Genomic DNA, 57,092 nt, shown 5'->3' on the forward strand with positions numbered 1-57,092 from the left:
ACCGGCGCTGCCAGCCGACCCACCACGGCCTGACCACAGGCCCGGAACCCGGCACCACCACACCCCGACAAGCCGTCAGACACCCAAACACCCAACAACGTGACAGTGCCCTCGGTTGGGACTCCGTGGATCCGAGCGCTCGGTTCCGACTCCGAGTGGCGGAGGGAGCCTCGGTGGCGTGGGCATCGGCCAAGACGACGACCGTGCCGCAAGCACCGCCCGTGCGCGGTACCCGGACGGCGAGCGCCGCGATCCGGTCCGGCCTGGGCGCCGCTGAGGATGACGGTCCAAGGACCTGACGAGCCGCCGCCGACCTCCGTCACGTGGTGATCACGGTGCAGTACGTGGCCCCTGACGGCGAAGCCGGTGCTGATTTCCTTGCCGATGGTCGGCTGCCCTCACCGCGTCGAGAGGTGAGCTGCGGTGGGCAATGCCGGGCCGGACCACCGGGTCGACCTGCCGGCTCCCCGGGATCCCTCACTGCGGCCATGCCGGGAGGAGATGACTGTTGTCTCGGATCATCGCCATAGCTGTGGAAGCCACGGGCACCCTTTCCAGTTTTTTCCCATGTGAGAGTGCGAAAAAGGCCGCTCGATCAACACGACGCGCCTCCACCTGGCGTGAACACCCCGGATCTTTTCCCGAGAAGGTGTCCCTCCGTGTCCCACGATCTCCACGTTCCCGCCCGACCCATATCACCGGCATCGCCCGGCACGCACGTGTGCAAGGGATACTGCACTCTGTACACCTGGACGAGCGGCACACAAGGCTCGGTGTCCTCGGCCCGTCGGGCCTTCCGGTATGCCCTGGACCGAGCGGGACTCTCGGGAGAGACTGTCAGCAACGCCGTGCTGGCCGCATCGGAGCTCGCAGCGAACGCCACGGAGCACGCCGCCGGACCGTACATGATGACTCTGCGGCACACGGGTACAGAGCTCATCTGCGAGATCCACGACCGCGACCCTCAGATCCCCGCGTTCCCGGCAGCGGCACCGCTCGTGTCCGGCCAGGACGCACCTGGGGGCGCTTGGGGTGAGCTGTATGAAGATCTTTCGGAACGCGGTCGTGGGCTTCACATCGTCGATCAGCTCACCGCAGGGAAATGGGGCTTCCGTCGGTCAGGTGACGGCGGGAAGATCGCTTGGATGGCCATCCTGCTCGCCGTTCCCTCACCGGCGCAGCCTCACCGATCCGCTCGGGACAACAGCGAGTAGGACGTATTCCGGAAACCCTGCTGCGCGGACTGCGCCAGCTCGCCCCCCGTCCGGCTTCTTCGCTCCCGGTCAGGCCGACTGTCCGCCCTCGGCGACATCCAGGAGCAGGAGGGCCGCACTGACCTCCACGACGGTTGTCGGAGCGGAGAGGTCGATGTCGGCCACCACTTCGATCCGGCGCAGGCGCTGGCTCACCGTATTGGGATGGACGTTGAGTCTCTGCGCGGCCTCGGTCCGGCTGAGATCACTGTCCAGATAGACGCGCAGCGTCCGCAGCAAGTGAGTGCCGCGCCGCAGATCGTGCTCCCGAACCGCCGCCAAGGTACGGTCGGCGAAGGCCACCAGCTGCCGGGCGTCGTTGAGTTGCAGAAGCAGGCCCGCGACGCCGAGGTCGTCCGGCGTCACGACGATGTCGCAACGCCCCGTGCGCAGCGCCACATTGAGTGCTCCGCGAGCAGTCCGGTACGCCTGCCGGAAGGTCTGCTGTTCGGTGCCGGACACCGCGACGGTTGCTCCCTCGGCGCCCGGAACCGAAGCCATCGCGCGCCGTATCGAGGAGGCGACGGCACCCATGTGCTCCGCCTCGCCGACCGGGCCTGCTGCAGCTCCCGTACGAACTCCGTCCAACGGCCAGAGCGCGACCACTGCTCCCTGGTGCATGGCGACGAGGGGTCTCGGCGTGTACGCGGCAGCGAACTCGGACACCACAGCCAGTGCTCGCTCGTAGGCCCGGGGGCGCCGGGATTCGGACGCCACGTCGAGTTGGCCGACGAGGGCGGCGTGGGGCCGGGACAAGTCGTGCCCCAGTCGGTCGGCGCGCTCCCGCAATGGGCGGGATTCGGCAGACGCACCGCTCAGGATGTCGGCGAGCAGTTCGCCACGCAGCCGGTGCTCGACCTCGGTTCCGGTGCGCAACCGGAACAGTTCGAGCGATATCACGATCGAGGCGTGTTCGAGGGCTCGTTCGTCGAGTGGTGAGACCCCCCCGGCACCGCGCGGCAGCCACACCCGGGCGACTACCTCCCCCGCCAGCCGGACGGTGGCAGCGAGATAGCCGCCGTGCTCGCGGACGAGGCCGGCGCCGAGCACGTGCGGCTCGGACTGGTCCACACGCAGTGGCAGCGCAGCTCGTACGTCGGCGTCCGGCAACTCCGTGAGAGGGCCGGTCTGGGCGAGCACGGTGCCCCGTGCGTCCTCGACGAGTACGGGCCGCGACACGAGTTCCGCCAGCGTCGTGACGATGCCGCCGAGCCCACCGGCACGGAGCGCGACCGACAGGAGGCGTTCGTGGATGCGTTCCGATTTCGTCAGCAGGTCGCGCTGGCGGCGAAGCGAGACGTTCAGCTGCTGGAGTTCGTCGACCATTCGTGCCGCGGTGAGCGCGATCGCGGCGTGGTTGGCCAGCAAGGTGAGCCGCTCGATTTCGTGGTCGGTGAAGTCGTGGACGACCGAGTGGTAGCTGTTGAGCGTGCCGACCACTTCCCCGCCGGCGACGAGCGGCACCGAGAGCATGGACCGGTAACCCTGCTCCTCCGCGACCCCGCCCCATGGCGTGAACTGCGGCTCCCTGGCGATGTCCCGCACCGCGACGGGCGCACCCGACCGAAAGGCCTGACTCGACGGTGCGTGGTGAAGGCTGTCCCCGCGCAACTGCACCGGACGGTCCGAGTTGACGCGCGCCACGTACTCGGCCGACAGTCCGCTCCATCCTTCGATCACAAGGTTCCGCCCGGAGCCGTCAGGAATCAGGACTCCGCAGAAGTCGAACCCCAGCAAGGACCGCGCCGTGTCCGCAACGAGGTCGAGGACCTCGCGCAGGGTTCGTCCGGAACTCACCGCACTACTCAATGCCTGCACGGCCTCAAGCCAGCGCCGCAGTTCGGTGTGCGACTCGCTTCTGCTCGACCCGGCAGGGTCCGCACCTTCCCATGACAGCGGCGACATGTACTCAGCATGGCACGGCCCAGGGTGTCGGTGACGACATACATCGGTCTCGAATGTATCTGATCAGACATAGAGATACATGAATCCTGTCCCCATACTCGACCGCACGCCGCTGCATCGGGGCGCGGACAGGGCTCGTTTCCCTGCCACGCCGAAACGTGCAGCCCTGTGCCCGTCGTAAGGACAGCCCATGAACGAGACCAAGACCCTGTGCCCTGACGCTGCCGCGACGCCGGTCGACGCCGTTGTTCGCCGCGAAAGGGCGATCATCAACCCGGCCACCGGCGAGGTGATCCGCACCGTCCCGGACAGCACGGTCTGTGAGGTGGACAAGGCGGTGGAGGTGGCGAGGACGGCCTTCGAGTCCGGTCCGTGGCCGCGCATGCCGCGCAGCGAGCGGGCCAGGCACCTGCTGCGGTTCGCCGACGCGATCGAGGCACACACCGAGACGCTGTTCCAGCTGGAGACGCGGAACAACGGCCGTCCCATCACCGAGACCAGGGCACAACTCGCCCGTGTCCCGGAGTGGTTCCGCTACAACGCGGGTCTGCTGGCCGCCCAGCGGGACGCAGTCCTGCCCAGCGACGGCCCATACCTCACCTACCAGCGTAGGTCCCCGCTCGGTGTGTGCGGCATCATCACCCCGTTCAACCATCCGCTGCTGATCCTCGCGCGAAGTCTGTCCGCCGCGCTGGCCACCGGGAACACCGTGGTGGTCAAGCCCTCCGAGATGACGCCGCTGACCACACTGGCGCTGGTGGACATCCTGCGCGATGCCGGACTGCCCGAGGATGTCGTCACGGTGGTCACCGGTGGGCGCGAGGTGGGCGAACGGCTCACCGGCCACCCCGACGTCGCCAAGATCACGCTCACCGGTGGCACCGAGGCCGGCCGGGCGGCGGCGGTCGCCACGGCGGCCCGCTTCGCCCGCGTCACCGCGGAGCTCGGCGGCAAGACCCCGATCATCGTCTTCGACGACATCGACCCGCTGGTCGCAGCCGAGGGGGCGGCGTTCGCCGCCTTTGTGGCGGCCGGCCAGTCCTGTGTCGCCGGTTCGCGGTTCCTCGTCCAGCGTGGCATCTACGACGCCTTCGTCAAGGCGCTGAGTGCCCGGGCGTCGGCGATCCGGATCGGTGACCCGGCGCAGCCGGGTACCCAGCTGGGACCGCTGATCAGCAGCGTCCAGCGGGACAAGGTCCTGCGTCTGATCGCGACCGGTACCCAGGAGGGGGCCCGGATCGCCGCCGGCGGGGGCGTACCCGACCTGCCGGCCGAGTTCGGCTCCGGCTTCTACGTGCAGCCCACCGTGCTGGCCGACGCCACGATGTCCATGACCGTCACACGCGAGGAGATCTTCGGGCCGGTCGCGGTCGTCGTGCCCTTCGACGGCGAGGACGACGCGGTCGCGATGGCCAACGACAACCGGTTCGGGCTCGGGGCCGGCATCTGGACTCGTGACATCGGTCGTGGTCACCGCGTCGCGGACCGGGTCGTCGCCGGGATGGTGTGGGTCAACGACCACCATCGGCTGGAGCCGTCGCTGCCGTGGGGCGGGGTCAAGGAGTCCGGCACTGGGCGGGACGCCGGTCAGGAGTCCTTCGACGACTTCACCTGGGTCAAGACCGTCGTGGTGCGGACCGCCGCGGACGACGTCGACTGGTACGGCAGCACTGAGCCAGGCCGTCTCAACTGACCGGCGGCTTTCCAGGCGTCACCCCCTGCACCCTCACACACGGTTTCCCACTGGTGCCGACAGCGTCTCCTGTCCGGCAACGTCCAACGAAGGACCCCACCCATGTCGAACATGCAGGTCGACCAGCCTCCCGAGAGCTGGCGCACGGAGATCACCCGGATGCAATGGCTCGTCCTCCTGGGGACGACCTTGGGCTGGACCCTGGACGGCTTCGCCGGAAGCCTTTACGCACTGGTCCTCGGCCCGGCCATGACCGAACTGCTGCCGCACAGCGGCATCGCGGTGAACACGAGCGGTATCGGACTGTACGGCGGGCTGACCGTAGCCCTTTTCCTCGCCGGCTGGGCGGCAGGCGGGATCCTGTTCGGCGTTCTCGCCGACTACTTCGGACGGGTGCGGGTGCTGTCCGCGGGCATCGTCACCTATGCGGTGTTCACCGCGCTGGCGGCGTTCGCCGACACGTGGTGGCAACTCGGCGTGCTGCGGTTCGTCGCCGGGCTCGGCTCAGGCGTCGAGGCCCCGGTCGGGGCCGCACTGGTGGCCGAGGTGTGGCGTAACCGCTACAGGGCGCGTGCCTGTGGCGTGATGATGTCCGGTTACGCCGCCGGCTTCTTCGTCGCCGCGCTCGCCTACCAGTTGCTGGGCGGGCACGGCTGGCGGCTGATGCTGGGCATCGCGGTGGCGCCTGCCCTCCTCGTGTGGTTCATTCGCCGCTACGTTCCGGAGCCACCGGAGATCCAGGGTGCCATCGCGGCACGCCGGATGCGGAAGGAACAGGGCCAGGTTGCCGCGGCGGACCGGTTCGTCCTGCGCCGACTGCTCGCCGCACCGTTCCTGAGCCGGACGGCGATCTGCACGACGCTGGCCACTGGCTCGCTGATCGCCTTCTGGAGCGTGTCGACCTGGTACCCCCAGATCATCCGCCGGCTCGCCGCCGATGACGCGTTGTCCCTGGCGACTTCCAACAGCCACGTCGCGGTGGCCTCGATGCTGTTCAACGCGGGCGGCGTCCTCGGCTACGCCTCGTGGGGCTTCCTCGCCGACGCCGTCGGGCGGCGCAGGGCTTTCGCCATCAGCTTCGCCGTTTCCGCCGTAAGCGTCGGCTATCTCTTCCCCTTCCAGCACACCTACGGCGAGTTCCTGCTTACCCTGCCGGTCGTCGGATTCGGCCTGTTCGGCGCCCTGTCGGGCACTTTCGTCTACGGCCCCGAACTCTTCCCGCCCAGTGTGCGCGCCACCGGAATGGCCCTGTGCAACAGCATCGGCCGCTTCATCACCGCGGCGGGCCCGCTTGTGGCCGGCGTCATCGCCGTCTCGTGGTTCGGCGGAGACCTGGGCCTGGCGACCACTTGTGTCGCGGCGGTCGGCCTGATCGCGGTCGCCGGTCTCATCTTCGCGCCCGAGACCCGCGGGGCCGAACTCCCGAGCGAACCCCTCGACCTCGGCCCGGACCAGGCGGAGCCGCCGACCGGGTCGATCACCAGCAAGGAGATGTACACATGAACGCATACGACGGCGCGACTGCGGCAGTCATCGGGGGGTCGATCGGCGGCCTCACCACGGCGCTCCTCCTGCGCGACCTGGGCTTCACGGTCGATGTCTTCGAGCGGACTCCCACCGCCCTGGACGGACGCGGAAGCGGCATCGTACTGCAGCCGGACACCCTGCGCTGGTTCACCGAGCGCAGCGAACAGCACCCGGAGGGCCTCAGCACGTCCACCGACTTCGTGCAGTACCTGGACCCCGACAACCGGATAGTCCATCGCGAGCGACGGACGTGGAGCTACACGTCGTGGGGGACGTTCTACCGCGCCCTGCTCGGCGACTTCGGGCAGGAGCACTACCACCTGGGTGAGTACGCCTGCGGGTTCGACCAGGACGACCGATCCGTCACCGTGCGGTTCGTGAGCGGGCGTGAGGTGACCGCGGACCTGGTGGTCTTCGCCGACGGAATCACCTCCATCGGCCGCGAGCGCCTCGACCCGACTGCGGCTCTCACCTACTCCGGCTACATCGGATGGCGCGGCACAGTCCCGGAGAAGGAACTCTCCGAAGGCACCCGTGAACTGCTGAAGGACTCCATCACCTACACCGTGGTGCCCCACTCGCACATCACGCTGTACCCGATCCCCGGTGAAGGCGGGACGGGTCCGCAGGACCGGCTCATGAACTACGTCTGGTACCGAAACGTGTCCACGGGGCCCGAGCTGTCCGAGATGCTGATCGACAAGCGCGGCTTCCCCGGCACGGTGTCGGTCCACCCCTCACAGGTCCAGGACCGCTACGTCGAGGAGATGCGCCAGGCCGCAGGGCGGATGCTGTCGCCCGCGGCGGCCGAGGTCGTGACCTCGACGGCCACGCCGTACATCCAGGTCGTCTCCGACGCGCGCTCGTCGCGGATGGCGGAGGGCCGGGTGGCCCTGATCGGCGACGCGGCATGCGCCGCCCGGCCCCACGCCGCGGCCGGCACCGCGAAGGCGGCCGCCGACGCCTGGGCCCTCACCGCCGCGCTGGAGGAGACGCAGGGCGACATCAGCGCCGCCCTGCGCAAGTGGGAGCCGATCCAGCTCGAACTCAGCGCGCGACTGCTGGAGCGGGTCGTCGCCATGGGCGAGCGCTCCCAGTTCTCGAACACGTGGACCGCCGGCGACCCGAGCCTGCGGTTCGGTCTCTACGGCCCCGGGCGATGACGCCGACCGTCGGCCCGCCACGCACACCAAGAGCCCACGAACCACCACATGGAGGAGCAATGACCAGCAACGCTTTTCTGTCGGACCTGCCCCTGGCGGGAGACCTCGTCGCCACCGGGTTCGACGGATGGTCGCAGGAACTGCGCGAGGAGTTCGAGGCGCATTCTCACGACGGCTGGGTCGGCTCCCGGCTGCTGAGCGAGACGCCGCGGGTGCGGGTGTGGGAGATACGGCTCGCACCAGGCGAGCGCTGGCACGCCCACCGACACGTCCTGGACTACTTCTGGACCGCAGTGAATGCGGGACGCAGCCGCCAGCACACGCACGACGGCACCACCAGGGAGGTCTCCTACAACGCCGGGGAGACCCGCCACTTCACCTTCGGCCTGGGCGAATACCTGCTGCATGACATCGAGAACGTCGGCGACACCGAGCTCGTCTTCACCACCATCGAGCACCTCGACAGCTCGAACGCGCCGCTGGACATCCACGGCCACGGGCCGGACGGCCGACAGGAGGGACAGGCGTGATCAGCGCCCCGCTCGCCGAGGGCGTCATCGATGTCCATGCCCACTGGCTGCCCACCGAGCTGTTCCACCTCCCTCCGGGGGCTCCGTACGGGCGCATGCACGACCGCGACGGCGAACTCCACCTCGGCGAAATCCCGCTGTCGATTCCGACCCGGGCGATGAGTGATGTCCCCGCGATCCTCAAGGACATGCGCGCCGCGGGTGTGGGGGTGCGGGTCCTGTCCGCACCGCCGTTCGCGTTCCCCGTGGGAGGCGTGCCGGGGGCCGGTGAGTATGCCACGGCGTTCAACGACGCGCTGTCCGCCGTGGTCTCCGACGCCGGCGGCAGGCTCGTGGGGCTCGGCATGGTGAGTCTCGGTGACGCCGACGAGGCCCGCGCCCAGATGGAGCGGCTGGCTCGTACCGGCGGCATCGCCGGGATCGCGATACCGCCGCTGCTCGCAGGCCGCTCGCTGGATCGGGGCCCGCTGCGCCACATGCTCGCCGACGCTGCCGACCTCGACCTGGCCGTGCTTGTCCATCCGATGCAACTGCCCCGGCCGGAGTGGTCGGAGCACTACCTTTCCAACCTCATCGGCAACCCCGTCGAAAGCGCCACCGCCGTTGCCGCCCTGATCCTGGGCGGCGTCAAGGAGGAGTTGCCGAGGCTGCGGATCTGCTTCGTACACGGCGGCGGATGCGCACCGGGGCTGCTCGGTCGGTGGACGCACGGCTGGCACACCCGGCCCGATGTGCGGCGTCACTCGACCCGCCCGCCGGAGGAGGTTTTCGGCGAGCTCTTCTTCGACAGCGTCACCCACGATCCCGGGCTGTTGGGGCTGCTGACCGCGCACGCGACCACGGACGCGATCGTGTGCGGGAGCGACTATCCCTTCGACATGGCTCAGCAGGATCCGGTCGGCTTTGCCACCGACCACGGACCTGACGCCGGGACCCTCACCGCCAACGCGCGGGCATTTCTAGGACTGTGACGGGCCCGGCGGCACCCACTCATCCCCGCGCTGCGGCTCCTCCACCGTGAGCGGTCCCGTACGAACCCACCCGGCGACTGCCGTGCGCCGGGTGGCACGGGCACGACGTAGCCCCCTCCACCGCTGAGACCAGCGGACAGACCGTTCCGAGAAGGGAACCCACTGTGTCAGACTCTTCCCTGGCCGAGCGCCAGGCGGTCAGAAAGGCCCTCAGACGACTGGGCCCGTTGGTCCTGCTCCTCTATACGGCCGGCTACCTCGACCGGGTCAACCTCGGGACCGCCGCGCTGACCATGAACGCCGATCTCGGCATCAGCGTCTCCGCCTTCGGCTTCGCCACCGGGATCTTCTCGGCCGGTTACATCGCCCTGCAGGTCCCCGGCAACCTGGCACTCAACCAGCTGGGCCCTCGGCGCTGGCTCGGTCTGCTCACGATGTCCTGGGGCGTCGTCGCCGTTCTGTCGAGCCTGATCCAGGGCGAGGGCAGCCTCATCGCGAGCAGAATCGCCTTGGGTGCCGTCGAGGCAGGCATGCTCCCCGGCATGCTGATGTATCTGACGATCTGGTTCCCGCCGCGGATGCGCGGCCGGGTCACCGCTCTGGTGTGTCTGCCGTTCTACGCGATCCTGGGAACGCCGCTGTCCGCGGCGATCATCCAGTACGCCCACGGCGTGATGGGAGTGGCCGGGTGGCGGTGGATGTTCATCCTGGAGGGAGTGCCGACGATCATCCTCGGTCTGGTACTGCTTCGCTTCCTGACCGACTCTCCGGCGACCGCCCCGTGGCTCACGGAGCCGGAACGGGAAGCCTTGCTGCGGGTCACCACGGCGGAGACCGCCACAGAGAAGCTGAAGATCCGGTTCAGCGACGTCCTCCAGCGCCTGCGTGACCTCCGCCTGGTCACCCTTTCCGTGGGCGTCAGCCTCCTGTGGGTCGGCTTCGTCGCCATCACCTCGTTCCTTCCGCTGATCATCACCGGCTTCGCCCAGCAGGCCCACACCAAGCTGAGCGTGCTCCAGACGGGCCTGTTGTCCGGGGCCGTCTACATCCCCGCGACGCTCGTCTCCCTCCTGTGGGTGTCCAGCTCGGACCGGCGCAACGAGCGGGTGTGGCACGTGGCCTGCGGTGCGCTGCTGGCCGCCGCCGGCACCGTACTGGCCGCCAACACCACCGGCCTGTGGCTCACCCTGCTCGGTACGGTCCTGCTCACGTCCGGTATCTATGCGGCCCTCTTCCTCATGTGGCAGATCCCGGTCGGACACCTGCGCGGGCCCGTCGCCATGTCCGTCGGCATCGCCCTCACCACCATGCTCGGCAACATCGGCAGCTTCCTGGCCCCCTACATCGTGGGGTGGCTGCGCGACGCGACCGGAAACTACAACAGCGGCCTGTACTTCATCGCCGCCTCGCTCATCGGCTGTGCCGTCGTCACCGTGACCGGCAACCGGATACGGACGCGCGGCGCCACCTCCCCCACCCCCATCTCACACCGCGGTGACATCGAAGAAGTCACCGCTCACTGACGAAGGACGAACACCTTGCTCACGATCGACCACATCTCGCTGGGATCCCGCAACATTTACGCGGGCACCGAACAGCTCTGCGAGGAAACGGGGTTCGGACAGTACGAGGGGGGCTGGTTCCCCCACCTCGGCATCGCCAACCGCATCGTCCCGCTGGGACCGGACCAGTACATCGAGGTAGAGAGCGTCATCGACGCCTACGCACCGCAGACCAACCCCAACGCCCGCTGGTTCTACGACCAGATCGAGGGCGGCGACGTGTTCATCGGCTGGTGCCTGCGGGTCGACTCGCGCGACGAGCTGGAGAAGCTGGCCGAGCACTTCGGCACCGACATCATAGACAAACCGCTGCGCAAGCGGACGGACGGCGTGCAACGCAACGCGATCCGCGTTCCCGAGACCATTCCCTGCTGGCAGCGAGGAGTGCCCAACGTGTTCCTGATCGAAGACCTCGCCGAACACCCGGCCGCCCAACCGCGCAACGGGCAGCGGAACACGCCCCAGGGCATCACCTGGATGGAGGTCGGTGGCACCGCGGCGGACATGCGTGCGTGGCTGGGCGACGGCGCCGCCGACCTTTCCTTGAAGTACAACGGCGGACGTCCCGGCCTGTACGCGGTCGCCGTCGCCACGGACGAGGGTGAGGTGGTGATCCGCCGCACGGCGGTCACCGAGCCTCGGCAATGTGCGTGAGCCCACTTGGTCCCGCACCGCGCACCCGCAGATAGTCGCCACGGGGACCGCGCTTCCGACTCACTCGGCCAATTCGGAGCCGGGCGGACGGCCTGCCTACGCCCCGCGCCCGGGAAACCAGCTTGTCCGGGGCTGCAGCGGTGATACGCCGTGAGCCGCGACCGCGGAACGGCGCCGGCGCCCAGCGGGCACGGCTGACCTCGGGCCCGGCTGTTGGTGGGATGGCCGTCGACGCGGTGCCAAGGGGCGTCCTGCGTCGACAGGCAGCGACGGTGGGCCGGCGGGTGCCGGTTTCTTGGGCGAAATTCGCGGTGGGATCGGCCGGCAGCGAGGCTGGGTGTGAGGAGAAGCCGCGAGGCTCGGGTCGTGAGCCGCCTCGCCGTCAGGTGATGTGCCGCAGCAGCGCGGCGACTGCCGGGGGTGCCTCGCCGGGAGGTCTCACCACCATGATCTTCCAGTTCGGCGCGTGCCGGTCGAACCGGTACTGAGGCAGATCGGGGAAGCGGGCTGCGATCGACTTGGGCATGATGCAGATGCCCAAGTCGTTGCGGACCAGTTCGGCTGCCGCGACGATGTCGTTCACCTCGAATGTCGTGCTGCGGTCGACGCCTGCGGCACGGAAGGCCCGATCGACCGCGTAGCGGATGGCCCAGCCGGGTGTGAAGTCCACTATCGGCAACCGGGCGACGTCGGCGAGTCGGACCTCGCCGTTCGGTGTCGTCCCGGCGATGACCCGCCGGGACGACACAACCAGCACCATCTCCTCGCGGGACAGCAGCCGGGTCGTCAGTCCTCGCTGCTGTTGGCGGTCGAGCGCCACCACGGCCAGATCCACCGTTCCCTCGCGCAGCGCCTGCCGGATGTCGGCCACCGCCGCCTGCCTCAGTTGGACCACCACACCTGGGTGCTCCGCCCGCAGCGCGGCCAGGGCGTGGTGGAGACCCGCCCAGACCCCCTGCATTGTGCCGACCGTCACCCGCCCGCGCAGCTGTCCCTGTACGGCGTCGACCGCCTCCCGTGCCAGTTCGGCGGCGCGGAGCGCCGCGCGTGCGGCCGGGACGAACGCCTCACCCGCCGGTGTCAGGGCGACGCGGTGCGTCGTGCGGTCGAACAACGGCGTGCCCAGCTCACGTTCGAGGCCCCGGACCGTGCTGGATACGGCGGACTGGACCACGTGCAGCCGCCTTGCCGCCGCCGTGAACCCGCCCGCATCCGCCACCGCGACGACGACCTCCATCTGCCGCAGATCCATCATCCGCTCCCGATCAAACAGCGCTCCGTCCAATACAGAGACGACGATCTTCGATCCTTGCTGCATCGTATGCGGAAGACGTCGTCGTCCGGGGCCGGCTCATGCTCCTTCAGGCACGCGCTCCGGCACCTTCAGACGCGGACCGGCGGGATCCTTCAGGCGCGGACGAGCGGGGTGTCGACCAGATGCTCGGCCAGGAACCAGGCCTGCAGTTCCCCGGTCCTGATCACCTGTGAGACCAGGAGATCGTTGGTGCCGTCGTCACCCAGCTCACCGGTCCGGGCGGCAGCGTCGTGGGCCTCGACGAGGATGGTCTCGTGGGCTTCCAGCAGCCGTGACAGCATCGCCGGCACTTCCTCCACTCCGTCCGGAGGCCGCGGGATCGATGTGATCTCCGCGACGTGCCTGGGGTCGCCCACCGCGACGCCGCCCAGGGACTGGACGCGTTCGGCGATGGTATCGACGATTTCCAGCTGCTCCCCCGCGTGCTTGTCGAGGACCAGGTGCAGTTGGTAGAAGGTCGCGCCGCGCATCAGCCAGTGATGCTTTTTGTAGAGGCCGTAGAGGATCTGAGTGTCCGCCAGGACCTTGTTCAGGCGCTGGCAGGAGTACATCCGCGCCTCGTAGGACAGGCCGATCGGAAACTGCTTGACGGTGCCGAACTCCTGGATCACCTCGCCCCTCTGGTGCAGCCACGGCTGGCTGCTGCTCACGGGCTTGGTACTGGTGGTCATGGTTCGCCTCCTGTGGTGCCGTGCTGTGCGTTCCCGAGTGACGCTAGGTGCCCCGACGCAGGGCGCATTGACCGGGAGCGCATGCGGTGGTGTCCGCCAGTGCACAGTGCGCGGTGTCCCGTGCCAGGCGTTCGCTTTCGGGCAAGCCCCCGTGCGCTGTCGGGCACGGGCCTTCGGCCGGCCGATCTAGCCTCGGCAGGACGGCCCACGTCCGTGGAGCCCGAGGAACGAGGAGAGGCAGGCATGAGCGCGAACGAGCAGGCGGATGTGGTGGTTGTCGGGCTGGGGCCGGGTGGTGAGTACGTCGCGGGCACGCTGGCCGAAGCTGGGCTGGACGTGGTGGGGGTCGAGGCGGAACTCGTCGGGGGCGAGTGTCCGTACTGGGGGTGCGTGCCCAGCAAGATGATGATCAGGGCCGGGAATCTGCTCGCCGAGGCGGGCCGGGTGCCCGCCCTCGCCGGCGAAGCGGTTGTGACTCCGGACTGGGGCAGGGTCGCCGGGCGTATCCGCGGCGAGGCCACTGACGACTGGAACGACCAGGCCGCCGCCGGCCGTCTCGCGGCCAAGGGCGGCCGGCTCGTCCGGGGGACGGGCCGTCTCTCCGGGCCGCGCCGGGTGGCGGTCGGCGACCGCACGTTCGAAGCCCGGCGCGGTGTCGTGCTGGCCACCGGCACGCGGCCCCGGATCCCCCCGGTGCCGGGCCTCGAGGCAACGCCGTACTGGACCAACAGGGATGCCATGGCGGCCAAGGAGCTGCCGGAGTCGATGGTCGTGCTCGGCGGGGGCGCCATCGGTGTCGAACTCGCCCAGGTCTTCGCCCGCTTCAAGTGCGCGGTCACGGTGATCGAGGGGCAGGACCGGCTGCTGTCGCAGGAGGAACCGGAAGCCGGGGAGCTGGCCGCGGAGGTACTGCGGGCGGACGGAGTCACCGTACTCACGGGTGCTCGGGCACGGCAGGTCAGCCATGACGGCACCGAGTTCACCGTCTGCCTTGAGGGTGACGGGGAGCCGCTTCGTGCCGAACGGCTTCTGGTCGCCACCGGGCGCCACACCGACCTGGCCGCACTGGCGGTCGACACGATGGGGCTGGATCCAACGGCGGGAGCCGTGAACACGGACGGGCAGATGCGGGCGGGGGAGGGGCTGTGGGCGGTCGGCGACATCACAGGCCGAGGCGCCTTCACCCATGTGTCGATGTACCAGGCGCAGATCGCCGTCCGGGACATCCTCGGGCAGCCCGGTCCCGACGCCGACTACCGGGCGCTGCCCCGCGTCACCTTCACCGATCCGGAGATCGGGGCCGTCGGGTTGACGGAGCGGCAGGCGCGTGAGCGGGGGCTGCGGGTACGCACCAGTGTGCTGCCCATCGCCTTCTCCACGCGAGGCTGGATCCACGGGCCGGGCAACGAGGGGCTCATCAAGCTTGTGGAGGACGCGGACCGGGGTGTGTTGATCGGCGCGACGTCGGCGGGGCCGGCGGGAGGCGAGGTGCTCTACGGACTGAACGTGGCCGTCCACGCCGAGATACCCGTCGACCGGCTCCAGCACATGATTTACACGTATCCCACCTTCCACCGGACGGTCGAGGCCGCGCTCGGAGCCCTCCGCTGAGCCGCCCCTCGATCGCCCACGCGGCCCCGGCGCCCAGGCGATGGCGCACCATGCCGGGCCGCGACCCCGGCGAGCCGCACAGGGCCGCCACCTCGCTGGAGCTTCTCTTCGACCTGTGTTTCGTGATCGCGGTGGCGCAGGCGTCCGGGAGTCTGCACGAGGCGCTGACCGACGGGGAGTACGCCACCGGTGTCCTGCGCTTCGCGCTGGTCTTCTTCACCATCTGGTGGGCGTGGATGAACTTCACCTGGTTCGCTTCCGCCTACGACCCGGACGACGTCCCGTACCGGTTGACGGTGTTGGTCCAGATCACGGGGTCGCTCGTGCTCGCCGCAGGCGTTCCCCGCGCGTTCGAGGAGGGTGACCTGCGGGTCATCACCATCGGATACGTCGTGCTGCGCACGGCGCTGGCCGCCCTGTGGCTGCGCGCCGCGTGGTCCGACCCCGCTCGGCGGCCGACCACCCTGCGCTTCGCCGTTGGGGTGACGATATGCCAGATCGGGTGGGTCGGGTTGCTCGGTCTCCCGGCATCGGCGCGGCTGCCGGGCATTGTGGTGCTGATCATCGCCGAGGTCTCCGTCCCGGTGTGGGCGCAGTCCGCCGGGATGACCCCATGGCATCCGCGCCACATTGCCGAGCGCTACGAACTCTTCACCCTCATCGTCCTCGGAGAGTCCGTCGCGGCGGCCACCGTCGCCGTCCGGGGCGCCTTCGACCGGCACCACGGCACCGGCTCGCTGTACGCGGTGGCGGCCGGGGGCCTGTTCATGGCCTACGCCATGTGGTGGCTGTACTTCGCAAGATCCGCGCACACCCTGCTTGCCACGACGCACCAGGCCCACCGCAGGAGATTCACCTGGGCCTACGGCCACTACCTGATCTTCGCTTCGGCGACCGCCGAGGGAGCCGGCCTGGCCGCGTACGCCGATCACGTCACGCGACGCACGGACGCCTCGCCGTTGGCCGCGGGCGCGGCGGTCACCGTCCCCGCGGCCGTCTTCCTGATCACCGTCTGGGCCGTACACCTCCGGCCCCATCAAAGAACCGTGACCGAGTGGATTCCGTATCCCGTCGCCGCGGTCGGCGTCCTGCTGGCCGCTTTCTTCCCGGCACCAGCCCTCGCCGCCGGTGCGCTGCTGGCGGTCCTGGCCGTGGTGGTCACGGTGGAGCGCCGGTGAAGGAGCCCGCGGCGAGATCTCACCCTGTGCCGGGACCGAAGGCCGCGCGGCGGCACCCACCGTGTGGTGAGTGCCGCCGCGCGGCCGCCCTACTGCCCGCGCCTCGTCAGCTCGTCGCGCGTACCGCATCGCGGATCAGTTCGGCGACCTCCTTGGGCCGGGACACGGCCACGGCGTGCGAGGCGCCCTCGATCTCGACGATCGTCGCCCCGGCCCGCTCGGCTCCGAAGCGCTCGACCTCGGGGTTGATCGCCTGGTCCGCGCCGGCCACGAGCGCCCAGGAAGGCTTGGTCTTCCACGCGGCGGCCGAGGCCGTCTCCGTGAATGCCGAGGCGGCCAGTGGACGCTGCGCCACCGCAAGGACCTTGGTGGCGGCAGCCGGGACGTCGGCGGCGAAAATGTCCGGGAACGCCTCGGCCTTGATGGTGACTTCGACGGCAGGCTCCGATCCCTCCGCGGGGTACGTCGCCTCCTTCAGGTTGCTGACGAGCGGCGAGAGGGGGAAGCGGCTCTGCAACTCGCCCAGGCTCTCGCCCTCTTCGGTGACGTAGGCCGCTACGTAGACCAGCCCGACGACGTTCTCCGCGGCGCCTGCCACGGAGATGATCGCACCGCCGTAGGAGTGGCCGACGAGCACCACCGGACCGTCGATCTGAGCAGCCACGGACGCGATGTATGCGGCGTCGGACGCCAGGCCGCGCAGCGGGTTCGGCGGCGCGACCACGGGGATGCCGTGGTTCTGCAGTTCCGCGATGACCCCGGTCCAACTGGCGGCGTCCGCGAAGGCTCCGTGCACGAGAACAGCTGTGGGGATGGGGTTCGTGGTCATGTTCGGGTTGTTCTCCCTGTTGTCGGGGGCTATCGGGTCGGCGTGGAGCGCGGTGTCAGCCGGCGTGGAGCGCGGTGCGCAGGGTGTCGGCGGCCAGCGTGATGGCGGCTTGGGCGGCGTGGGTCTCGCGGAGGGCGTTGAGCATGACGAAGTCGTGGATGATGCCCTGGAAGCGCACGGCGGTGACGGGGACGCCGGCTTCGCGCAGCTTGTTGGCGTAGGCCTCGCCCTCGTCGCGCAGCACGTCGGCCTCGCCTGTGATGACCAGGGCCGGCGGCAGGCCGGTGAGCTGTTCGGTGGTGGCCCGTAGCGGGGAGGCGGTGATCTGGGCGCGGTCGGCCTCGTCGGTCGTGTACTGGTCCCAGAACCACTGCATGCCGTCGCGGCGCAGGAAGTAGCCCTCCGCGAACTGGTGGTAGGAGCCGGTGTCGAAGTTCGCGTCGGTGACCGGGTAGAACAGCACCTGCTGCACGAGCGGGACGTCGCCGCGTTCCTTGGCCATCAGGGTCAGTGCGGCGCTCATGTTGCCACCGACGGAGTCGCCGGCGACGGCCAGCCGCGAGCCGTCCAGGTTCTTGGACGCGCCCTGCTGGACGACCCACTTCGCGACCGCGTAGTTCTGCTCGATGGCGACCGGGTAGCGGGCCTCGGGGGAGAGGTCGTATTCGGGGAAGACCACGGCGGCGTTCGCGCCGACGGCGAGTTCGCGTACGAGGCGGTCGTGGGTGTGGGCGTTGCCGAACACCCAGCCCGCGCCGTGGATGTAGAGGATCACCGGCAGGGTCCCTTCCACGCCGGCGGGGCGCACGATGCGTGCGCGGACGCTGCCCGTCGGACCGCCCGAGACGGTGATCCATTCCTCGTCGATCTGCGGCTTGTCGATCTCGCCGGACTGCACCTCGTCGACCGCCTTACGGCCCTCGGCGGGCAGCAGGTCGAACAGATAGGGCGGATTGGCGGTCGCTTCGGCAAAAGCAGCTGCCGCCGGCTCCAGCACCGGCTGCACCGGCTCTACAACGTTGGACATGTGAATCTCCTGAGTTTCATGTGATGTTCCGGCCCCTCCGGGCCAGACATGGAGATCTGCGGGGCCGTCGATCCTTACGCTAAAACCCTGAAGACGGCGGAGATTGACCGTCAGTGCACCGGGTTTGACCTCACAACGCATGGAAACGGGACGCAGTGCACTGTCGGGACGAATGCTGTGCACTGTCGGGACACACGGATGCATCGGCTCGAAATAGCCTGGGGGCGAAGCAGTTGCGGGCTGCCGGAGTTGGTGTTGTGCATCGCATAGAAGGCCTACCCGGAATTAATTTCGGTTGAGCGTAGACGCATTGATTGCGTGTTCTCCCGATTCTCTCTGCCCGCCGCTGTCGCCGCAGTTGGAAGTCGATGCAGATGGAAATCGACGCTGTTCATGCCGCAGGAGGTTGTCTAAAGGTGTCCACGATGCCGGTCGGTGGGCTGGTTCCCAGCGCCACCGACGACGCAGCGGACCTCATTGTCCGCAACGCGAAGATCCACACCGGAGACCCGGGGCGCCCGCAGGCCGAGGCGATCGCCATACGGGACGGCGTCATCACGGTCGTCGGCGACGACAAGGACGTGGCCCCCCCATGTCGGCTCGGCCACGAAGGTGGTCGACGCCCTCGGCCGCCGGATGATCCCCGGCCTCAACGACTCCCACCTGCACGTCATCCGGGGTGGGCTGAACTACGTGTTGGAGCTGCGCTGGGACGGCGTACGCACGCTGCGCCAGGGCCTGGCGATGCTGCGTGAACAGGCGGCCCGCACGCCGAAGGGCCAGTGGGTCCGGGTGGTGGGGGGATGGTCGGCCGAGCAGTTCGCCGAACGGCGGCTGCCGACCGTCGCCGAGTTGAATGCCGCCGCGCCGGACACACCGGTGTTCGTTCTGCACCTGTACCAGTCGGCGGTGCTCAACCGGGCTGCGCTCAAGGCCGCCGGATACACCAGGGACACCCCCGATCCGAAGGGTGGTCAGATCGTACGGGGCCGGGACGGTGAGCCCACGGGTATGCTGCTGGCCGCCCCGAGCGCTCTGATCCTCTACTCGACTCTGGCCAAGGCCCCGGTGCTGGAGGGCGAGGACAAGAAGACCTCCACCCGCCACTTCCTGCGGGAACTGAACAGGTTCGGGCTCACGTCGGCGATCGACGCAGCGGGGGGATTCCAGAATTTCCCCGACAACTACAGCACGGTCGTCGAACTGGCCAAGGCCGGTCAACTTTCGCTGCGCATCGCCTACCATCTTTTCCCGCAGACCGCCGGTCAGGAAATCGACGACCTCGCCCGCTGGATCGAAATGGCCCGCCCCGAGGACGGGGATGAATGGCTCCGCCTCAACGGTGCGGGAGAGAATCTCACCTGGGCGGCAGCAGATTTCGAGAACTTTGCCCAGCCGCGCCCGGAACTCGCTCCCGGCTATGAGACAGAATTCGAGAAGGCCGTACGTCTGCTCATGGAGAACGGCTGGGGATTCCGGCTGCACGCCACCTACGACGACACCATCCGACGCGATCTCGCAATATTCGAAAAGTTGGCCGCGGAAGGACTATTCCCGGCCGGAAACCGGTGGCTGTTCGACCATGCGGAGACAGTCTCTGCGGACAGCCTCGACCGCATCGCCGCCCTCGGCGGCGCCATGTCCGTGCAGAATCGCCTGTCCTTCCAGGGCGAGGCGTTCGTACGCCGCTACGGCCCCGGCGCCGCAGCGGACGCCCCTCCGATCCGGGCGATGCTGGAGCGCGGTCTGACCGTCGGCGCCGGCACCGACGCCACCCGGGTCTCGACCTACAACCCGTGGGTCGCCCTGCACTGGCTGATCACCCGCCGCACCGTCGGCGACCTGGTCATGCGCCCGCCGCACAACCGAGTCGACCGGCAGACGGCGCTGTCGATGTTCACCGAAGCAGGGGCCCGGCTGACCGGCGAGGAGGACGTCAAGGGCGTCCTGCGCCCGGGCTGCCTCGGCGACCTCGCGGTCCTGTCCGAGGACTACTTTGCCGTGCCCGAGCCGGACATCGTGCACATCGAGTCCCTGCTGACGGTCGTCGGCGGCCGCATCGTTTACGCCGCCGCCGAGTACGAGGGCCTCGACGAGGAACTGCCGCCGGTCAGCCCCGAGTGGAGCCCGGTCGCACACTTCGGCGGCTACCAGTCCACGCCCGGCACCGGCTCGTCGGGCGCCTGCCAGGCCGAGTTGCTCGGCCAGGCCGTCGCGGAGTCGGAGCAGCACCGACAGTGGCGCACCCGACGAGGTCTGGCCCCCGATACCGAGAGCGCGGTCTTCGACCCCTGCTTCTCGCTCTGATCTCCCGGGAGAGGCCCGGTCACGAGCCGCCCCTCCCGGGACACCACCCCCCACCTATTGCCGTCGAACGGACGGCTTCGCCCAGCAGCGGACGCCCGTCCGCGATCACATCACTCATGGAAAGGCCCTCTCATGGTCAACATCTCCGAAGTCACCGCCGCCCCCGGTCCCGACCTGCTGACCCCCGACAACTGCGCCGTGCTGTTCGTGGACCACCAGCCGCAGATGTTCTTCGGCACCGGCAGCGGCGACCGCACCGCGATCATCAACTCGACCTTGGGCCTGGCCAAGGCGGCCAAGGTGTTCGACGTTCCGGTGGTCCTGAGCACCGTGGCCGCCGAGTCCTTCTCGGGTCCGATCATGCCGCAGCTGGCCGCTGTCTTCCCCGACCAGAAGATCATCGACCGCACCACGATGAACGCCTGGGAGGACAACAACTTCGTCGAGGCCGTCAAGGCGACGGGCCGCAGGAAGCTCGTCATTGCCGGGCTGTGGACCGAGGTCTGCGTCGTACTGCCCACCCTTTCCGCCATCTCCCAGGGCTACGAGGTCTACGTCGTCACGGACGCGTCCGGCGGCGTCAGCCCGCAGGCGCACGAGCACGCCATCCAGCGCATGGTCCAGGGCGGCGCGATTCCGGTGACCTGGGTGCAGGTGCTCCTTGAGCTCCAGCGCGACTGGGCGCGGACGGAGACGTACGTCCCCGTCACGGAGGTGGTGAAGGAGCACGGCGGGGCCTACGGCCTTGGCCTGGTCTACGCGCAGGCCGTCATCGGCGCCCACGCGGCCGGCTGACCCATCACCTGAGCATCGACGGAACGTCAGGAACAGGCAGGAACGAATGGACACCGGACTGTTGCTCCTCCGGCTGGTGGCGGGGCTCCTCATCGCCGGGCACGGAATGCAGAAAGTCAGTTTCCGCTTCGGCGGCAACGGCTTGGCGGGCGGAACCGAGGAGTTCCGCCACGACGGCTTCCGTGGCGGCAGGCTCACCGCGCTTGCCGCGGGCGGCAGCCAGATCGGCGCCGGCCTGTTCCTGGCGGCCGGTCTGCTCACTCCCGCGGCGGCGATGGCCGCCATGGGAGTGATGACGGTCGCCGGCACCGTCAAATGGCACAACGGGCTCTGGGTCCAGAACGACGGCTACGAGTACCCCATGGTCCTCGTCGTGGCCTCCGCGGCCCTGGCCCTCACCGGACCCGGCCGCTGGTCGGCCGATCACGCCCTCGGGCTGACCCCCTGGCCCCTGTGGGTCTCGGTCGTGGCCATCGTGGTCGGCCCGGTGAGCGGACTGCTCACCCGTGTGCTGCTGCATCGTCCCTCAGTCAAGGAAGGAACAACTCAGTATGCGCAAGCTGCTGACTGACGCGGCCCGCACGCTGGCTCCGCCCAAGGGGGACAGGCACGGCCCGTTGCCGCCACTCATGCTGATACTGACAGTGGCGACCGGCCTGGTCGACGCCGTCAGCTATCTGGGGCTCGGGCACGTCTTCGTCGCCAACATGACCGGCAACGTGGTATTCCTCGGGTTCGCCCTGGCAGGTGCCGACGGCCTGTCCGTGCTCGCCTCCATCGTGTCGATGGCCGCGTTCCTCGTCGGCGCGCTGGCGGGAGGCCGGTTCGGCACCCGGTTCGCGGAGCACCGCGGGCGGCTGCTGGCTTTCGCCACGGCGCTTCAGGCGTTGCTCGTCGCCGGGGCGGTCATCACGGCCGTGGTCTCGCACGGCAGCGTGACCACCGAGGTCCGTTACGCCCTGATCGTGCTCCTCGGGCTCGCCATGGGGCTGCAGAACGCGGTCGCCAGACGCCTCGGGGTCCCGGACCTGACCACGACCGTGCTGACCCTGACCCTGACGGGACTGGCCGCGGACTCCACCCCGGCGGGCGGGGCCGCACCCCGGCCCGGCCGGCGGATCCTGTCCGTACTGGCCATATTCCTCGGAGCCCTCGCCGGCGCCGTGCTTCTGGCACACACCGGACTCGTCCTGGTCCTGGTCCTGACATTGGTGCTGATCGTGGTGACGTCCGCGGCTGCCCACCGCCTCTCGGCCTCCGACGCCCCCTGGGTCAAGCCGCAGGTGTGAACTCGGCGCCGGCCCCGCAGGAGGGGCCGGCGCCCTCGTCGGTGAGCCGCGGGACCACAGACGTTGCACTCTCAGCCGACGGGCACCCGTGACCGTCCCTGCGGCCACCCTCGGCCATGCCCGCACGGCACCCGGGACACCGCCGGAAGCAAGGTGTCCGTGCCCCGTACCGCTAGGGACCGACGTGAACACTGCACTGTCACCGAAAGACTTCCCGAAGTCCGATTCGGCCTGGGCCCCGCTCGCGGCGCGTGTCTTCCGGGCGCTGTGGATCGCACAACTGGTTTCCAACATCGGCAGTTGGATGCAGACCGTGGGCGCCCAGTGGCTGCTGATCGGCCATGACGCCGCCCTGGTGACGCTCGTGCAGACCGCGTCCAGTCTCCCTGTCGTGCTGCTGGCTCTGCCTTCTGGTGTGCTGGCCGACCGTTTCGACCGTCGCACGGTGCTGCTGGCCGCTCAGTTCACCATGCTCGCCGTCTCCACCACGCTGTCGGTGCTGGCGTTCACGGACGCGCTCACTCCGGCTTTGCTGCTCGGTCTCACCTTCCTGCTGGGATGCGGCACCGCTCTGATGGGCCCGGCCTGGCAGGCCATCCAGCCGGAACTCGTGGAACGCCGCCAGTTGGGACAGGCGGCCGCGCTCGGCGCCGTGAACATGAACCTCGCTCGCGCCCTCGGCCCGGCACTCGGGGGAGCGGTGGTTGCGGCAGCGGGCGCGGGCTGGGTCTTCGCCTTCAATGCCGCCTCCTACCTCGGCACCGCGGCCGTTCTCGCACTGTGGAGACGGCCCGGGGCGCAACCGCCGACTGCTCAGGGCGAGAAGCTCCTGACGGCTCTGCACGCCGGCCGCCGCTATGTACTGAACGCGCCCGGCGTCCGCCGAGTCCTGCTGCGCACCATGCTGTTCGTCCCCGGCGGCGCCGCGCTGTGGTCGCTGCTTCCACTGATCGCGAGCCGCTCCCTCGGCCTGGGCTCGGGCGGGTACGGGCTGCTCCTCGGTGCGGTCGGCGCCGGTGCTGTGAGCGGGGCCTTCGCACTGCCCGCGATCCGCCGCACTCTGGGCGTCAACGGCACTCTGGCCGCAGGGGCCCTCGTCTTCGCCGGAGTCCTGGCGGTACTGGCCACGGTCCGGGTCCCATGGCTCGCGGCGGTCGTGCTGCTGCCCGCCGGTCTGGCCTGGATCGGCGTTCTGTCCACTCTCAACGCGGCCGTCCAGGCACGGCTGCCCGGCTGGGTCAGGGCCCGGGGACTCGCCGTCTATCTCCTGGTTTTTCAGGGCGGGCAGGCGCTGGCGGCACCCCTGTGGGGTGCGCTGGCCGACGGGCCGGGGCTGACCGTCGCCCTTCTGGCCGGCAGCGGGCTGCTGCTGCTCGGAGCGGTGAGTGTGCGCCGCTGGCCGCTGCACGGCACGGACGGCATCGATCCGTCCCCGTCCGACCACTGGCCCGTTCCGCCCCTGGTGTTCGAGCCCGGACCGGCCGACGGCCCCGTGCTGGTCTCCGTCGTGTACCGGATCGCGGCCGCGAACAGGGCCGCCTTCATCGAGTGCATGGACCATGTGGCGCGTTCACGCCGGCGCACGGGAGCCCTCACCTGGGGCCTCTACCAGGACGGCAGCGATCCGGGCCGGTTCGTCGAGAACTACCTGGTCGCGTCCTGGACGGAGCATCTCGCCCAGCACCACAGCCGGCTCACGGCCACCGACCGCCGTCACGAGGAGAGGGCCCGCCGACTGCTTGTCGAGGGCACCGCGCCGGAGGTGACCCATGCCTTCGACGCCGCCGCGGGACCTGTGGTGCCCGAGACGGGCGACGCGATGACGGCCCCGGGGCGTCGATGCCCACCGGGAGAACGGCCAGGAACGGGCACGTCCGAGTCAGCCCACGCCTAAGCCTGCGGCTCAATGGGCGACATGCCCGTCTGCGCACCCCGCCACTGGCACAGAAGGGGTCCGTCCAGTAGTCACCGCCGACAATGCGGGGATCTGAGGGATCAGTCCGGTAGTCGAACGCCAGGGCACCCTCATCTCCGGGGTTGCGAGTGATGGCAATCAGCACTGCCTGTTCAACGTCGAGCCATGGCAGTTCGAGCGGGGCGATGCCCCTGCTTCCGCGTGCCTGGCGAAAGTAGGCGGAGTGCGGATCGTCGGCGAATATGTCCATCGATTGGGACGCGAACGCCATTGGACGGTACCTCACCGCGTCGCCTTGCGATGGAGCCGAGGCAGGGGCCGCCGTTCTCCGTGAAGGAACCAAAGATTGCTGATATGCCCGCAAACGTGCCTTTGCGTAGGGGAAGACGTATCAGTCGGCCGACTGGTCTGTGCTCTTTTGGGTGGCGGGCCTGACCGCCTCTCAGTTCAGCAGCCTGCGCAGGAAAGCACCGCCCTGCCGTACGGCCGCCCGCGTCGGTGGGCTCTCGCGCAACGCAGTCAGGGACACGAAGTCGTGGACGGTGCCCAGAAAACGGGCTGCGGTCACTTCCACACCGGCACGACGAAGTTGATCCGCGTACTGTTCCCCTTCGTCCCGTGTCACGTCCGCCTCCGCTGTGATCACCAGCGTCGGTGGCAGCCCCGCAAGCTCCGCGAGGCTCGCGCGCAACGGAGACGCGGTCGGTTCATCCTGCTGCCGGGGATCGTCGGTGTACTGCTGCCAGTACCGACGCAGGGCCTCCCGGGTGAGCAGATACCCACTGGCGAACTGCCGCTGGGAGGGGCTGTCGCAATGTGTGTCGGTGATCGGGTAGTACAGCAGCTGGGCACGAATCCTCGGGCCGCCGCGCGACTTCGCCATCATGGTGAGCGCCGTGGCCATGGTGGCGCCGGCGCAGTCCCCGGCGGCCACCAATCGGTCCGCATCGAGACCGAGTTCGCCGGCCTGCCGGACCACCCAGGTCATCAGGGCGTAGCACTCCTCGATGGCCACGGGATAGCGGGCCTCGGGAGTGCGGCTGTACTCGGGGACGACAGCGGCCACGCCCGCGCTGAGCACGAGCTCGCTGATGAGCCGTGCGTGGGTCTGCGCGTCTCCCAGCATCCACCGGCCCCCGTGGACGTAGAGCATGGCAGGGAGCGGTCCTCTTACGCGGGCTGGTCTGAGGACCCAGAAGCCCACCAGCCCGGACGGTCCCACGGGCGCCACCTGGAAGGTGGCGTCCACCTCGAAGTCCTCGACCCGGTGGACCTGGGACTCCCTCAGCGCCTGCCGACCTTCGACCGGACCCAGCTCGTGCAGAAACGGCGGGGCCGAGGACGCGTCGACGAGCCGTTGCACCAGCGGATCGAGAACCACGGAGGACGGGATCTTCCCGCCCCTGTCCTCCCCGGAATCCCACTCCATCCGGTACACCTTTCGCTCAGCCCTCTGGGCTCTGTTTCGTCGCTCAGCGGCCAAGGAGGATGCACGCTGGTGCACCTCCCCGTCGACCCTTGGCGCCGCGTCCGCTGCTTCGCGCACGTCACCCGTCGTGCAGCAGAATGTCGCGGAGTTGGTGGCGGCTGCTGATGCCGAGCTTGGGATAGACGTTGTAGAGGTGCGAGCCCACGGTACGCGGCGAGAGGAACAGCCGTTCGCCGATCTCCCGATTGGACAGGCCGTTCGCCGCCAGCCGCGCGATCTGCCGTTGCTGGGCGGTCAACTCGGCCAACCGGTCCGCCGACGCGGGAGTGTGGGCGACTCCGCTCGCGCGCAGCTCGCTGCGGGCCGAGGCGGCAAGGTGCCGGGCGCCCAGCTGGGTAGCGACTTCCAGAACCGCGGTCAGCTGTGCGCGCGCTTCCAGGGGCCTTCTGCGCCTGCGCAGCCAGATCGCATAGTGCAAACGAGCCTGGGCCCGTTCCACGGGCCACTTGTCCGCCTCCGGGTTGACCAGGGCCAGCCGGAAGTGGTGCTCGGGGTCGGCATCGTCATCAATGAGGGCCGTCGCATGGTGCATGAGCAGTGTCATCCGTGTTGTCGGCCGGGGGCCCTGGCGTTCTCGCACTTCCATGAGGATGCGCGCCGCCTCCTGCTGCCGGCCGACGCGCTGGGCGGCGTAGGCCAGTTCGCTGATGCAGCGGGGGGAAAGGAAGGGATCAAGGGGCGAGTCGTCGTCCTGGAACAGAGCGCGAAAGTGCCGGAAGGCACTGTCCCAGTCATCGAGGGCCATTGCTGTCAGACCGCATGCCCGCAGCATCCGGGCATGTGTGGCCCGGTTCTCGTCGAGGCTGACGGAGCGCCAGTTCGGGCCGATGAACTGTATGTCCGATACGTTCTCGCCGAGAAGCGCGCGCAGGGTCGCTCCTAGCGCTTCGAGGTCCATCTCGACGCGAGTCCACCGGTGGATGACGGCGTGAGTGAGGCCCTCCTCGATCAGTGTTTCGGCTTCCGCCCAGCGCCCGATACTCAAGAGTGTGTCCACCTGGGCCGCGAGGGTCCACGCGCGCGGGCCCAGGGCTTCTTGCTGGCGAAGCAGCTCGTCTGCCTGCCGGAACTGCTCCGCGCACAGGTCCGGCACGTCGGCGTAGTAGGCGACCGAGGCGGTCGCCATCAGCCGGATCAGCTGGCCCCGACCGGCGGGGGTGATGAGACGCGGCGTCGTCAACCTTCGCAACGCGCTGTCGGAGTGGGCGACCGGCTCGATTCCGGTCGACACGAGTGCTTCCAGTGCCGCGAGGACGTCAGGCCCGGCTAGCTCGGGGAAGAACCAGTTCTCCTGTTCACACCGGTCCTTCTCCGTTCGTGCGGCCCGTACAGCCTGATCGAGCAGTCGTGGCAGCTGCTGCCGATGCTCGGGGAGGCCGGACTGGAAGGCGATCCCCGTGGCGAGTGCCACCAGGGCAAAGGCAGTTTTGGCGCTGCCGGAAGGCGTGTGCTGCGACACGCTGAGCAGGAGGCTGAAGGCCTCCTGTTGGAACGAGAGCAGCGACAGCGCTCCACTCAGGGCACAGGCTGCGCCGCACATCAGGTCCGGGTCGCGGGTCACTCGGGTGAGCAGCGCGTACAGGTCGCGCACCCATGCCGGGTCTCCGAAATTACTCGCGGCGGTCAGAGCTCCGGCGAGACGGCGGGTCCGGTCGTGATCGTGGGCACTGAGGCGCGCGGCCTGTTCCAGCGCCTTTGCCGCAGTGAAATATTTTCCCTCCTGCTTAGCGGTGGTGGCAACATCCTCCAAGGCCGCAGCCGCGGACTCGTTGGGACCGATGGTCGCTGCGGCCAGATGCCAGGCTCGGTGTGACGGGTTCTGTCCGCGCACGGCGGCCAGATCATGGTGGACCTGTTGACGCTGCTTTGCGTACTGACGGTGGAAGGCCGCAGCGCGGATCAGGGGGTCGCGGAAGGTGAGACGGCCGTCCGCGATCGTGATCAGGCCGGCTTCCTCCGCTGGGACCCACACCTTCAGGTCGTGCGTGCCCAAAGCGGCCATGACAGTCGTGAGCTCCTCATGATGCGAGGCCGCCGCCGCGTAGAGCAGTGCGCGCTGTGTCCCTTCCGGTAGCGCACTCAGGCGTGTGGCAGACATCTGCTGGATGCGCGAGCTCTGCTGCGGTTCCCCGCCCGCCAGTGACGGCCCGGCTTCGCCGCGCGCGGCCCGGCTGAGCTCGATGACCGACTGCGGATGGCCCTCCGCTTGCCGGAGCAAGTCAAGTCTGGCCCTTCCGGTGGGTGCACCGGGCTGCGCGTCCAGAAGCCGGGCCGCCGCCCGCCGGGACAGCGGCCCGAGACACAAGACGGCGAGATCCGTAGGAGCTCCGGCCGGGGGAGCCTCTCCGCGTGCTGCGAACAGCACTGTCACAGCCTGGTCGGTCAACCGTCGTGTCACGAAGTAGAGGATCCCCATGGAGTCACGGTCACAGTCCTGGATGTCGTCCACGGTCAGCAGGACCGGGCTTGCCTGCGCGACGTGACTCAGCAGTGTCAGGACCGCGGCGCGCAGCACCTTTCCCTCTGGCGGCCGGGCGTCCGGAGCCGTCCCAAAGGCGGTGCGAAGTGCCAGCCGCTGGTGCTCCGGCAGTGCATCGAGTTCGCCGAGCACCGGGAGGAGGAGCTGGTGCAGGGAGGCGAATGACAGCGGTTCCTCCGATTCCCAGCCATGCGCCGACAAGACCCGGGTTCGGCGTCCTCTGGCCGTCTCCTCGGCAACCCGGAGCAACTGGGTCTTGCCGGTGCCGGCCTCCCCCAGCATGAGCAGAGCGTGTGGCGGGTCACAGGGTCTGTCGATGGACCGCAGAATCCGGTCGACCTCTGTCTCTCGGCCGATCGGCAGCGTGCCACTCATCCCTGAACGGTCGGGGCCGTCTCCCTCATCGGCGGCCACTGCGCCTCCTCACCTCGAATCCCCCACCGCATTCCGATCAGCCGGAACCACGGACAAGAATGCTGTCGTCGTGCCGATTCGGATGCTGTCAAGGATGCAGGAATGCACCCTTCTGTCAGGTTGGAGGAAAGAAGCTAACATGGACTTCGGCACCGAGCCGCCGAGCCGCAGTCCCTGGGCAGGGATCACGAAAAGTCCCGGATCAGGTAGCTGGTCGACGCCGCGGACGGGAGTGACCCGAGGGTGCTCGTGCTGACCGGTGAGCCGGGGGCAGCAAATGCACCCTGGTGGACTGGGCCGCCTCGCAGACCGAGGCTCACGGTCGACGCGTGCTCTGGGTACGAGGCTGCGAAGGCGAGAAGGATCTTGTTTTCGCAGGAGTGCACCAGTTGTTGCGTCCGGTACTCACCGGTGTCGAGCGGCTCCCCTCACGGCAGCGCGACGCTTTGCGCTGCGTATTCGGTATGGATCAGGCCGACGGATCGCAGGTGCCGGATCCGCTGCTGATCAGGCTCGGCGTCTTGACGCTGCTCTCGGACACGGCGACGGACCAACCCTTGCTGATCATCGTCGACGCGATTGTCGTTCAACCGCGAGGCCATCACCTCGACTTCCCGGCCGCCCTGGTCACTCTCCGTGGTTGGTGGAAGCCGTTGCGTGCGGCCGATGACTCGGCGCCCGGCCGGGGAGAGACTCACTGCTGGGGGATCCCGCGCACGGGGTGCTTGCTCATGATGGAGACCCGGTTGAAAGCGTTGATGGTGATCGCCACCCAGATCACCGCGGAGATCTCGTCGTCGGTGAGGGCTTGGCGGGCTGCGTCGTAGGCGCTCTCCTGTGCGACAGCGTTCGAGGGCTCGGTGGTCGCCTCCGCCAGGGCGAGCGCCGCACGTTCCTGGGTCGTGAACAGTTCGGTGTCGCGCCAGGCGGCCAGCACGCCCAGGCGCTGGGTGGTCTCGCCCGCACGCAGCGCGGCCCGGGTGTGCACGCTGAGGCAGTAGGCGCAGTTGTTGATCTGTGACACGCGGAGGTTGATCAGCTCCACGATCGTGCGGTCCAGCCCCGCGTCGGAGGCGACCGCGTGGACCGCATCGGAGGTCTCGACCAGTGCGTGGTAAGCACTCGGACTCTGCTTGTCCACGAAGACCCGCCTGCTCACGGGGCCTGCCACAGTGCCACTCAACCTGGACTCCTTCATGGGACGCTCGGGCCCGCTCGTCTTGTCGTGTGCTTGACGGAACGTCGGCTTACCATCAGACGTGATCATTGAACATGAAATCATCCCTGGGAGGGACGTGCGATGAGCGACGTCGAGAGGGAGCCCGCCGAACTTCGCTGCGGGGCCTCGGACCGTGGTCAGCATGCGCCGAAGGTCGATGTCCTCTCCGCGCGGGACGTCCCGCTGGGCGGTCCGAGGGCGATGACGGTACGGCGTACGCTGCCGCAGCGGGCCCGGACATTGATCGGGGCCTGGTGCTTCGTCGACCACTACGGCCCCGACGACGTCACCGACACGGGCGGCATGGACGTCGCGCCCCATCCGCACACCGGTCTGCAGACGGTGAGCTGGCTGTTCAGCGGGGAGATCGAGCACCGGGACAGCATGGGCAGCCACGCCCTCGTGAGGCCCGGTGAGCTGAACCTCATGACGGGCGGGTACGGCATCAGCCACTCGGAAGTCTCCACCACCCGCACCACGATCCTGCACGGCGTCCAACTGTGGGTGGCGCTTCCCGAAGAACACCGGCACACCGGCCGTGACTTCCAGCACTACGTCCCGAGCCCGGTCCGGGTGGACGGAGCCGAAGTCAGCGTGTTCCTGGGGACGCTGGCAGGTGACACCTCTCCGGTGCGGACCTTCACGCCCCTGCTCGGTGCCGAACTCGTCCTTGAGCCGCGCTCGACGACCACGCTCGCCATCGACACCGGCTTCGAGCACGGCCTTCTCGTCGACCACGGGGATGTCCGTATCGCTGGAACAATCCTGCACCCGGCGGAGTTGGGCTACGTCGGCACGGGAAGCGACACACTGACGCTGGTGAACGAGACGGACAACGATGCTCGGGTAGTCCTGCTCGGTGGGACGCCGTTCGAGGAACAGATCGTCATGTGGTGGAACTTCATCGGCCGGAGCCACGAAGACATCGTCGAGGCCAGGGGAGCGTGGCAGAACGCATCCGACCGCTTCGGCAAGGTCGAGGGTTACGACGGCGACCGTCTTCCCGCGCCCGCCCTTCCCAACGCCACCATCGCACCGCGCAAGAACCCGACGCGCCACTGAAAGGCTTACGATGACGCAGCCCGCCGCCGCTCCGACTGTCCAGCGAGTGGACCCCAAACACCGTTACGAAATCCTGGTCGACGGCAAAACCGCAGGACTCACCGCGTACCGCGACCGCGACGACCAGCGCGTTTTCTATCACACCGAAATCGACGACGCCTTCGCCGGACAGGGCCTGGCCTCGATACTCGTACAGCAGGCCCTGAACGACGTACGCACCTCGGGGAAGCGCATCGTGCCGGTCTGCCCCTACGTGGCGAAGTTCCTCAAGAAACATGACGAGTTCGCCGACATCACCGACCCGGTGACCCCCGAGGTCCTGAAGTGGCTGGGCACCGTGCTGCAGCACTGACGCCCCGTGCCGCCACCTTCTCCGAGCCGCCGGTACGTCCGGACCGGCGGCTCGGAGGCGGAGCGGGATCGGTGACATCAAGGCGGGAACACCGCATGGGCATGGACCGTCGGCAACGGCAGTCCCGGTCCTGTCCCCGTCGGACGCACTGCCGGGGACAGGACCGTTTCATCTGCTCAAGCCACGGCCGGTGCCGCGGTTCAGCTCAAGCGCGGATGCGCAGTCGACGCCCTTCAGGTCGACCGCGTCGGCCATCGCCTGCACGCGCTTGTCGTTCGGGTGCAGGTGGTCGCCATTGTCGAGGAACGGCAGGAGGATGGTGGCATAGCGGTGACGTCGCTTCAGGGCAAAGTCGTCGATGCCGAGTACCCGTGGCAGTCGCAACGGGGGCAGCGGCAGCCTCGTCAGCATCCGCAGCGCGGTCGAGCGGGAGATCGCTACAGCGAGGCAGCGTGAGGCGGGCGCCCGCCCGGCCCGCTAACTCCTTGACAGCAGAGCGAAGGTGGTCAGCCAGTCGGGTCGTGCGGCGCTGGTATCGCTCCAGCAGTCACTACAGCGTCAGCGCACCGATCCCGCCCCTCGGGCGTCAGAGGTTCAGCCGGAAGTCTCCGGCGCGGCAATCAGGGCCTGGAGTATGTGTGTCAACCTTGGCAGCCAGCGGCAACTGGCCGCATCCCGCTCCCGTGCTCGGCGGAGTCAGGCGCCATTACCTGACCTGAGGGGGCTCACCCAGGGCACCGACGCCTTCCCCGTGTTGGAGACCTTGCCCCCGGTCCAGCGGACTGAGATCGGAGCAGTCTCGTCGGGCGGGGTGACGAGCAGGGCTGCCGGTGTGACAGTGGTGGCGCCAGTAATCGCTGGATTGGTGTATGCCAGCGTCGACCAAGCGCTGTCTCCCGGGCTGAGCGTCACAGCCTGTTCCTGCTGATCGGTGGCTCGCTCGGGGTCCGGGGTGACGGCCTCACCGGCGCCGTTGACGAACGCCACGCCCGGGAAGCCGTACAGCGTGCAGGTGCGGCGGGATCTGTTGGTCAAAACGATAGCGAAGCTTGACTGCCCGGCGCCGGGACGGTTGGGGCCGAGGGACGCCCTCACTTCGGAGGTATGGCAGCGTCTCACCGTCGGTACGGTCGGCGATGGCGCCGCCGTCCCCGTGCCGCCGGACGCGGTCGGCTCGCTGGAGGGGCCGGAGGTGCCGCTGTCGACGGACCCTGGGCCGGTTACGGACGACGTCGGGGACGTGGGGCCAACCGCAGGCGGGCTGCCGTCCGGTGTGTGGCTCGTGCACCCCGTCAGCGCGGCACAACAGGCGAGCGCGACAAGGAGGGTTCTACGGTGCGTCACGTTGCTTCCTCAGGATTCACTGACGCCGCAGGAGGTACTTGTGCCGGCCGGACAGCACAAGTGCGCCGTGTTGGTTGTGGATGGTGGCCGCGGTGACTACGACACCGTTGTCGCCCTGTGGCTCCAGGCCGGTGATGGTGAGCGCCGGGTACAGGGTGTCTCCGGAGTGCACTTCGGCCAGGAACGTGCAGGACAGTTCGAGGAAGCTGATGAACACCTCTCCGATGAAGTGGGGGAACAGGGTGGCGCCCGGCGCGGTGAAGGCGAGCACCTGCAGGCCGTGCACCACCGGTGCCGAGTGGCCGTGCCTGCGTGCCCATTCGGCGTCGTAGTGCACCGGGTGGTTGTCCGCGGAGACTGTCTGGAAGGCCGCGGCGTGGGCGTCTGTCAGGGTGCGGCTGGGGGCTCGGAAGACTTCGCCGATGCGTAGGTCCTCGAAGGTTCTGGCCGGGACGACCAGGAATGCGCCGGGGTCGAACGTGGGCGGTGCGGCGGCTGCCGCCTGCTGCGTGTCCTGCTGGTCCATCAACTCTGTCCTCTCGTCCGGTGTGGGGTGCTGCCGCGTGCGGCGGCCGCTCCGCCCGCTCGTCGTGCGGCGGATCCGATGGCCTAGGGGTCCCGTGCCGCCGCACTGGGCAGGTGCGGCGGCACGGGCGCGCGGCCGGCTTATTGGACGGGGTTGATCCGGGCGGCCAGGAGGTTGGGGTCGTTGTTGGTGAAGTAGGCGCCGCTGGCGATGTAGGCCGTGTTGCCGCGTACGGCGAGCGAGGTCGGGTTCTCCAGCCCGTCGGCGCCGGTCAGCACGACGGTGTGGCTGCCGCCCGGCCTGACCAGGGCCACCTCGTTGTCCGCGTTGATCGCGGCCAGGAGGGTGTCGCCGCGGCCGGTGAACGCGAAGTCGTCGATGTCGATCAGGCCGGTGGCCCGGGTCTCGACGGGGCCGGCGGTGCCGTACCGGGTGACCGGGATCCGCAGCACGGTGCCCTTGTCCAGGTTGGACACCCAGACCGCCCCGTTGTGGATTTTGATGCCGTTGGCTCCGAGGAATCCGGCGGCGGCCAGCTCGGGGGCGGTGGCCCACCGGGTGGGCGTGCCCCCGGTGACGGGCACCCGCCAGACCGTGCCGAGGACCGAGTCGGCCACGTACAGCCGGCCTTCGTGCCGGTCGAGGGCCAGGCCGTTGGGCAGGCCGTCGGCCGGGAGCGCGGCGATACGCTGCGGGGCGCCGCCGGGGCGCAGGCGCCACAGGCCGGTCAGGTCGCTGCTGCCGGTGGCGTACAGGAAGTACAGGGTCCCGTCGTGGGCACGGACGATTCCGCCGAGGAAGGGCGAGGAGAGGGCAGGGGTGTCGGCGCCGGCCGGAGGCTGGGGCAGGGTGGCGAGGATGTGCACCCGGCCGTCGGGGTGGATGCGGGCCACTTGACGGCTGTAGGCGAAGGTGACGACGGCGCTGCCGCCAGGCTCCAGGGTGATGTTCTCCGGTCGCTGCCCGTCGGCGATGTCCAGGTGTGCCACGAAGCGCACGTCCGGCTTCGGGGCGGCGGTGGCCGCCGTCGTGGGGCCGGCCGCGGTCATGGCGAGGGCCGCCGTGACGACCGAGGCCAGGAGGCCGGTGCGCGTCCCTGTCAGGAATCCGGGCATGTGGGATCTCTTCTCTTTCTCTCTGATTGCAGGGGGTGGGGGCAGTGGCCCTTGCCGCTGGGGCTGCCGGTGCGCCGGGCGCTTGAGACGTCAGCTGCCGCGCGTCGCGGACCTCGTAGAGGGTCAGCCGACGAACCGTTGTCGCAGTTCGCCGATGCCCTGGACGGAGCTGACGAGTTCGTCGCCGGCGGCCAGCCAGCGCTGAGGTGTGCGGCCGAGGCCGACACCGGCTGGAGTGCCGGTGAAGATGACGTCTCCCGGCAGCAGCGGGAGCACCCCGGACAGCTTGGCGATGAGGGCCGGCACGGAGAAGATGAGCTGCCGGGTGCGGCCACGCTGCATCTCCTCACCGTTGACGGCACAGGTCAGCTCCAGGTCGTCAGGGTCCTCGAACTCGTCCGGGGTCACCAGCCAGGGGCCCGTCGGGGCGAAGCCCGGGTAGGACTTGCCGAGGCTGAACTGGGGGGCCGGGCCGCCCATCTGCAGGACGCGCTCGGAGATGTCCTGGCCGACCGTCAGGCCCGCGACGTAGCTCCAGGCATCGGTTTCGGACACCTGGTGCGCCTCCCTGCCGACAACCGCCACCAGTTCCACCTCCCAGTCGGTGTTGCCGCCCCGTGGCAGCGTCACCTCGGTCACCGGGCCGGTGAGAGCGGTCGCGTACTTGGTGAAGACCGGCGGCATGCCCTCGGGCGTGGTGAATCCGGCCTCGACGACGTGCTCCCGGTAGTTGAGGCCGATGGCGAAGAGTTGGCGGGGGGCCGGCGCGGGCGCACCGAGGTCCGCCGGGTCGAAGGGGACCCCGCCGCCGAGGTCGGCCCGGGCGGCCCAGGCGCGGAACTCGTCCCAGCGGGAGTAGACCGCCTGCGGGTCGGAGGAGAACAGTGCGCCACTGGCTGTGTGGACGTCGGCCGCCCGGCCGTGGGCGATCACGACCAGTCGGCCGGCGAGATTGGCGATGCGCAAGGCGGGCTCCCTGTTGGATGGAGGGTCGAGTTGCGGGCGGCGGTTCCGCGCCGAAGCGGGTGGCCCGCGCCGGTGCTCAGCTGGTGGGCCGAGTGGCACGTTCGAGTGCGAGCAGCACAGATTGGTAGGGGCGGCCCGTGGTGTGTTGCATGCCGATCTCACAGGTGCGGTTGGCCGACAGGTAGGCGTCGAACGCGCCCGACGTGACCTCGGCGGCCTCGTGTGCCGTCGCCGCCTTGGTCAGTTCTTTGTGCAGCAGTCCCCGGTCGCCGGCGAAGCCGCAGCACTCCGCGTAGACGGGCACCTGGACGTCCCGCGCGATGAACTCGGCGACGGCCTGAAGCTGGTCGACGTCCTTGAGGTGTCGCATGGAGCAGGTGGGGTGGAGCACCGCGCTGTCGATCGGGTCGGTCACCTCAAGGTGCGGCAGCAGTTCGGTGGCGGCCCAGACGACGGAGTCCACCACGGTGAGAGCGCGGTGCTTGCGCAGGTTCTCGGCCGTCAGATACGGCGTGACTTCCTGCCCGATGCCGAGTGTGCAGGACGACGCGTCGACGATGAGCGGCAGACGTCCGCCGTCGGTCCACTCCCAGGCTCGCTCGACGATGCGGTTCGCCATGACGGTGTTGCCGTCGTCGTAGCCCTTGGAGTGCCAGATGGTCGCGCAGCACGAACCGGCCATGTCCGACGGTATCCAGACCGGCCGCCCGGCGCGGCGGGAGACCTCGACGATCGCCTCGGGCAGGGACGGCCCGTCGACACCGTCGGGTCCCGCGAAGATCCGGTTGACGCAGGCCACGTAGTAGACGGCAACGGCGGTCCGGTGGTCCGTTCCGGGCAGCCGCGAACGTGCGGGGGACGGAATGGCGGAGATCCATTCGGGCACCAGGTCGGCCGAGACCACCTTCCGCACGGCGGAGGTGACGCTCCCCAGGACCCGGTCGCCGACATGGTCCGCCAAGCCGAGGGCGGTCCGGACCGACGACTCCACGAGGGAGAACCGCTCCGCGACCCGTGCCGCGTTCCGCTCCTCTCGCTCGGAGTGCCGCTGATGGCGGAATGCCTTCATCATGGCGCCGGTGTCGATACCGACCGGGCAGGCCGTCTTGCAGGTCGAGTCGCCGGCGCAGGTGTCGACTGCGTCGTATCCATAGGACTTCAGGAGGCTCCCCATGGCGGCAGAGCCGCCGGGTTGGCGCATCATCTCGCGCCGCAGCACGATCCGCTGACGCGGTGTGGTGGTGAGGTCGCGGCTCGGGCAGACTGGCTCGCAGAAACCGCACTCGATGCACGGATCGGCGACCGCCTCGATGGTGGGTATGGTCTTGAGCCCCTGCAGATGGGCTTCGGGATCACGGTTGAGGACCACCCCGGGGGCGAGTACCCCCGCGGGGTCGAGGGTCTGCTTGACCCGCCACATCAGCTCGGTTGCGCGGGCGCCCCATTCGGCTTCGAGGAACGGCGTCATATTGCGACCGGTGGCATGCTCCGCCTTGAGCGAGCCGTCGAACCGGCGCACCACCATGGTGCAGAACTCGTCCATGAAGTCGGCGTAGCGCTCGATCTCCTTCGGGCGGGCGGCGTCGAAGGCGAGCAGGAAGTGCAGGTTGCCGTGCGCCGCGTGGCCGGCGACCGCGGCGTCGAAGCCGTGTCGGCGCTGAAGCTCGGCCAGGGCCTCGCACGCCTCGGCCAGGCGGGCGGGCGGTACCGCGAAGTCCTCGGTGATCAGTGTGGATCCGGCCGGCCGTGCCTTGCCGACCGCCGTCATGAACGCCTCGCGGGCGTGCCAGTACGTGCGGATCGTGGCCGAGTCCTCGACGAAGCGGTTGGTGACGGACGCCACCGGGGCCACCAGCGCCAGTTTCGCCAGGACAGCGGCGGCGGCCTGCCTGTGGGCCTGGTGGGCTGCCTCGTCCGGGGCGCGAAACTCCACCAGCAGGGCCGCGGTATCCCGGGGAATCTCGGCCCAGTCGGCGGGGACTCCGTCGACGCTCGCACAGGCGCGGAGAGTGTTGCCGTCCATCACCTCCACCGCGCGGGCTCCGGCGTCGTTGAACAGCGGTACCGCCGCCGCGGCGGCGGTGAGGTCGGGGAAGAACAACAATGCCGTGTGGGTGAGCCGGTCCAGGGAGACTGTCTTGAACACCGTCTCGGCGATGAAACCGAGGGTGCCCTGGGAGCCGACCATCAGCCCGCGCAGGATCTCCACGGGGGTGGAGTTGTCCAGGAAGGCATCGAGGCGGTAGCCGTTGGTGTTCTTCAACGCGTACTTCGCGCGGATCCGGGCGACCAGCTCGGTGTCGCCCTCGATCTCGCTCTTCAGCGCCAGCAGCCCCGCGCACAGCTCGGGCTCAGCCTCCCGGAGGCGCGCGTCGGCGTCCGGAGCCGCGGTGTCGACAATCGTGCCGGACGGGAGGACCAGGGTGAGGGACGAGAGCAGGCGGTAGGAGTTGCGGGTGACTCCGGCGGTCATGCCCGAGGCGTTGTTGGCGACCACCCCGCCGACGGTGCAGGCGCTGGAACTCGCCGGGTCGGGGCCCATCAGCCGACCGTACCGGGACAGTGTGATGTTGGCGCGCCCCACGGTCGTACCGGGCCTGATCCTCGCCTCGTTCCCGCCGTCGAGCACCTCGACGCCGGTCCAGTGGCGGCGCACGTCGACCAGGATGTCCTTGCCCTGGGCCTGACCGTTCAGGGAGGTCCCGGCCGCCCGGAAGACGATCTCACGGTGCTGCTCGTGGGCGTACCGCAGCACCGCGGCCACGTCCTCGACGTTCTCGGCGATCACGACCACTTGGGGCACGAAGCGGTAGGGACTGGCGTCCGAGGCGTACTTCACCAGGTCCGACAGGGTGTGCAGCACTTTTCGGGAGCCCAGCAGGCGGACCAGGTCCTCCCGCAGGGCATCGGGAGTACCCGACGCCCGTTCGTCGGGCACCCGGTCGGTAGCTGGGCCCTGGGTCTGCCGCGGGCGCAGCTTTCCCGGTTCCGGATCGAGCAGTGCCATACGGCTCTCCGTTCCATTGCGAGGTGTTCGGTCGGCAGCGCGTGCGGCGCTTCGCCGGGTGAGGCCGGCCATGAGGAAGCGAGGAGGGGGACCGCGGCCGGACGGCCACGGTCCCGGCACCATGTCCTCTTGCGGAATGTCGCCGACGTGGGCGAGAAATGCGTCTGGTCAGTGGTCGGAGCGGACAGAACGGACCGCCCGCAGGATCAGGCCGGTGACAGGGCCGGGATCGCTCACGGCGGCTGCGTGCGGGGCGCGGACAGTGACCGTGTGGGCGCGGGCGCGCTCGGCCATCCAGCGCTCGGCGACCGGCGGGATGTTGCGGTCCTCGGTGGCCACGAGGTACCAGCTGGGGATCCTCTTCCACGCGGCCGCGGTGGCCGGCTCCTGGAGAGCTGCCAGGGTGATCGGACGCTGTCCCGCGGCCATGACCTGGGCGGTCGGTCGGGGGACACCGGCCGCGAACTGCTTGCGGAACAGGTCCTTCTTGATGACCAGTTCCTCCCCCTGTCCGCCGTCGGGCAACGGGTAGTACTGGGTGGCGGTGGCCTGTCCCAGGGTGCTGCCGGGGAACTTGTCGGTGAGCTGGAGCGCGCTCTCCCCGATGTCGGGAACGAAGGCAGCTATGTAGACCAGTGCCTTGACCTGCGGGGCGTCGGCCGCGGCCTGGCTGATGACCGCTCCGCCGTAGGAGTGCCCCACCAGCACGATCGGTCCGGTGACGCTGTCCAGAACGCTGCGAATGTAGGCGGAGTCGCTTGCCAGTCCGCGCAGTGGCAGGGCCGGTGCCAGTACACGGTGGCCCTGTCGCTGCAGGCGTTCGACGACCGCGCTCCAGCTGGAGGAGTCGGCGAACGCGCCGTGGATCAGGACGATGGTGGGTGCGGCAGGGCGCCCGTGCCGTTCGGCCGGACGGTCGGCCGTCGCCGACTGCGCGGCCTGCGCGACACCGGCGGTCCCCAGGGCGGCTGCGCCGGCCAGGAGGGACACGGTGACGGTGCGGCGTGAGATCGGTGGGTTCATCGTTCGCTCTCTGCGAAGGGGTGGAGGCGGTCGTGGTGTGACGGCCGGTCGGACGGGCGCGAGCTGGTGCGCGTGGGGTCAGTCGGAGGTGGCCCGCACGGCTTCCTCGATCAGGTCGACGACGCGCTCGGGGTGGGCGAGCATCACCAGGTGGGAGGAGTCGACCTCGACGGTGGTCATGCCGGCCCGCTGGTAGCCGTAGCGCTCCACGTCGGGGTTGATGGTGCGGTCGGACGAGGCGACCAGGCCCCAGGACGGCTTGGTCTCCCAGGCCGCGGCCGGGGCCGCGTCGGCGAAGGCCTGCGCGGCCAGCGGGCGCTGGGATACGGCGAGGACGGCGGCGAGCCGCGGGTCGACGTCGGCGGCGAAGATGGCCGGGAACTTGTCGGTCCGGACCGACACGTCGGTGCCGGGCGTGGCCGAGCCCTCGATCGGGAAGGGGGTGTAGACGAGTGCGGCGGCGAGGTCGCTGTCCGGGAAGCGGCCCTGCAGTTCGCCGAGGCTCTCGCCCTTCTCCAAGGCGTAACCGGCCAGGTAGACCAGTGCCTTGACGTTGTCCTCGGTGCCGGCGACGGTGATGACCGCGCCACCGTAGGAGTGGCCCACCAGGACGACCGGACCGGGTATTTGCCGGACGATGGAGGCCACGTAGGCGGCGTCCCCTATCAGGCTGCGGTTGGGCACGGCCGGGGCGACCACGTCCAGGCCGCGGGCGATCAGCCGGGGGATGACCTGGGCGTAGCTGGAGGCGTCGGCGAAGGCGCCGTGCACGAGGACGACGGTCGGCTTGTCGGAACTGGGCATGGGGAAACTCCCTCATCAATGGGGTGGTGGCTGTCGCACGGCCTGTCGGCCGAGTCGGGGCTGCCGTGGTGGCCCCTTTGCCGTGAGATGTCGCGGGCCGGCCTCGGGATCGGGTGGTGTGCGGTGTGCACTGACCGGGCGGCCGTGGACTCTGCCGGAGGGTTCCCGTCGGACTCCGCGCGGGGGTCTTGTCGAGCGGGAAATCGCCGACACGTGAGCAACTTTAGGGACTGCCGAGCGGCGTGTTTGTCTGTCCGCGCCCTGGCTGTGGCCTGTGCGTGCCCACGTTGCCGGGCGGCACCGGCGGGGCGGCGTTGCCCTGGCACGGAAGTGGGCCGGGGCCGCAATCGGCCCCGGCCCACGTTCCGCTGCTGTTCCCCGAGTTCGGGATGCGGCGCCCCGTTCAGCCGTTCCAGTCCGCGAGGAAGTCGAGGAGTTCCCGGTTGACGACGTCGGGGCGTTCCTCCTGGCAGAGGTGCCCGCACTGAACGATGGGCACGCCGCGGACATCGCGGGCGATCCCCTTCCATACGTCCAGGACGTCGTATGCCTGTCCGACGGCGCTGAAGTCCTCGCCCCACAGGGTCAGCACCGGGCAGTCGATGAGCTGGTCGGCGTCCTCCCGGTCCTGGGCGACGTCCTGGGGCGCCGCACGGTAGTCCATACAGGATCCCCGCACCGCCCCCGGCTGTTGGTAGGCGCGTACATAGACGGCGATCTCCTCTGGAGTGAGCATGTCGGGGTTGTACGACCAGCTCCGGTAGAAGTGCGTGAGCCAGATCTCCTCACGGCCGGCGATCAGCGCCTCGGGAAGGTCGGGCACGCCGAGAAAGGTGAAGAACCAGTACCCCTGCCGGGCGAGGTTCACGTCATAGGTATCGGCGATGACCCGGGTGGGGATGTTGTCCATGGCCACGAAACGGTCGATGCGTTCTGGGTGGTCCTTGGCGAACCGGGTGCCGACGCGTGCCCCGCGGTCGTGGCCGACGAGGGCGATCCGCTCGTGCCCGAGATGGTCCATCAGCGCGACGATGTCTTTGGCCATGGTCCGCTTGTCGTAGCCGGAGGCGGGCTTTTCCGTGTCTCCGTAGCCGCGAAGGTCCGGCGCGATCACGGTGAACCGCTCGGCCAGTACGGGTATTTGCTTACGCCAGCCGTACCAGGTCTCGGGGAAGCCGTGCAGCAGGTAGACCGGCGGGCCTTGTCCGGCGGTCACCCAGTGCTGCTTGATCCCGTTGAGTACGGCGGTGTGATGTGTCATGCCTGTCAGGTCTTCCATGAGTGTCCACTCGGGTCGGGGGATGGGTATGCCGGGCGGGGGGCCCGGCTTCTCACTCGGTGGGCCGCAACGTGGCGAGGTGGTGGCCCAGAGAGGCGTTCTGAGGTCGCCCTTGGCGCGGCGGTTTGGCCGTCGGCGGTTCACTCATGCGGGCCGGTTCCCCGGCCTTCCGCTCGATCCGGCCTGCCTGGACGTCCGCCGGCCTGCGCCTGCGCACACCGGCCGGCCTGGGCCGGCCGGTCGCCAAGCAGCCGTGTAGATGACTGGGCACGCAGTCCGTCAGGAACAGTGGCGCTGACCGTCCCCCACGTGCTCGTGGAACGGCAACGTCTTCTCGACCACCTGTACCTGCTGCGCCGGGCCCCGCCGATCGTCTGCTCGGGTATGCCGTGACCGTAGCGGCATAGCGGCATAGCGGAACCGCTACAACTCGACCATTCAATTCAATTGGTGTGGTCGGCCGAACAGAGAATGGCGGAAGAAGCCGTCGCTGTAGTACGCGGCCTGCTTGGCAATCTCCGGTAAGTGGATGGAGCTGTGCCAGGCGAACGGTGGTACGCCGTCCACCGGGCGAGGCGTGCGGTGAACTCCTGCAGAGCGTAAGGTACTTGCCTTGCCTCGACGATCTCCCTCAAGCGGCTTGACGCGATGTAGCAGCCTCGGGGACGTAGCCGATGGTGCCCTGGGTTCTCAGGGCCTTATGGACGCGGAACGTTTCGGACGTTTGCCCGGGCGAGCTGGATCATGCGCCCGACACCTCCGGTGAGGACGGTGCGGCTCGCCGACAGGGCGAAGCCGGTGAGCTGCTCGGAGGTGATCTTCGGCGGGATCGCGAGTGCGTTGGGATCGGTCACCACGTCGACCAGCGCCGGCCCGTCGTGCGCGAAGGCCGCACGCAGGGCGTCACGCACCTCCGTGGGCTTCTCGACCCGGATACCCCGCGCACCGGCGGCTGTGGCGATGGCTGCGAAGTCTGTGTGCGGGTACCCGGTGCCGTACGGCGGCAGCCCGTCCACCATCATCTCCAAGTCGACCATGCCCAACGAGGAGTTGTTGAAGACGACCACCTTCACAGGCAGCCCGTACTGCACCAGCGTCAGGAAGTCGCCCATGAGCATGGAGAAGCCGCCGTCGCCCGAGAGCGACACCACCTGACGCGTCCGGTCGAGGAACTGCGCACCGATGGCCTGCGGCAGGGCGTTGGCCATCGAACCGTGCACGAAGGAGCCCAGGATGCGGCGGCGGCCGTTCGGCGTCAGGTAGCGGGCGGCCCACACGCAGCACATCCCGGTGTCCACGGTGAACACCGCGTCGTCGGCAGCCTCCTCGTCGAGTACCGCCGCCACGTACTCGGGGTGTATGGGAGTGTGCTTTTCGACGTTGCGGGTGTAGGCACCGACGGCACCCTCCAAAGCGTGGACGTGCCGGTCCAGCATCCGGTCGAGGAACCGGCGGGACGGCTTCTCCTGCACGGCCGGGATCAGGCACCGCAGCGTCTCACGGACGTCTCCCCAGACGGCGAAGTCCAACTGGGTGCGACGGCCCAGCCGTTCGGGCTGAACATCGATCTGGACCGTTCTGACATGCCGGGGCAGGAAGTCCGTGTACGGAAAGTCGGTGCCGAGGAGCAGCAGCAGGTCGCATTCGTGCATGGCCTCGTACGCGGCGCCGTATCCCAGCAGTCCGGACATGCCGACGTCGTACGGGTTGTCGTACTGGATGTGTTCCTTGCCTCGGAGCGCATGGCCGACCGGGGCCTTGACCTTCTCGGCGAACGCCATCACCTCGGCGTGGGCACCGGCGACACCCCGGCCGCAGAACACCGTAACCGTCTCGGCGGCGTCCACCAGCTCCGTCAGCCGGGTCAGTTCCTGATCGGCCGGACGGACCGCGGGCCGGTCCAGCGGCATCGCGAGTTCGGCCCCGCCGACCGGAGAGTTCTCGGCGGCGATGTCTCCTGGCAGCGCTACGACGGACACTCCGCGCCGGCCGACCGCATGCTGAATCGCCGTCTGCACCACCCGCGGCATCTGCCGGGGCGAGGAAATCAGTTCCGAGTAGTGACTGCACTCCTCGAACAGCCGGTCAGGATGCGTCTCCTGGAAGTACCCGGTTCCGATCTCGCCGCTGGGGATCTGCGCAGCCAGCGCGAGGACGGGAGCCATCGACCGGTGGGCATCGAACAGGCCGTTGATCAAGTGCAGGTTTCCTGGCCCACAGGACCCCGCGCACGCCGCCAGCCTGCCCGTGAGCTGCGCTTCGGCGCCGGCAGCGAAGGCCGCGACCTCCTCGTGTCGAACCTGGACCCACTCCAGGGCGTCGTGCCGTCTGATCGCGTCGACGACGGGGTTCAGGCTGTCGCCCACCACCCCGTACATGCGGCGCACTCCGGCGCGGGCCAGGAGGTCGACGTACTGCTCGGCAACGGTCTGCTTGGGCATGGGTGCTCCTCGAATGGTCGCTCACGGGGCGGTGGCCAGGGTAATGAGGCGCCGAGCAGACCAGTTGTCCCTCCGTGCACGGTGAGGGGTCCGGCAGTGCACCACGGCCGCGCTCGGCTTCCAGCACATGGACGCCGGACAACCGCCGGTTGAATCGGACTTGGTGCGACGCCGGTCGACGGCTCACCCCGACCACAGGTGGCCTGTGCGGCGAGCCCCGGCCCGATGTCCACCGACAAGGCACCGCGTCGTTGCCGGAACGGCTGCCGTTGGGACGGCGGCATTCATGGAGACGCTCGCCGGAACATAGTTCTTTCACGGGCAATGGTCCGTGCGTTCCTCGACAACCTGTGCCAGCCACCGGAATTTAGGGTCGGGCGTAGAAAACCGCTTCTGCAATCATTCTTTGGGGCAACCATGGATCAGCGTCTCAGCACGGTCACGTGCACAGTGACGGCGCACGTCAGCGTCCCGAAGGGCATGCCCGCTCCGTTGTCCGCGGAGCTGCACTACGACATGGCGGACCCCTACGCGATCCGCCTTTCCCTCGGCGCGCCGATGAAGAGAACCGTCGACTGGGTGTTCGCTCGCAAGCTGGTGACTGAGGGGCTGCGCCGGCCGACCGGTTCCGGTGACGTACTGGTCATTCCTCGGCACCGCTGCCACCCGCACTCCCTACGTGTCGTCTTGAGGAATGTCTCCGGCACAGCATTGGTCGAAATGGCGGTTTCGGAGGTGACTGCATTCCTTCGGCGGACCTTCGCACTGGTGCCCGAAGGAGCGGAAAGCCTCCACATGGACCTCGACCGCGCCATCAGCGAGCTCACAGGCAGAAGAGGCTGACGGACCGCCCCGGTCGCACCCTGACGGACGCCCAGGCCGGGCACTGCACTACAGCCGTCCACTCAGCTCGTATTCACCCGAGAGGAATTCCGAGTGACCCAGAAGAGCGAAACGACTTCCACACAGTTCGGCATCTTCACCGTCGGTGATGTCACCCCTGACCCGGCCACGGGCCGTACGCCGACCGAGCGTGAGCGCATCAAGGCCATGGTCGCCATCGCGCTGAAGGCCGAGGAGGTCGGGCTCGACGTCTTCGCGACGGGCGAGCACCACAACCCGCCGTTCGTGCCCTCGTCGCCGACCACGATGCTCGGCTACATCGCGGCGCGGACGGAGCGGCTGATCCTGTCCACCTCCACCACCCTCATCACCACGAACGACCCGGTGAAGACCGCCGAGGACTTCGCGATGCTCCAGCACCTGGCTGACGGCCGGATGGACCTGATGATGGGGCGCGGCAACACGGGCCCGGTGTATCCGTGGTTCGGCAAGGATATCCGGGAGGGCATCAACCTGGCCATCGAGAACTACGCCCTGCTGCACCGCCTGTGGCGTGAGGACGTCGTCACCTGGGAGGGCAAGTTCCGTACCCCGTTGCAGGGGTTCACCTCCACGCCACGGCCGCTGGATGGGGTGCCGCCGTTCGTGTGGCACGGTTCGATCCGTTCGCCGGAGATCGCGGAGCAGGCCGCGTACTACGGTGATGGCTTCTTCCACAACAACATTTTCTGGCCGGCCGACCACACCAAGCAGATGGTCGAGCTGTACCGGGAGCGGTACGCCCACTACGGGCACGGCACGCCGGAGCAGGCGATCGTGGGTCTGGGCGGGCAGGTGTTCATGCGGAAGAACTCGCAGGACGCGGTGCGTGAGTTCCGGCCGTACTTCGATGTGGCGCCGGTCTACGGGCACGGCCCGTCGCTGGAGGAGTTCACCGAGCAGACGCCGCTGACGGTGGGCTCGCCGCAGCAGGTGATCGAGAAGACGCTGTCGTTCCGCGAGTACGCCGGTGACTACCAGCGCCAGCTGTTCCTGATGGACCACGCGGGGCTGCCGCTGAAGACCGTGCTGGAGCAGCTGGACCTGCTCGGCGAGGAGGTCGTGCCGGTGCTGCGCAAGGAGTTCGCCAAGGACCGTCCGGCCGATGTGCCGGACGCGCCGACCCACACGTCCCTGCTGGCCACCGCGAAAGAAGGAGTCCGCGCATGAAGCTCGTCGTCGTCTCGGCAGGGCTGAGCGTTCCGTCCTCCACCCGGCTGCTCGGCGACCGGCTGGCCGCCCGGGCCGCCGGGCGGACCTCGGCGGACGTGACCGTGTTCGAGCTGCGCGACCTCGCCGTGGAGATCGCGCACAACTTCACCAACGGGTTCCCGGGGCGGGCGCTGGGCGCCGCGTTCGACGCGGTGGCGGCGGCCGACGGCCTGATCGTCGTCACGCCAGTGTTCTCCGCGTCGTACAGCGGGCTGTTCAAGTCTTTCTTCGACGCGCTGAGCGTGCACGACGAGGGCGCCCTGGCCGGGAAGCCGGTGCTGATCGCCGCGACCGGCGGCACCGCTCGGCACTCCCTGGTCCTGGACCACGCGCTGCGCCCGCTCTTCGCGTACCTGAGGGCCGTCGTCGTTCCGACCGGGGTGTACGCCGCCTCCGAGGACTGGGGCGCTGAAGGGCTCGACGGCCGGATCGAACGGGCCGCGGGCGAACTGGCGGCACTGATGACCGGATTGTCCACGGTCAGGAAGCCTGCCGGCGAGAGCCCCGCCGTGGTGCCCTTCGAGGCGCAGCTCGCCGCGCTGAAGCCATAGACCCGGCCAGCGCATTCCCCGTCAGGTCATGGAACTGTTCCTCCCCCAACAGCTCCGCAGGTACATGGAAGGAGAATTCGATGAAGACACAGACCAAGCCACAGACCAAGCCGCTCCTGCGGGTATGGGAATGGCAGGCCGACGCCGCATGCCGCGGTATGGACAGCTCAGTCTTCTTCTCGCCGACCGGCGAGCGGGGCCATACACGCCGTCGACGCGAGGAGGTGGCACGAGCCATCTGCCGTCGGTGCCCCGTAAGTGATCCCTGCGGCCTCTTCGCCATGACATCCGATCAGAACTTCGGCGTCTGGGGCGGACGAACCGAGGCCGAGCGCCGCTCCGGGACCGACGTCATTCGCCGGCCCGGCACACAGCCCAAGGGGAAGGGGCAGGGGTTCATTGACAGCCCTGATGGGCTGCTTCCAGCGTCCGTTGAACGTCGAAAGGCAGAACCATCATGAGCACACAACCGCTCCGCGACGAAGGGGGACGACCACCGAACGGCGTCATCACCGTGGATCTCGCGGTCGACTTGGTGATTACTTCCACCGAGGCGGTGCCGTTGTCGGCACGCCTCGTCTACGACCCGCAAAGTCCCTTCACCGCGCTCCTTGAAGTGTCCAGCCACGACGACCGGGAGAACGCCCAGTGGAGCTTTGCGCGAGACCTTCTTCAGACGGGCCTGAACAAGCCCTCCGGGGACGGTGACGTCCGCATCTGGCCACCGTGTCGCTGCAGCAACAGACCCGAAGTGCGGATGCTCCTGCGAGGAACCAGCGGCTCAGCTCTCCTGGACGTACCCAGCGAGCCCCTGCGTGAATGGCTGGTGCGCACGTGGGAAGCCGTCCCTCCGGGCGAGGAAAATGCGCGGATCAACTGGGACGCCATCCTGAGCGCGCTGCTCAGCAGCTGACGATGCTCGCCATGGGGCGACGTGACCCGGTAACAGCCACCTCGCGCGGCGTTTCCAGCAGTACTTCGAGGCAGCCCATTGAGGCCCGCTTCCACTCGGTCCGGACTCCTTCACAGGTGGAGACAGTCGGCCGCCGCCATGACAGCGTCGCACGCTCTGCCCCACGCAACCCTCACTCCACGCACAATCCCGACACGCCTGAGAGGCACGCAATGACACGACCCGCCGACGCTCCGATCGTTCAGCGAGTGGCCGACAAGCACCGTTACGAGATCCTGGTGGACGGCAAGGTCGCCGGCTTCACCGCCTACCGCGACAGCGCCGACCAGCGCGTCTTCTACCACACCGAAATCGACGACTCCTACGCCGGGCTGGGCCTGGCCTCACAGCTCGTGCAGCAGGCGCTGACCGACGTCCGCGCCTCGGGGCAGCGCATCGTGCCTGTCTGCCCCTACGTCGCGAAGTTCCTCAAGAAGCATGACGAGTTCGACGACATCACCGACCCCGTGACCCCTGAGATCCGGCAGTGGCTGGCAGCCGTGCTGTCACGTTGATCGGTTCCGCTATTGCATGCCCAACAGGTACCTGGCGACGCTGCTGGTCATCTCTGCATGAGATGACTGATATCCCCGATCATCGCTCCTGGTGAGGAAGGGAAAGCTGCGTTCCCGTGGTTGTGCCTGCGTGACGAAAGAAGGTGCACATGTCCACAAGGTCTAACCTCCGCACTTCGCCCCGGTCCATGGGGGCCTCACAAGGCGTGCCAGGCTGGCTGGTCGCGCTCCTGGCCGTCGCGTCCGGGACGACGGTCGCCAACCTCTACTACGCCCAGCCTCTGCTGTCCTCGCTGAGCGGTGTCTTCCACATCAGCACAGCCACGGCCGGGATACTGATCACGCTCACCCAGGTCGGCTACGTCTTCGGCATGATCTTCCTGGTTCCGCTCGGCGACCGGCTGGAGAAGCGCAATCTGGTCACCGTCCTCCTGATCATCACGGCCCTCGCCCTCGTGGCAGCCGGCCTCGCCACGAGCTTCCCCATGCTGCTGATCGCGTCGCTGATCAGCGGTGCCACCTCCGTCGTGGCTCAGATCCTGGTGCCCTTCGCGGCGAACCTGGCCCCGGACCATGCCAGGGGCCGCATCGTCGGACGGGTCATGAGCGGTCTACTTGCCGGCATTCTGCTCTCCCGAACCCTGAGCAGCCTGGTCTCCGACATCGCAGGCTGGCGCGTCGTCTTCCTCGGCTCCGCCGCTCTGATGGCCGTGCTCACGGTGGCCCTGCGTGCGGCCCTGCCACAGCACGCACCCACCACATCCATTCCGTACCACCATGTGCTGCGCTCCACCGTCCAGCTGGTGCGCACGCATCCCGCGCTGCTGCGTCGAGGGCTGTACCAGGCGGCGATGTTCGGCGCGTTCAGTGCGTTCTGGACCACTGTCTCGTTTGTTCTGACCGGTCCCCGCTTCCACTACTCACCGGTCGGAGTCGGCGTCTTCGCCCTCGTGGGCGCGGCCGGAGCAGCCATCGCTCCGTTCGCCGGGCACTGGGCCGACCGAGGACTCGTACGTCCCATGACCGGGGCTGCGTTCCTTGTGACCGCGCTGGCCTTTGCTGTCGCGGGTCTGGGCGGGCACAGCATCGTCCTGATCGCCCTGGCTGCGATCCTGATCGACATGGCTGTGCAGACGACACTCATCCTGGGGCAGCACACCGTCTACCAGCTCGACCCGACCGCCCGCGCCCGCCTCAACAGCGCCTTCATCGCCATGTTCTTCGTCGGCGGTGCGATCGGCTCCCAGCTCGGGGCGATCGTCTACCACGCTGCCGGCTGGGCCGGCCTGACCGGCTTGGGCGCCGCTCTCCCGCTGGCCGCTCTTGCCTACTGGGCCGTTGAACGCCGACCGCAGCCGGCCTCGACAGAGAGCACCTCGCCAGACTCGTCCGCCTGACGCAGACCAGTCGGGCCTGATTAAGTCCAACCGGCAATAGAAAACGGATAGGGAACATGCGCGACTCCACGTGACCATGGAGTCCCTTACGTTCAGTGGGATTTGCTCAACGTCGGTCCCCATCGGGTTCCGTTGAGGGCAAGGGCGTGGCCGAAGGCGGCGTCTTCGCGCGACCGCTTCGCTGGGAAAAATCCAGCCGGTCAGGAGGTGAGTCCGGCATCGCGGGCGAGGAGGGCGGCCTGGACGCGGTTGTTGACGTCAAAGGTGGTGAGGATGCGGCTGACGTGGGCCTTCACCGAACTCTCGTGCATGGCGAGGCGAGCGGCGATGTCGGCGTTGGTGTCGCCCTGTGCGAGGAGGGCCAACACGTCGCGTACGCGCCGGGTGAGCTGGCCCAGGAGGGCCTGCGCCGCAGTGGCCCGAGGCTGATTGGCGACGTGGTATCGGCCAATGAGGCGGCGGGCCGCGGACGAGTGGAGCATGGCGGAACCGGCGGCCACGAGGTGGCGCGCAGGATTTCGGCGGGATCGGTGTCCTTGAGGAGGAATCCGTCGGTTCCGGCGGCAGGGAGCTGTAGACGTGCTCGTCGAGGTCGAAGGTGGTGAGAGTGATCACCTTCGGGGGTGGGGGAGAGCGTGGAGCCGGGTGGTGGCGGTAATGCGTCCATGCGGACGTCGACGAGGGCGACATCGATGCGGTGGCCTGTTCGATGACCTGGAGACCGTCGGCGGCCTGGGCGACCACTTCGAGCCGTCGTCGGCGTTGAGAAAGTCGGCCAGGCCGAGGCAGACCAGGGCGTGGTCGTCGACGATCATGGCGCGGATCACGGGGGAGACCCTTCTGTGATCATGGCGCGGATCACGGGGGAGACCCTTCTGTCGGTGCCGACGGGGTGGGGGATGCGGGCGGCAAGCCGCCAGGCGCCGGCGCCTGGCGGGGCCCGCGGCGAGACGTCCTCCGAGGGGGGTGACGCGTTCGTGCAGGCCGGCCGGACGTCCGGGCCTGCCGACGGGCCGGACGCCGCCCCGAGGCGCCGCTTCGAGGTGGACCCCCGGTCGATGACCCGGATCAACCTGCGCCCCATCGCCTCACCGGTGCCGCTGGGCTTCTTCACGGTGGCGATCGCCTCCGTGATGACGGGATGAATGCAGCTCGGGTTCTTCGAGGACGCGGCTCGTGGCACCGTCGCCCTGTGCGTACTGCCCGCCTTCGCCGACAGCTGGCTGGCCTACACACTCGTCATGTTCAGCGGCGCGGCCGACGGCCTGTGCGTCTTCCATCTGGCGCTCCTCTGCTTCGGGGCGCTGATGACCGCCGTGACCCGGCCCAAGCGCACGCTGTGGGTCGACCTGGCGGTTTCCCTGCACCGCTGGGCCGCCACGGGTCTGTTAGGTCTCACCCATCGGCCGCAGCGGCCCCGCCCATGCTGCCGTGGAGGGCGATCTCGCGGTCCGGCTCCGCAACCTGGTACGCCAGGCGGGCGTGCGCCGCACGCTCTGAACACCACCGACACCCTGTACACCGCGACCGCGCAGGAGCACCCATGGAACCGCACGTGGTGGACCGCCCCCCAGACCGGTACGAGATCCTCGCCGGCGACGACGGCACCGAGACCGCCGGCTTCGTCGAATACCGCCTCTCGCAGAACGAGATCGCCTTCATCCAACACCGAGACCGATGCCCGGTTCGCCGGCCGTGGCCTGGCGGGCTGCTCGCCCGGGAAGCCCTCGACGACGCCCGGGCATGCCGGCTGCGCGTCCTGCCGTACTGCCCCTTCATCCAGGGGTGGATCGGCAAGCACCCCGAGTACGCCGACCGGGTGCCCGAGGTGCACCCCGCACGATTTCGGCCTGTGAACCACGCCGAGCCCCAACCTTCCAGGCCACAGCCGCACACCGAGGAGTTCTCTCATGTCCTGACCCGTAGATCCCACCGTCGTCCTGGGCCACGGCGCCGTCGCCGACGCCTCCCGCTATGCCCGCGTCACTCCGGACTGCCGGCAGCCAGCCTGGAGATGGTGGCCCCGGCCATACCCAACCGCAGCCTCGTCGACGACGCCGCCTACATCGCCTCGATGGTACGTGCGATCCCAGGCGCCCCGTGGTCCTGGTCGGGTACTCCTACGGCGGCGCCGTCATCACCGTCGCCGGTACGGAGGACAACGTCCAGGCGCTGGTCTACCTGGCCGGATGCGCGTTGGAGGAGGGCGAGAGCCTCGGCGAGCTGCAAGGGCGCTTCCCCGGCACGGGCCTCGCCGACGCGCTCGTCTGCACGCCCCTCCCCGTGGCGGGCTCTGACGAGACCGCCACCGACGTCTCGGTGCCGGTCGAGCACTTCCCCGACCCTCTTTGCCGCGGATGTGGACCCCGAGTTCGCTGCTGTGCTCGGCTTTTCCCGACACCCGCTGTCCGCACGGGCCTTCACGGAGACCGCGCCGGTCACGGCATGGAAGACCAAGCCCTCGTGGGCCCTGATCGCCACCTCCGGCCGGACCCTCAACCCCGATATGGAGCGCTACGGCTACGAGCGCGCCGGCATGACCACCACCGAGGTCGACTCCTCACACATGGTCATGCTCACCCAGCCCAAGCGCTTGGCCGAGCTCATCCAGGACGCGGTCCGATCCACCGCTCACTGGCCCGCTCCCCGGGCCGCGTCCGTGAGATCCCGCCCCCGCCAAGGCGGGATCGGCACGCTCGCACGGGCCCGTCCGTGCGGTGCGGCCGGGCGGAGCGTCGCCTCGGTTCACACGTGGCGCGTGCTGGACTGCCAGTCCCTGGGCGACATCCCGTACGCGGTGCGAAAGGCCCGGCTGAAGTGCGACGGGTTCACGAAGCCCCAGCGCTGAGCCACCGCCGAGACGGTAGGCGCGGACCTCGACTGCCTGGACAGCTCCCGTCGGCACCTCTCCAGGCGCTCGCGATGGATCCAACGGCTCACCGTGGTCCCCTCCGCCTGGAAGATCTTGTGCAGGTACCGGACGGACATGTGGTGCGCGCACGCGATCATCTCCGGAGAGAGACCTGGATCGGCCAGGTGTCGCAGGATGTACTCCTTGATACGGGCCAGCATCCCGCGGGCCACCTCCGACGCGTGGGGGTTCAGTAGCCCCTGCCGCTCGCGTACCAGCACCGTCAGCAGATCGACGGCAGTCATCGCGAGTTGCCGACCTGTGTACGGGTCGAACCCGGCCGCCCGGTCCGCCAGACGTTCCAGATGGCCGGCGACGACTCCGGACGTGCCGCAGTGGCTGTCGAAGACGGTCCCCGTGATCGCCCGCAGTTCGGTGTCCGTCACGGCCAGCACATCCTTCGGCACCCGGATCGATGTGAACCGGTAGTTGTCCGGCTGTTCCCTGCCGTAGGCCCGGCCGGCGTCGGAGCAGGTAAAAGTACCGGGGCGGACCAGGGCCTGGCGCCCGTCCTGAGTGAGCCGCCCGGTTCCCTGGTGCTGGAGCGTGATGGTCATGTACTCCGCTCCGCCCCTGGAGATCAGGGAGGCGTGGCGCGACACGCTCGCCGGGCCTGCCTCGACCACCGAGATCTGGAGGGGGCCGAGCGTATCGACGGTTATCGTCCCCATCGCGGGCTCGCGCTCGTGCAGCGTGACGTCCATCGGAACCAAGGTGTCGGAGACGATGCTCTGCCAGTAGTCGGCCCGCTCGGACGGAGGCAGCGGCTGGACGGAGAGTACGACGGACATCATGACCTCTCGTCATGGTCGTGCAGACGCTCCCTGGGGAGCGTCGGAACAGTAGGAATTCCAGTCTCGAACCATCAGCTGTCGTCGCCATCAGTCACCCGACTGGTGCTCTGTCCAATATCCCGTACCCCGGCTCATGGGGCCCTGCCCCCGGGTTTTGGACACCGGAGAGACTTGGATCTTGATGGTCCAGGAGAACGGAGTCCCTGTGGGGATGAAGCACTACCCCGCCGAGTTCAAGGCGGACGCGGTCGCGCTGTACCGGTCGCGTCCGGGAGCGACGATCAAGTCGGTCGCCACCGACCGCGGGGTGGACACCGAGACGCTGCGGAACTGGATCAGGGCCGCTGACGGACGTCGGTCCGGTGCTCACTCCACGCCCGCGGCGGCGCCGCGGCCGGGTGGTGACGCGGTTCAGGCGGAGCTGGCGGCCGCGCGGAAGAGGATCCGCGAGCTGGAGGAGGAGCGGGACATCCTCCGCAAGGCGGCCCGGTATTTCGTAGGGGATTGTGTCCTGAACACGAAGGGGAGTTGACAGTGAGCCTTTTCCAATCTGGCGGTGGTGACCACACGTTGGACGGTCCTGCACAACGACGAAGCTCCTGGTAGACGGGTTCTCGACCAAGATCACCCGTGTCTGCCAGGAGCTTCGCGTGCTTGTTTACCCATCCTCGATTGATCTGTCCAGCCGCACCTTGCGGTTTCTGACCGGACGACTGACGGCCAGACGGCAGGACATCGGGACGCGGTGGCGACGCCTTCCCGCCTCGCGACAAGCACTGCTCGCCCCGGCCCACCTGCGGTGCGGTGACACCTACGCCCAGCTGGCCGCCGGGTTCGGCATCGGAATCGCCACTGTCTACGGCTACATACGTGAAGCCGTCGACGCCCTGGCCGTCCTCGCCCCGTCCCTGGCCAAGGCAATGCAGACGATGCAGGAGAAGGCGTTCGTCATCCTCGACGGCACTCTCCTGCCGATCGACCGCATCGCCGCTGACACTCCCTACTACTCCGGGAAACGCAAGCACCACGGCATGAAGGTGCAGATCCTCACCGATCCGTTCGGACGGCTGCTCTGGGCCTCGCCAGCTCTGACCGGATCGGCTCACGACCTGACCGCCGCGCGACAGCACGGGATCATCGAAGCCCTTACCGAGGCAGGACTCCGGTGTTGGGCGGACAAGGCGTATCAAGGCGTCGGCGGACCCGTCCGAGTTCCGTTTCGCGGCCGGCGCCTCAAGATGTGGAAGCGTCGCCACAACACCTCCCACGCGAAGATCCGCTGTCTCGGCGAGCAGGCCATGGCCACCCTCAAGGGCTGGCGCCTCCTACGCAAGCTCCGCTGCAGCACCAACCGAATCACCGACGTGGTGAAGGCCGTCCTCGTCCTTCACCACGCATCAACATAAGGTTGGGCATCGCTCAATACGTCAGCCACTCCGTGTCGGGGATCAAGTCCTCGATCCATTCCTGGCCTCGCATGGCCCACTGAGGCGCAAGGAACACTGGGCGACAGCGGGCGAACTCGGCGATGATGTAGGAGTCCTTCAAGTCGGACTTTCCCTGGCCGCTGAAGCTCTTCTTGAACGCTGCGAACTTTGAGCCTGTGACGTACCGGGGACTCTGACCGTGGTTGGCCAGGGTCCCCAGCAGTAACGCTGCTGGCCCGTCAACGAGGTCAAGTGCCCACGTCACGTGGTCCGCTGTATCCATAACCTCACCGAATGCGGTGAGGATGTCGGGCTCGGAGTTGATCACCTTGCGGTTCCACAGTGGGTCGCCATCGGCATCGACCACGGAAATCCAGTGATGTCCTTTCCCCACGTCGATCCCGGCCCATACCTGTGGCGGCCGTTGCGTCATCTCGTCTCTCCAGATCGAACACGAACAGGAAGTGCCAGGCCACCCCTGAAGCAAGTCCGTACGAGCGATCGAGGTCGCAGCTCTTAATCAGTTATGACGGGTGACCAGAAGACTGGCCGACGGAGTCGACATGAGCCCCATGACGGGCAGGAGTACGAGAGTCGCATCCAGCCTTCCTGGCTATAGATGCAACGATCATCAGACAGTCGGGACACCCGCAGGCAAGTCCGTACGAGCGATCGAGTCGCCACTCTTAATCAGCAGTTACGGGGCGTCCCGGAAGGCCGGCCGACGGAGTCGTGAAGAGCCCTTTGATGGGCAGGCTGCTACGAGTCGCATCCGGCCTTCCTGGCCGGACGCGGAGTTTACCGCCCGACCGGGTGCCCACCTGCACGCCCGTACTGTAGCGATCCTGATCGCAGCTCTTAATTAGCAGCGAGGGCGAGCAGCGGCACCGGTGTCCCGGGGCTGCCGCTCATGCCCGATCGAGCCTGCTTGAAGGGTACGGGCTGCTACTCCGTGGGCGACGACCGCCTGTGGGGCGTCAACCGCCGCCGCAAGGGCACCGCCAACACCCTGGCCGCGCTCAAGTCGATCCGCGCCACCCGACCCGACGGCGCCCCGATCTACATCATCCTGGACAACCTCTCCTCCCACACCGGCGCGGACATCCGCCGCTGGGCGAAGAAGAACAAGGTCGAGCTGTGCTTCACCCCGACCTACGCTTCCTGGGCCAACCCGATTGAGGCCCACTTCGGCCCGCTGCGGCAGTTCACCCTGGCCAACTCCCACCACCGCAGCCACCCCGCGCAAACCCAGGCACTGCACCGCTACCTGCGCTGGCGCAACGCCAACGCCCGCCACCCCGACGTACTTGCCGCCCAACGCAAGGAACGTGCCCGCATCCGCAGCGAAAAGGGCATCCGCTGGGGCGGACGCCCCCTCAACACCGCAGCCTGACCAACTGCGAACCGCAGCCCCCGAGCGCCGAAGGGGGCAAGTTCAGGAGAAGGACAGCGACAGAAGGATGACTCAGGAGGCGGACGCCTCGATCTCCCCCGCAAAGACGATGACCTGGTCGATGAGGCTCCGCCGCAGATGGACGACGTCCGTTCCCGCCAGGCGGGGGCCTCCATCCGGCGTGGTGAAGACCCACTTGTACCGGGCCCACTCGTCAGGCATGTCCACCGCTGAGCAGCGCACCATCGTGCCGGTCCCCGCTGGGTGGCGCCGGATGTCCAGCACGAACCGCTCGACCGCCGCGATTCCTTCGCTGCGGCCCAACGGCCCCCAGAAGACCACGTCTGAGGTCAGGGCCTGGGAGAGCAGGGCAGTCACATAGCTGTCGTCCGAGGCGTTGAACGCGGAGATGAACGTGTCGATCGCGGAGCGTGCTGTCTCTTCCTGCATGCCCCAGTAATACCAGCCGTTTCGCGTGCGCTCGTCCCGCGAGCCGCCTTCCGATCACGGTGAACCATCCCGGTCACAGCACTAGCCAACAACGGCGTGCCGGATCACATCCTTGCCCGGTGGGCAGGACACACGAACGTGAAGACCACCAAGAAGTGGTACGTCAAGCCGGACGTCGAGGATCTTCGCGCAGCCGCCACAACGTGGGATGGCCTGCACGGGGTTGTGACGGAGGGGCAAGCATGAGCCAGGCGGTCTACCAGCCGAGCGACTTGCCCAGACGTATGGCTAGCAAGATTGAGGTGGACCCGGAGTCCGGCTGCTGGCTGTGGACTGGTAGCTGTAACCGGGAGGGCCCGTCCGGCTACGGCACAGTCTCCCACCAGGGGAAGACGGAACTCGTCCACCGGGTGGTGTTCAAGCTTCTGGTGGGCGAGATCCCGGAAGGCTTCCAGTTGAGTCATGCTGAGCCTCGGGGCCTCCACCACACGCGATGCTGCAACGCGAAGCACCTGGAGGCAGTGACGAAGGAGGAAGCTCTTCGTCGCAGGGATTGGGAGAAGGCGCGCGCTCGTAGGACCCGCTGTCGGCACGGTCACGAGTACACGCCGGCGAACTCGTACCTGGACCCTCGGGGGTTCCGACAGTGCCGGACCTGTCGTAGCGAGAGGAACAAAAACCGCTAGGTTCGACCCGGTCATGTGAGATCCCGTGAGAGATGAGAGGGTCGGACGGGTGAGCGAGAAACCGACGAACACCCTGCAATACCGCTTTGACGGGCCAGAAGACGCCCCGGTCCTGGTCCTGGGCCCCTTCCTCGGTACCACATGGCACATGTGGGACCGGCAGATACCGGAGCTCACCCAGCACTGGAGAGTCTTCCGCTTCGACCT

General features: G+C 68.6%; 49 protein-coding genes and 6 pseudogenes (1 of these 55 running past the window's edge). 32 read left to right on the forward strand and 23 right to left on the reverse strand.

Going from position 1 to position 57,092, the window contains the following annotated elements:
• Window positions 1-773: 773 nt before the first annotated feature.
• Window positions 774-1,214 (forward strand): ATP-binding protein, encoded by a 441-nt coding sequence (locus tag ACGFU7_RS24400; RefSeq protein WP_393698228.1) that lies wholly within the window; start codon window positions 774-776, stop codon window positions 1,212-1,214.
• A gap of 69 nt (window positions 1,215-1,283) precedes the next feature.
• On the opposite strand, the gene ACGFU7_RS24405 is transcribed toward ACGFU7_RS24400, so the two are convergent.
• Window positions 1,284-3,050, reverse strand: coding sequence for a helix-turn-helix domain-containing protein (locus tag ACGFU7_RS24405; protein WP_393698230.1), 1,767 nt, complete (start codon window positions 3,048-3,050; stop codon window positions 1,284-1,286).
• 298 nt (window positions 3,051-3,348) lie between these two features.
• Here ACGFU7_RS24405 and ACGFU7_RS24410 point away from each other — a divergent pair, with 298 nt between their 5' ends.
• The 7 genes from ACGFU7_RS24410 to ACGFU7_RS24440 all read left to right on the forward strand — a co-directional run bounded on the left by ACGFU7_RS24410 (window position 3,349) and on the right by ACGFU7_RS24440 (window position 11,258).
• Complete coding sequence (locus ACGFU7_RS24410; RefSeq protein WP_393698232.1) at window positions 3,349-4,851, forward strand: aldehyde dehydrogenase; 1,503 nt, start codon at window positions 3,349-3,351, stop codon at window positions 4,849-4,851.
• A gap of 102 nt (window positions 4,852-4,953) precedes the next feature.
• Window positions 4,954-6,354, forward strand: coding sequence for an MFS transporter (locus ACGFU7_RS24415; protein ID WP_393698234.1), 1,401 nt, complete (start codon window positions 4,954-4,956; stop codon window positions 6,352-6,354).
• Window positions 6,351-7,541 (forward strand): FAD-dependent monooxygenase, encoded by a 1,191-nt coding sequence (locus ACGFU7_RS24420; protein ID WP_393698236.1) that lies wholly within the window; start codon window positions 6,351-6,353, stop codon window positions 7,539-7,541. Before ACGFU7_RS24415 ends, ACGFU7_RS24420 begins: the two co-directional genes overlap by 4 nt.
• Window positions 7,542-7,600: 59 nt before the next feature.
• Window positions 7,601-8,071: a hypothetical protein gene (locus tag ACGFU7_RS24425; protein ID WP_383958557.1), complete on the forward strand. Its 471-nt coding sequence runs from the start codon at window positions 7,601-7,603 to the stop codon at window positions 8,069-8,071.
• Entirely contained in the window at window positions 8,068-9,042 is a 975-nt protein-coding gene (locus ACGFU7_RS24430; RefSeq protein WP_393698238.1) for an amidohydrolase family protein, read from the forward strand. The genes ACGFU7_RS24425 and ACGFU7_RS24430 overlap by 4 nt, the downstream gene beginning before the upstream one ends.
• A 164-nt stretch (window positions 9,043-9,206) precedes the next feature.
• The gene (locus ACGFU7_RS24435; RefSeq protein WP_393698240.1) at window positions 9,207-10,565 is read left to right on the forward strand and encodes an MFS transporter; all 1,359 of its coding nucleotides are present in this window, start codon (window positions 9,207-9,209) and stop codon (window positions 10,563-10,565) included.
• Between the two features lie 15 nt (window positions 10,566-10,580).
• Entirely contained in the window at window positions 10,581-11,258 is a 678-nt protein-coding gene (locus tag ACGFU7_RS24440; protein ID WP_393698242.1) for a VOC family protein, read from the forward strand.
• Between the two features lie 382 nt (window positions 11,259-11,640).
• On the opposite strand, the gene ACGFU7_RS24445 is transcribed toward ACGFU7_RS24440, so the two are convergent.
• Window positions 11,641-12,513, reverse strand: a complete 873-nt coding sequence (locus ACGFU7_RS24445; protein WP_383958549.1) for a LysR family transcriptional regulator — start codon at window positions 12,511-12,513, stop codon at window positions 11,641-11,643.
• 152 nt (window positions 12,514-12,665) lie between these two features.
• Complete coding sequence (locus tag ACGFU7_RS24450) at window positions 12,666-13,244, reverse strand: DNA starvation/stationary phase protection protein (protein WP_329837051.1); 579 nt, start codon at window positions 13,242-13,244, stop codon at window positions 12,666-12,668.
• A gap of 243 nt (window positions 13,245-13,487) precedes the next feature.
• On the opposite strand from ACGFU7_RS24450, the gene ACGFU7_RS24455 reads away from it, so the two are divergent.
• Window positions 13,488-14,855 (forward strand): dihydrolipoyl dehydrogenase family protein, encoded by a 1,368-nt coding sequence (locus tag ACGFU7_RS24455; RefSeq protein WP_393698245.1) that lies wholly within the window; start codon window positions 13,488-13,490, stop codon window positions 14,853-14,855.
• A 50-nt stretch (window positions 14,856-14,905) separates the two neighbouring features.
• Window positions 14,906-16,033: a low temperature requirement protein A gene (locus tag ACGFU7_RS24460; RefSeq protein ID WP_393698247.1), complete on the forward strand. Its 1,128-nt coding sequence runs from the start codon at window positions 14,906-14,908 to the stop codon at window positions 16,031-16,033.
• A gap of 106 nt (window positions 16,034-16,139) precedes the next feature.
• On the opposite strand, the gene ACGFU7_RS24465 is transcribed toward ACGFU7_RS24460, so the two are convergent.
• Window positions 16,140-16,862, reverse strand: coding sequence for an alpha/beta fold hydrolase (locus ACGFU7_RS24465; protein ID WP_393698249.1), 723 nt, complete (start codon window positions 16,860-16,862; stop codon window positions 16,140-16,142).
• 55 nt (window positions 16,863-16,917) lie between these two features.
• Entirely contained in the window at window positions 16,918-17,889 is a 972-nt protein-coding gene (locus tag ACGFU7_RS24470) for an alpha/beta hydrolase (protein ID WP_393698251.1), read from the reverse strand.
• A 416-nt stretch (window positions 17,890-18,305) separates the two neighbouring features.
• Between ACGFU7_RS24470 and ACGFU7_RS24475 the strand changes: the two are divergent.
• The 5 genes and pseudogenes from ACGFU7_RS24475 to ACGFU7_RS24495 all read left to right on the forward strand — a co-directional run bounded on the left by ACGFU7_RS24475 (window position 18,306) and on the right by ACGFU7_RS24495 (window position 24,174).
• Window positions 18,306-20,196: pseudogene (locus ACGFU7_RS24475) on the forward strand (amidohydrolase).
• A gap of 132 nt (window positions 20,197-20,328) precedes the next feature.
• On the forward strand, window positions 20,329-20,991 hold the full coding sequence (locus ACGFU7_RS24480) for a hydrolase (protein ID WP_393698253.1): 663 nt from the start codon (window positions 20,329-20,331) through the stop codon (window positions 20,989-20,991).
• 46 nt (window positions 20,992-21,037) lie between these two features.
• Window positions 21,038-21,562 (forward strand): DoxX family protein, encoded by a 525-nt coding sequence (locus tag ACGFU7_RS24485; protein ID WP_393698255.1) that lies wholly within the window; start codon window positions 21,038-21,040, stop codon window positions 21,560-21,562.
• A complete protein-coding gene (locus tag ACGFU7_RS24490; RefSeq protein WP_393698257.1) occupies window positions 21,543-22,280 on the forward strand; it encodes a YoaK family protein in 738 nt (245 codons plus the stop codon). Before ACGFU7_RS24485 ends, ACGFU7_RS24490 begins: the two co-directional genes overlap by 20 nt.
• 184 nt (window positions 22,281-22,464) lie before the next feature.
• The gene (locus ACGFU7_RS24495) at window positions 22,465-24,174 is read left to right on the forward strand and encodes an MFS transporter (protein ID WP_393698259.1); all 1,710 of its coding nucleotides are present in this window, start codon (window positions 22,465-22,467) and stop codon (window positions 24,172-24,174) included.
• 463 nt (window positions 24,175-24,637) lie between these two features.
• On the opposite strand, the gene ACGFU7_RS24500 is transcribed toward ACGFU7_RS24495, so the two are convergent.
• From ACGFU7_RS24500 to ACGFU7_RS24515, 4 genes are all read right to left on the reverse strand, one after another.
• Window positions 24,638-25,624 (reverse strand): alpha/beta hydrolase, encoded by a 987-nt coding sequence (locus ACGFU7_RS24500; RefSeq protein WP_393698261.1) that lies wholly within the window; start codon window positions 25,622-25,624, stop codon window positions 24,638-24,640.
• A gap of 118 nt (window positions 25,625-25,742) precedes the next feature.
• Window positions 25,743-28,538 carry an AAA family ATPase gene (locus ACGFU7_RS24505; RefSeq protein WP_393698263.1) on the reverse strand — a complete coding sequence of 932 codons (2,796 nt, stop codon included), beginning with the start codon at window positions 28,536-28,538 and terminating at the stop codon, window positions 25,743-25,745.
• A 467-nt stretch (window positions 28,539-29,005) separates the two neighbouring features.
• Window positions 29,006-29,275, reverse strand: coding sequence for a hypothetical protein (locus tag ACGFU7_RS24510; RefSeq protein WP_393698265.1), 270 nt, complete (start codon window positions 29,273-29,275; stop codon window positions 29,006-29,008).
• Window positions 29,272-29,760 (reverse strand): carboxymuconolactone decarboxylase family protein, encoded by a 489-nt coding sequence (locus ACGFU7_RS24515; protein WP_393698267.1) that lies wholly within the window; start codon window positions 29,758-29,760, stop codon window positions 29,272-29,274. Before ACGFU7_RS24515 ends, ACGFU7_RS24510 begins: the two co-directional genes overlap by 4 nt.
• 117 nt (window positions 29,761-29,877) lie before the next feature.
• Between ACGFU7_RS24515 and ACGFU7_RS24520 the strand changes: the two genes are divergently transcribed.
• Window positions 29,878-30,858 (forward strand): pirin family protein, encoded by a 981-nt coding sequence (locus ACGFU7_RS24520; protein ID WP_393698269.1) that lies wholly within the window; start codon window positions 29,878-29,880, stop codon window positions 30,856-30,858.
• A gap of 10 nt (window positions 30,859-30,868) precedes the next feature.
• Entirely contained in the window at window positions 30,869-31,210 is a 342-nt protein-coding gene (locus ACGFU7_RS24525; protein ID WP_393698271.1) for a GNAT family N-acetyltransferase, read from the forward strand.
• Between the two features lie 309 nt (window positions 31,211-31,519).
• Here the strand turns inward: ACGFU7_RS24525 and ACGFU7_RS24530 are convergent.
• The 10 genes and pseudogenes from ACGFU7_RS24530 to ACGFU7_RS24575 all read right to left on the reverse strand — a co-directional run.
• Window positions 31,520-31,757: pseudogene (locus ACGFU7_RS24530) on the reverse strand (ISL3 family transposase); the annotation flags it as partial.
• A 149-nt stretch (window positions 31,758-31,906) separates the two neighbouring features.
• A complete protein-coding gene (locus ACGFU7_RS24535; protein ID WP_393698273.1) occupies window positions 31,907-32,554 on the reverse strand; it encodes a DUF4232 domain-containing protein in 648 nt (215 codons plus the stop codon).
• A 16-nt stretch (window positions 32,555-32,570) separates the two neighbouring features.
• Window positions 32,571-33,080, reverse strand: a complete 510-nt coding sequence (locus tag ACGFU7_RS24540) for a MaoC family dehydratase (protein WP_393698275.1) — start codon at window positions 33,078-33,080, stop codon at window positions 32,571-32,573.
• 140 nt (window positions 33,081-33,220) lie between these two features.
• On the reverse strand, window positions 33,221-34,195 hold the full coding sequence (locus ACGFU7_RS24545; protein ID WP_393698277.1) for an SMP-30/gluconolactonase/LRE family protein: 975 nt from the start codon (window positions 34,193-34,195) through the stop codon (window positions 33,221-33,223).
• 123 nt (window positions 34,196-34,318) lie between these two features.
• Window positions 34,319-35,161 carry a fumarylacetoacetate hydrolase family protein gene (locus ACGFU7_RS24550; protein ID WP_383976943.1) on the reverse strand — a complete coding sequence of 281 codons (843 nt, stop codon included), beginning with the start codon at window positions 35,159-35,161 and terminating at the stop codon, window positions 34,319-34,321.
• 76 nt (window positions 35,162-35,237) lie between these two features.
• Window positions 35,238-38,168, reverse strand: coding sequence for an FAD-binding and (Fe-S)-binding domain-containing protein (locus tag ACGFU7_RS24555; RefSeq protein ID WP_393698279.1), 2,931 nt, complete (start codon window positions 38,166-38,168; stop codon window positions 35,238-35,240).
• A 168-nt stretch (window positions 38,169-38,336) separates the two neighbouring features.
• Complete coding sequence (locus tag ACGFU7_RS24560) at window positions 38,337-39,191, reverse strand: alpha/beta fold hydrolase (protein ID WP_393698281.1); 855 nt, start codon at window positions 39,189-39,191, stop codon at window positions 38,337-38,339.
• Window positions 39,192-39,269: 78 nt separating this feature from the next.
• Entirely contained in the window at window positions 39,270-39,995 is a 726-nt protein-coding gene (locus ACGFU7_RS24565) for an alpha/beta fold hydrolase (RefSeq protein WP_393698283.1), read from the reverse strand.
• A gap of 403 nt (window positions 39,996-40,398) precedes the next feature.
• Window positions 40,399-41,256 carry an alpha/beta fold hydrolase gene (locus ACGFU7_RS24570; RefSeq protein WP_393698285.1) on the reverse strand — a complete coding sequence of 286 codons (858 nt, stop codon included), beginning with the start codon at window positions 41,254-41,256 and terminating at the stop codon, window positions 40,399-40,401.
• A gap of 716 nt (window positions 41,257-41,972) precedes the next feature.
• Window positions 41,973-43,715 (reverse strand): pyruvate dehydrogenase, encoded by a 1,743-nt coding sequence (locus tag ACGFU7_RS24575; RefSeq protein ID WP_393698287.1) that lies wholly within the window; start codon window positions 43,713-43,715, stop codon window positions 41,973-41,975.
• 225 nt (window positions 43,716-43,940) lie between these two features.
• Here ACGFU7_RS24575 and ACGFU7_RS24580 point away from each other — a divergent pair, with 225 nt between their 5' ends.
• The 7 genes from ACGFU7_RS24580 (at window position 43,941) to ACGFU7_RS24610 (ending at window position 49,224) form a co-directional block, all read left to right on the forward strand.
• The gene (locus ACGFU7_RS24580) at window positions 43,941-44,558 is read left to right on the forward strand and encodes an SsgA family sporulation/cell division regulator (RefSeq protein WP_393698289.1); all 618 of its coding nucleotides are present in this window, start codon (window positions 43,941-43,943) and stop codon (window positions 44,556-44,558) included.
• Window positions 44,559-44,651: 93 nt separating this feature from the next.
• Window positions 44,652-45,767 carry an LLM class flavin-dependent oxidoreductase gene (locus tag ACGFU7_RS24585; protein WP_393698291.1) on the forward strand — a complete coding sequence of 372 codons (1,116 nt, stop codon included), beginning with the start codon at window positions 44,652-44,654 and terminating at the stop codon, window positions 45,765-45,767.
• Window positions 45,764-46,360 (forward strand): CE1759 family FMN reductase, encoded by a 597-nt coding sequence (locus tag ACGFU7_RS24590; RefSeq protein WP_393698292.1) that lies wholly within the window; start codon window positions 45,764-45,766, stop codon window positions 46,358-46,360. Before ACGFU7_RS24585 ends, ACGFU7_RS24590 begins: the two co-directional genes overlap by 4 nt.
• Window positions 46,361-46,440: 80 nt before the next feature.
• Entirely contained in the window at window positions 46,441-46,821 is a 381-nt protein-coding gene (locus tag ACGFU7_RS24595; RefSeq protein ID WP_393698294.1) for a WhiB family transcriptional regulator, read from the forward strand.
• The gene (locus ACGFU7_RS24600; protein WP_383959972.1) at window positions 46,818-47,273 is read left to right on the forward strand and encodes an SsgA family sporulation/cell division regulator; all 456 of its coding nucleotides are present in this window, start codon (window positions 46,818-46,820) and stop codon (window positions 47,271-47,273) included. The genes ACGFU7_RS24595 and ACGFU7_RS24600 overlap by 4 nt, the downstream gene beginning before the upstream one ends.
• Window positions 47,274-47,485: 212 nt before the next feature.
• Window positions 47,486-47,827, forward strand: a complete 342-nt coding sequence (locus tag ACGFU7_RS24605) for a GNAT family N-acetyltransferase (RefSeq protein WP_329839340.1) — start codon at window positions 47,486-47,488, stop codon at window positions 47,825-47,827.
• A gap of 149 nt (window positions 47,828-47,976) precedes the next feature.
• A complete protein-coding gene (locus ACGFU7_RS24610; RefSeq protein WP_393698296.1) occupies window positions 47,977-49,224 on the forward strand; it encodes an MFS transporter in 1,248 nt (415 codons plus the stop codon).
• 200 nt (window positions 49,225-49,424) lie between these two features.
• Here ACGFU7_RS24610 and ACGFU7_RS24615 read toward each other — a convergent pair.
• Window positions 49,425-50,051: pseudogene (locus tag ACGFU7_RS24615) on the reverse strand (response regulator).
• A 21-nt stretch (window positions 50,052-50,072) separates the two neighbouring features.
• Between ACGFU7_RS24615 and ACGFU7_RS24620 the strand changes: the two are divergent.
• The 3 genes and pseudogenes from ACGFU7_RS24620 to ACGFU7_RS24630 form a co-directional block, all read left to right on the forward strand.
• Window positions 50,073-50,369 carry a hypothetical protein gene (locus tag ACGFU7_RS24620; protein WP_393698298.1) on the forward strand — a complete coding sequence of 99 codons (297 nt, stop codon included), beginning with the start codon at window positions 50,073-50,075 and terminating at the stop codon, window positions 50,367-50,369.
• A 398-nt stretch (window positions 50,370-50,767) separates the two neighbouring features.
• A pseudogene (locus tag ACGFU7_RS24625) lies at window positions 50,768-51,028 on the forward strand (N-acetyltransferase); the annotation flags it as partial.
• 136 nt (window positions 51,029-51,164) lie between these two features.
• A pseudogene (locus ACGFU7_RS24630) lies at window positions 51,165-51,856 on the forward strand (alpha/beta hydrolase); the annotation flags it as partial.
• A 113-nt stretch (window positions 51,857-51,969) separates the two neighbouring features.
• On the opposite strand, the gene ACGFU7_RS24635 reads toward ACGFU7_RS24630, so the two are convergent.
• Window positions 51,970-52,929: a helix-turn-helix domain-containing protein gene (locus ACGFU7_RS24635; RefSeq protein ID WP_393698300.1), complete on the reverse strand. Its 960-nt coding sequence runs from the start codon at window positions 52,927-52,929 to the stop codon at window positions 51,970-51,972.
• Between the two features lie 211 nt (window positions 52,930-53,140).
• On the opposite strand from ACGFU7_RS24635, the gene ACGFU7_RS24640 reads away from it, so the two are divergent.
• Complete coding sequence (locus tag ACGFU7_RS24640; RefSeq protein ID WP_393698302.1) at window positions 53,141-53,461, forward strand: transposase; 321 nt, start codon at window positions 53,141-53,143, stop codon at window positions 53,459-53,461.
• A 118-nt stretch (window positions 53,462-53,579) separates the two neighbouring features.
• Window positions 53,580-54,335 (forward strand): transposase family protein, encoded by a 756-nt coding sequence (locus ACGFU7_RS24645; protein WP_393698304.1) that lies wholly within the window; start codon window positions 53,580-53,582, stop codon window positions 54,333-54,335.
• Window positions 54,336-54,348: 13 nt separating this feature from the next.
• Here the strand turns inward: ACGFU7_RS24645 and ACGFU7_RS24650 are convergent, their stop codons facing one another.
• Complete coding sequence (locus tag ACGFU7_RS24650) at window positions 54,349-54,789, reverse strand: IS110 family transposase (RefSeq protein ID WP_393698305.1); 441 nt, start codon at window positions 54,787-54,789, stop codon at window positions 54,349-54,351.
• Between the two features lie 507 nt (window positions 54,790-55,296).
• Between ACGFU7_RS24650 and ACGFU7_RS24655 the strand changes: the two are divergent.
• Window positions 55,297-55,749 (forward strand): annotated as a pseudogene (locus ACGFU7_RS24655) (transposase); the annotation flags it as partial.
• Window positions 55,750-55,821: 72 nt separating this feature from the next.
• Here ACGFU7_RS24655 and ACGFU7_RS24660 read toward each other — a convergent pair.
• The gene (locus tag ACGFU7_RS24660; protein WP_238576850.1) at window positions 55,822-56,199 is read right to left on the reverse strand and encodes a nuclear transport factor 2 family protein; all 378 of its coding nucleotides are present in this window, start codon (window positions 56,197-56,199) and stop codon (window positions 55,822-55,824) included.
• 284 nt (window positions 56,200-56,483) lie between these two features.
• Here ACGFU7_RS24660 and ACGFU7_RS24665 point away from each other — a divergent pair, with 284 nt between their 5' ends.
• Together ACGFU7_RS24665 and pcaC are read left to right on the forward strand one after the other, a co-directional pair.
• Window positions 56,484-56,885: an HNH endonuclease gene (locus tag ACGFU7_RS24665; RefSeq protein WP_393698456.1), complete on the forward strand. Its 402-nt coding sequence runs from the start codon at window positions 56,484-56,486 to the stop codon at window positions 56,883-56,885.
• 49 nt (window positions 56,886-56,934) lie between these two features.
• Window positions 56,935-57,092, forward strand: partial view of a 4-carboxymuconolactone decarboxylase gene (gene pcaC / locus ACGFU7_RS24670; RefSeq protein WP_393698307.1) — the start only. It continues 1,120 nt past the right edge of the window; 158 of the gene's 1,278 nt are visible here — the first part of the coding sequence; it begins with the start codon at window positions 56,935-56,937; its stop codon lies beyond the right edge, outside the window.

It is taken from the genome of Streptomyces sp. NPDC048473 (assembly GCF_043200155.1).
In the GTDB taxonomy this organism is placed as follows: domain Bacteria; phylum Actinomycetota; class Actinomycetes; order Streptomycetales; family Streptomycetaceae; genus Streptomyces.

Coding starts and splice junctions, on each gene's coding strand:
- ACGFU7_RS24590 (WP_393698292.1), top strand. CDS start 45,764: ATGAAGCTCGTCGTCGTCTCGGCAGGGCTGAGCGTTCCGTCCTCCACC.
- ACGFU7_RS24490 (WP_393698257.1), top strand. CDS start 21,543: ATGCGCAAGCTGCTGACTGACGCGGCCCGCACGCTGGCTCCGCCCAAG.
- ACGFU7_RS24505 (WP_393698263.1), bottom strand. CDS start 28,538: ATGAGTGGCACGCTGCCGATCGGCCGAGAGACAGAGGTCGACCGGATT.
- ACGFU7_RS24410 (WP_393698232.1), top strand. CDS start 3,349: ATGAACGAGACCAAGACCCTGTGCCCTGACGCTGCCGCGACGCCGGTC.
- ACGFU7_RS24545 (WP_393698277.1), bottom strand. CDS start 34,195: ATGCCCGGATTCCTGACAGGGACGCGCACCGGCCTCCTGGCCTCGGTC.
- ACGFU7_RS24640 (WP_393698302.1), top strand. CDS start 53,141: ATGAAGCACTACCCCGCCGAGTTCAAGGCGGACGCGGTCGCGCTGTAC.
- ACGFU7_RS24560 (WP_393698281.1), bottom strand. CDS start 39,191: ATGAACCCACCGATCTCACGCCGCACCGTCACCGTGTCCCTCCTGGCC.
- ACGFU7_RS24595 (WP_393698294.1), top strand. CDS start 46,441: ATGAAGACACAGACCAAGCCACAGACCAAGCCGCTCCTGCGGGTATGG.
- ACGFU7_RS24455 (WP_393698245.1), top strand. CDS start 13,488: ATGAGCGCGAACGAGCAGGCGGATGTGGTGGTTGTCGGGCTGGGGCCG.
- ACGFU7_RS24565 (WP_393698283.1), bottom strand. CDS start 39,995: ATGCCCAGTTCCGACAAGCCGACCGTCGTCCTCGTGCACGGCGCCTTC.
- ACGFU7_RS24620 (WP_393698298.1), top strand. CDS start 50,073: ATGGCGCGGATCACGGGGGAGACCCTTCTGTCGGTGCCGACGGGGTGG.
- ACGFU7_RS24580 (WP_393698289.1), top strand. CDS start 43,941: ATGTCCACCGACAAGGCACCGCGTCGTTGCCGGAACGGCTGCCGTTGG.
- ACGFU7_RS24660 (WP_238576850.1), bottom strand. CDS start 56,199: ATGCAGGAAGAGACAGCACGCTCCGCGATCGACACGTTCATCTCCGCG.
- ACGFU7_RS24570 (WP_393698285.1), bottom strand. CDS start 41,256: ATGACACATCACACCGCCGTACTCAACGGGATCAAGCAGCACTGGGTG.
- ACGFU7_RS24415 (WP_393698234.1), top strand. CDS start 4,954: ATGTCGAACATGCAGGTCGACCAGCCTCCCGAGAGCTGGCGCACGGAG.
- ACGFU7_RS24470 (WP_393698251.1), bottom strand. CDS start 17,889: ATGTCCAACGTTGTAGAGCCGGTGCAGCCGGTGCTGGAGCCGGCGGCA.
- ACGFU7_RS24635 (WP_393698300.1), bottom strand. CDS start 52,929: ATGATGTCCGTCGTACTCTCCGTCCAGCCGCTGCCTCCGTCCGAGCGG.
- ACGFU7_RS24520 (WP_393698269.1), top strand. CDS start 29,878: ATGAGCGACGTCGAGAGGGAGCCCGCCGAACTTCGCTGCGGGGCCTCG.
- ACGFU7_RS24600 (WP_383959972.1), top strand. CDS start 46,818: ATGAGCACACAACCGCTCCGCGACGAAGGGGGACGACCACCGAACGGC.
- ACGFU7_RS24575 (WP_393698287.1), bottom strand. CDS start 43,715: ATGCCCAAGCAGACCGTTGCCGAGCAGTACGTCGACCTCCTGGCCCGC.
- ACGFU7_RS24460 (WP_393698247.1), top strand. CDS start 14,906: ATGCCGGGCCGCGACCCCGGCGAGCCGCACAGGGCCGCCACCTCGCTG.
- ACGFU7_RS24525 (WP_393698271.1), top strand. CDS start 30,869: ATGACGCAGCCCGCCGCCGCTCCGACTGTCCAGCGAGTGGACCCCAAA.
- ACGFU7_RS24420 (WP_393698236.1), top strand. CDS start 6,351: ATGAACGCATACGACGGCGCGACTGCGGCAGTCATCGGGGGGTCGATC.
- ACGFU7_RS24450 (WP_329837051.1), bottom strand. CDS start 13,244: ATGACCACCAGTACCAAGCCCGTGAGCAGCAGCCAGCCGTGGCTGCAC.
- ACGFU7_RS24425 (WP_383958557.1), top strand. CDS start 7,601: ATGACCAGCAACGCTTTTCTGTCGGACCTGCCCCTGGCGGGAGACCTC.
- ACGFU7_RS24480 (WP_393698253.1), top strand. CDS start 20,329: ATGGTCAACATCTCCGAAGTCACCGCCGCCCCCGGTCCCGACCTGCTG.
- ACGFU7_RS24465 (WP_393698249.1), bottom strand. CDS start 16,862: ATGACCACGAACCCCATCCCCACAGCTGTTCTCGTGCACGGAGCCTTC.
- ACGFU7_RS24485 (WP_393698255.1), top strand. CDS start 21,038: ATGGACACCGGACTGTTGCTCCTCCGGCTGGTGGCGGGGCTCCTCATC.
- ACGFU7_RS24610 (WP_393698296.1), top strand. CDS start 47,977: ATGTCCACAAGGTCTAACCTCCGCACTTCGCCCCGGTCCATGGGGGCC.
- ACGFU7_RS24665 (WP_393698456.1), top strand. CDS start 56,484: ATGGCTAGCAAGATTGAGGTGGACCCGGAGTCCGGCTGCTGGCTGTGG.
- ACGFU7_RS24540 (WP_393698275.1), bottom strand. CDS start 33,080: ATGGACCAGCAGGACACGCAGCAGGCGGCAGCCGCCGCACCGCCCACG.
- ACGFU7_RS24500 (WP_393698261.1), bottom strand. CDS start 25,624: ATGGAGTGGGATTCCGGGGAGGACAGGGGCGGGAAGATCCCGTCCTCC.
- ACGFU7_RS24605 (WP_329839340.1), top strand. CDS start 47,486: ATGACACGACCCGCCGACGCTCCGATCGTTCAGCGAGTGGCCGACAAG.
- ACGFU7_RS24650 (WP_393698305.1), bottom strand. CDS start 54,789: ATGACGCAACGGCCGCCACAGGTATGGGCCGGGATCGACGTGGGGAAA.
- ACGFU7_RS24555 (WP_393698279.1), bottom strand. CDS start 38,168: ATGGCACTGCTCGATCCGGAACCGGGAAAGCTGCGCCCGCGGCAGACC.
- ACGFU7_RS24445 (WP_383958549.1), bottom strand. CDS start 12,513: ATGATGGATCTGCGGCAGATGGAGGTCGTCGTCGCGGTGGCGGATGCG.